The sequence below is a fragment of the Janthinobacterium sp. BHSEK genome, from assembly GCF_056174685.1.
The window spans coordinates 1-56,885 of the sequence record NZ_JBWBYV010000014.1 but is presented as its reverse complement, the minus strand read 5'-3'; the positions used below and the strand labels follow the sequence as shown (position 1 = coordinate 56,885).

The 56,885-nt window shown below is 64.7% G+C and carries 45 protein-coding genes (1 of these 45 running past the window's edge); 23 read left to right on the top strand and 22 right to left on the bottom strand.

The window, feature by feature from the left end; translation table 11 throughout:
* Positions 1-363, bottom strand: the 5' portion of a protein-coding gene (locus AC0V2Y_RS06780) for a DUF6279 family lipoprotein (RefSeq protein WP_475415795.1). Its footprint begins 543 nt before the window's first position; only the first 363 of its 906 coding nucleotides appear in the window; the start codon lies at positions 361-363; its stop codon lies off the left edge, out of view.
* Between the two features lie 26 nt (positions 364-389).
* Between AC0V2Y_RS06780 and glmU the strand changes: the two genes are divergently transcribed.
* Positions 390-1,766, top strand: a complete 1,377-nt coding sequence (gene glmU / locus AC0V2Y_RS06775) for a bifunctional UDP-N-acetylglucosamine diphosphorylase/glucosamine-1-phosphate N-acetyltransferase GlmU (protein ID WP_475415796.1) — start codon at positions 390-392, stop codon at positions 1,764-1,766.
* Positions 1,767-2,198: 432 nt separating this feature from the next.
* On the opposite strand, the gene AC0V2Y_RS06770 is transcribed toward glmU, so the two are convergent.
* The 3 genes from AC0V2Y_RS06770 to AC0V2Y_RS06760 form a co-directional block, all read right to left on the bottom strand.
* Positions 2,199-3,869 carry a ShlB/FhaC/HecB family hemolysin secretion/activation protein gene (locus AC0V2Y_RS06770; protein ID WP_475415797.1) on the bottom strand — a complete coding sequence of 557 codons (1,671 nt, stop codon included), beginning with the start codon at positions 3,867-3,869 and terminating at the stop codon, positions 2,199-2,201.
* A gap of 34 nt (positions 3,870-3,903) precedes the next feature.
* Positions 3,904-9,633, bottom strand: coding sequence for a YDG domain-containing protein (locus tag AC0V2Y_RS06765; protein WP_475418102.1), 5,730 nt, complete (start codon positions 9,631-9,633; stop codon positions 3,904-3,906).
* Positions 9,634-9,979: 346 nt separating this feature from the next.
* Positions 9,980-11,986, bottom strand: a complete 2,007-nt coding sequence (locus tag AC0V2Y_RS06760) for a sensor histidine kinase (protein ID WP_475416971.1) — start codon at positions 11,984-11,986, stop codon at positions 9,980-9,982.
* A gap of 80 nt (positions 11,987-12,066) precedes the next feature.
* Between AC0V2Y_RS06760 and AC0V2Y_RS06755 the strand changes: the two genes are divergently transcribed.
* Positions 12,067-12,768: a response regulator transcription factor gene (locus AC0V2Y_RS06755; protein ID WP_475416972.1), complete on the top strand. Its 702-nt coding sequence runs from the start codon at positions 12,067-12,069 to the stop codon at positions 12,766-12,768.
* 314 nt (positions 12,769-13,082) lie between these two features.
* On the opposite strand, the gene AC0V2Y_RS06750 is transcribed toward AC0V2Y_RS06755, so the two are convergent.
* A complete protein-coding gene (locus tag AC0V2Y_RS06750; RefSeq protein ID WP_475416973.1) occupies positions 13,083-13,556 on the bottom strand; it encodes an Lrp/AsnC family transcriptional regulator in 474 nt (157 codons plus the stop codon).
* 161 nt (positions 13,557-13,717) lie between these two features.
* On the opposite strand from AC0V2Y_RS06750, the gene glmS reads away from it, so the two are divergent.
* Positions 13,718-15,547, top strand: a complete 1,830-nt coding sequence (gene glmS / locus AC0V2Y_RS06745) for a glutamine--fructose-6-phosphate transaminase (isomerizing) (RefSeq protein ID WP_034782627.1) — start codon at positions 13,718-13,720, stop codon at positions 15,545-15,547.
* A 179-nt stretch (positions 15,548-15,726) separates the two neighbouring features.
* Positions 15,727-16,845, top strand: coding sequence for a serine hydrolase domain-containing protein (locus AC0V2Y_RS06740; protein WP_475416974.1), 1,119 nt, complete (start codon positions 15,727-15,729; stop codon positions 16,843-16,845).
* 27 nt (positions 16,846-16,872) lie between these two features.
* Here the strand turns inward: AC0V2Y_RS06740 and AC0V2Y_RS06735 are convergent, their stop codons facing one another.
* Positions 16,873-17,772: a LysR family transcriptional regulator gene (locus AC0V2Y_RS06735; protein ID WP_475416975.1), complete on the bottom strand. Its 900-nt coding sequence runs from the start codon at positions 17,770-17,772 to the stop codon at positions 16,873-16,875.
* Positions 17,773-17,900: 128 nt separating this feature from the next.
* On the opposite strand from AC0V2Y_RS06735, the gene msuE reads away from it, so the two are divergent.
* The 3 genes from msuE to AC0V2Y_RS06720 all read left to right on the top strand — a co-directional run bounded on the left by msuE (position 17,901) and on the right by AC0V2Y_RS06720 (position 20,582).
* Entirely contained in the window at positions 17,901-18,482 is a 582-nt protein-coding gene (gene msuE / locus AC0V2Y_RS06730) for an FMN reductase (protein ID WP_475416976.1), read from the top strand.
* A gap of 70 nt (positions 18,483-18,552) precedes the next feature.
* A complete protein-coding gene (locus tag AC0V2Y_RS06725; protein WP_475416977.1) occupies positions 18,553-19,533 on the top strand; it encodes a DUF1852 domain-containing protein in 981 nt (326 codons plus the stop codon).
* A gap of 23 nt (positions 19,534-19,556) precedes the next feature.
* A complete protein-coding gene (locus tag AC0V2Y_RS06720; RefSeq protein WP_475416978.1) occupies positions 19,557-20,582 on the top strand; it encodes a methionine synthase in 1,026 nt (341 codons plus the stop codon).
* 33 nt (positions 20,583-20,615) lie between these two features.
* Here AC0V2Y_RS06720 and AC0V2Y_RS06715 read toward each other — a convergent pair whose 3' ends face one another.
* The 3 genes from AC0V2Y_RS06715 to AC0V2Y_RS06705 all read right to left on the bottom strand — a co-directional run bounded on the left by AC0V2Y_RS06715 (position 20,616) and on the right by AC0V2Y_RS06705 (position 23,944).
* Complete coding sequence (locus AC0V2Y_RS06715) at positions 20,616-21,860, bottom strand: type II toxin-antitoxin system HipA family toxin (RefSeq protein ID WP_475416979.1); 1,245 nt, start codon at positions 21,858-21,860, stop codon at positions 20,616-20,618.
* Positions 21,847-22,176, bottom strand: coding sequence for a helix-turn-helix domain-containing protein (locus AC0V2Y_RS06710; RefSeq protein ID WP_475416980.1), 330 nt, complete (start codon positions 22,174-22,176; stop codon positions 21,847-21,849). The genes AC0V2Y_RS06715 and AC0V2Y_RS06710 overlap by 14 nt, the downstream gene beginning before the upstream one ends.
* A gap of 145 nt (positions 22,177-22,321) precedes the next feature.
* Positions 22,322-23,944 carry a methyl-accepting chemotaxis protein gene (locus AC0V2Y_RS06705; protein WP_475416981.1) on the bottom strand — a complete coding sequence of 541 codons (1,623 nt, stop codon included), beginning with the start codon at positions 23,942-23,944 and terminating at the stop codon, positions 22,322-22,324.
* 268 nt (positions 23,945-24,212) lie between these two features.
* On the opposite strand from AC0V2Y_RS06705, the gene AC0V2Y_RS06700 reads away from it, so the two are divergent.
* Entirely contained in the window at positions 24,213-26,660 is a 2,448-nt protein-coding gene (locus AC0V2Y_RS06700) for a DUF3772 domain-containing protein (protein ID WP_475416982.1), read from the top strand.
* Positions 26,661-26,670: 10 nt separating this feature from the next.
* On the opposite strand, the gene AC0V2Y_RS06695 is transcribed toward AC0V2Y_RS06700, so the two are convergent.
* The gene (locus tag AC0V2Y_RS06695; protein ID WP_475416983.1) at positions 26,671-27,159 is read right to left on the bottom strand and encodes a DUF2938 domain-containing protein; all 489 of its coding nucleotides are present in this window, start codon (positions 27,157-27,159) and stop codon (positions 26,671-26,673) included.
* Positions 27,160-27,222: 63 nt separating this feature from the next.
* On the opposite strand from AC0V2Y_RS06695, the gene AC0V2Y_RS06690 reads away from it, so the two are divergent.
* The 4 genes from AC0V2Y_RS06690 (at position 27,223) to AC0V2Y_RS06675 (ending at position 31,242) form a co-directional block, all read left to right on the top strand.
* The gene (locus AC0V2Y_RS06690; RefSeq protein WP_475416984.1) at positions 27,223-27,867 is read left to right on the top strand and encodes an ArsR/SmtB family transcription factor; all 645 of its coding nucleotides are present in this window, start codon (positions 27,223-27,225) and stop codon (positions 27,865-27,867) included.
* Positions 27,867-28,379, top strand: a complete 513-nt coding sequence (locus AC0V2Y_RS06685; protein ID WP_475416985.1) for a ClbS/DfsB family four-helix bundle protein — start codon at positions 27,867-27,869, stop codon at positions 28,377-28,379. Before AC0V2Y_RS06690 ends, AC0V2Y_RS06685 begins: the two co-directional genes overlap by 1 nt.
* A gap of 95 nt (positions 28,380-28,474) precedes the next feature.
* Positions 28,475-30,190 (top strand): NAD+ synthase, encoded by a 1,716-nt coding sequence (locus tag AC0V2Y_RS06680; protein ID WP_475416986.1) that lies wholly within the window; start codon positions 28,475-28,477, stop codon positions 30,188-30,190.
* Complete coding sequence (locus AC0V2Y_RS06675) at positions 30,187-31,242, top strand: bifunctional nicotinamide-nucleotide adenylyltransferase/Nudix hydroxylase (RefSeq protein WP_475416987.1); 1,056 nt, start codon at positions 30,187-30,189, stop codon at positions 31,240-31,242. Before AC0V2Y_RS06680 ends, AC0V2Y_RS06675 begins: the two co-directional genes overlap by 4 nt.
* A 24-nt stretch (positions 31,243-31,266) precedes the next feature.
* Here the strand turns inward: AC0V2Y_RS06675 and AC0V2Y_RS06670 are convergent, their stop codons facing one another.
* The gene (locus tag AC0V2Y_RS06670) at positions 31,267-32,100 is read right to left on the bottom strand and encodes a hypothetical protein (protein WP_475416988.1); all 834 of its coding nucleotides are present in this window, start codon (positions 32,098-32,100) and stop codon (positions 31,267-31,269) included.
* 115 nt (positions 32,101-32,215) lie between these two features.
* A complete protein-coding gene (locus AC0V2Y_RS06665) occupies positions 32,216-33,118 on the bottom strand; it encodes a LysR family transcriptional regulator (protein WP_475416989.1) in 903 nt (300 codons plus the stop codon).
* Between the two features lie 127 nt (positions 33,119-33,245).
* Between AC0V2Y_RS06665 and AC0V2Y_RS06660 the strand changes: the two genes are divergently transcribed.
* Positions 33,246-34,667, top strand: coding sequence for an MFS transporter (locus AC0V2Y_RS06660; RefSeq protein ID WP_475416990.1), 1,422 nt, complete (start codon positions 33,246-33,248; stop codon positions 34,665-34,667).
* Positions 34,664-35,062, top strand: coding sequence for a DUF4440 domain-containing protein (locus AC0V2Y_RS06655; protein ID WP_475416991.1), 399 nt, complete (start codon positions 34,664-34,666; stop codon positions 35,060-35,062). The genes AC0V2Y_RS06660 and AC0V2Y_RS06655 overlap by 4 nt, the downstream gene beginning before the upstream one ends.
* 1 nt (position 35,063) lies before the next feature.
* On the opposite strand, the gene AC0V2Y_RS06650 is transcribed toward AC0V2Y_RS06655, so the two are convergent.
* The 5 genes from AC0V2Y_RS06650 to AC0V2Y_RS06630 all read right to left on the bottom strand — a co-directional run bounded on the left by AC0V2Y_RS06650 (position 35,064) and on the right by AC0V2Y_RS06630 (position 41,808).
* A complete protein-coding gene (locus tag AC0V2Y_RS06650) occupies positions 35,064-35,639 on the bottom strand; it encodes a DUF1349 domain-containing protein (RefSeq protein ID WP_475416992.1) in 576 nt (191 codons plus the stop codon).
* 25 nt (positions 35,640-35,664) lie between these two features.
* On the bottom strand, positions 35,665-37,053 hold the full coding sequence (locus AC0V2Y_RS06645; protein WP_475416993.1) for an efflux transporter outer membrane subunit: 1,389 nt from the start codon (positions 37,051-37,053) through the stop codon (positions 35,665-35,667).
* Positions 37,050-40,148 carry a MexW/MexI family multidrug efflux RND transporter permease subunit gene (locus AC0V2Y_RS06640; RefSeq protein WP_475416994.1) on the bottom strand — a complete coding sequence of 1,033 codons (3,099 nt, stop codon included), beginning with the start codon at positions 40,146-40,148 and terminating at the stop codon, positions 37,050-37,052. The genes AC0V2Y_RS06645 and AC0V2Y_RS06640 overlap by 4 nt, the downstream gene beginning before the upstream one ends.
* A gap of 12 nt (positions 40,149-40,160) precedes the next feature.
* Complete coding sequence (locus AC0V2Y_RS06635) at positions 40,161-41,258, bottom strand: efflux RND transporter periplasmic adaptor subunit (protein WP_475416995.1); 1,098 nt, start codon at positions 41,256-41,258, stop codon at positions 40,161-40,163.
* A 67-nt stretch (positions 41,259-41,325) separates the two neighbouring features.
* The gene (locus AC0V2Y_RS06630) at positions 41,326-41,808 is read right to left on the bottom strand and encodes a DUF2165 family protein (RefSeq protein ID WP_475416996.1); all 483 of its coding nucleotides are present in this window, start codon (positions 41,806-41,808) and stop codon (positions 41,326-41,328) included.
* Between the two features lie 123 nt (positions 41,809-41,931).
* Between AC0V2Y_RS06630 and AC0V2Y_RS06625 the strand changes: the two genes are divergently transcribed.
* On the top strand, positions 41,932-42,591 hold the full coding sequence (locus AC0V2Y_RS06625; protein WP_475416997.1) for a helix-turn-helix transcriptional regulator: 660 nt from the start codon (positions 41,932-41,934) through the stop codon (positions 42,589-42,591).
* On the opposite strand, the gene AC0V2Y_RS06620 is transcribed toward AC0V2Y_RS06625, so the two are convergent.
* Complete coding sequence (locus tag AC0V2Y_RS06620) at positions 42,588-43,853, bottom strand: MFS transporter (protein WP_475416998.1); 1,266 nt, start codon at positions 43,851-43,853, stop codon at positions 42,588-42,590. The genes AC0V2Y_RS06625 and AC0V2Y_RS06620 overlap by 4 nt on opposite strands.
* 112 nt (positions 43,854-43,965) lie before the next feature.
* Here AC0V2Y_RS06620 and AC0V2Y_RS06615 point away from each other — a divergent pair, with 112 nt between their 5' ends.
* Positions 43,966-44,865 carry a LysR substrate-binding domain-containing protein gene (locus AC0V2Y_RS06615; protein ID WP_070223293.1) on the top strand — a complete coding sequence of 300 codons (900 nt, stop codon included), beginning with the start codon at positions 43,966-43,968 and terminating at the stop codon, positions 44,863-44,865.
* Here the strand turns inward: AC0V2Y_RS06615 and AC0V2Y_RS06610 are convergent.
* Together AC0V2Y_RS06610 and AC0V2Y_RS06605 are read right to left on the bottom strand one after the other, a co-directional pair.
* Positions 44,862-45,614 carry an SDR family oxidoreductase gene (locus tag AC0V2Y_RS06610; protein WP_475416999.1) on the bottom strand — a complete coding sequence of 251 codons (753 nt, stop codon included), beginning with the start codon at positions 45,612-45,614 and terminating at the stop codon, positions 44,862-44,864. The genes AC0V2Y_RS06615 and AC0V2Y_RS06610 overlap by 4 nt on opposite strands.
* 117 nt (positions 45,615-45,731) lie before the next feature.
* The gene (locus AC0V2Y_RS06605; RefSeq protein ID WP_475417000.1) at positions 45,732-46,775 is read right to left on the bottom strand and encodes a methyltransferase; all 1,044 of its coding nucleotides are present in this window, start codon (positions 46,773-46,775) and stop codon (positions 45,732-45,734) included.
* Positions 46,776-46,902: 127 nt separating this feature from the next.
* Between AC0V2Y_RS06605 and AC0V2Y_RS06600 the strand changes: the two genes are divergently transcribed.
* Entirely contained in the window at positions 46,903-47,793 is an 891-nt protein-coding gene (locus AC0V2Y_RS06600) for a helix-turn-helix domain-containing protein (protein WP_475417001.1), read from the top strand.
* Positions 47,794-47,850: 57 nt separating this feature from the next.
* Positions 47,851-48,255, top strand: coding sequence for a VOC family protein (locus tag AC0V2Y_RS06595; protein WP_475417006.1), 405 nt, complete (start codon positions 47,851-47,853; stop codon positions 48,253-48,255).
* A gap of 123 nt (positions 48,256-48,378) precedes the next feature.
* Here AC0V2Y_RS06595 and AC0V2Y_RS06590 read toward each other — a convergent pair whose 3' ends face one another.
* The gene (locus tag AC0V2Y_RS06590; RefSeq protein ID WP_475417002.1) at positions 48,379-51,249 is read right to left on the bottom strand and encodes an insulinase family protein; all 2,871 of its coding nucleotides are present in this window, start codon (positions 51,247-51,249) and stop codon (positions 48,379-48,381) included.
* Positions 51,250-51,531: 282 nt separating this feature from the next.
* Between AC0V2Y_RS06590 and AC0V2Y_RS06585 the strand changes: the two genes are divergently transcribed.
* The 5 genes from AC0V2Y_RS06585 to AC0V2Y_RS06565 all read left to right on the top strand — a co-directional run bounded on the left by AC0V2Y_RS06585 (position 51,532) and on the right by AC0V2Y_RS06565 (position 56,690).
* Positions 51,532-52,944 (top strand): HAMP domain-containing sensor histidine kinase, encoded by a 1,413-nt coding sequence (locus AC0V2Y_RS06585; RefSeq protein ID WP_475417003.1) that lies wholly within the window; start codon positions 51,532-51,534, stop codon positions 52,942-52,944.
* Positions 52,941-53,483 carry a hypothetical protein gene (locus AC0V2Y_RS06580; RefSeq protein ID WP_475417004.1) on the top strand — a complete coding sequence of 181 codons (543 nt, stop codon included), beginning with the start codon at positions 52,941-52,943 and terminating at the stop codon, positions 53,481-53,483. The genes AC0V2Y_RS06585 and AC0V2Y_RS06580 overlap by 4 nt, the downstream gene beginning before the upstream one ends.
* Positions 53,480-54,847, top strand: coding sequence for a sigma 54-interacting transcriptional regulator (locus AC0V2Y_RS06575; RefSeq protein WP_070312683.1), 1,368 nt, complete (start codon positions 53,480-53,482; stop codon positions 54,845-54,847). Before AC0V2Y_RS06580 ends, AC0V2Y_RS06575 begins: the two co-directional genes overlap by 4 nt.
* 266 nt (positions 54,848-55,113) lie before the next feature.
* The gene (locus AC0V2Y_RS06570) at positions 55,114-55,476 is read left to right on the top strand and encodes a BON domain-containing protein (protein WP_290604888.1); all 363 of its coding nucleotides are present in this window, start codon (positions 55,114-55,116) and stop codon (positions 55,474-55,476) included.
* Between the two features lie 200 nt (positions 55,477-55,676).
* A complete protein-coding gene (locus AC0V2Y_RS06565; protein WP_475417005.1) occupies positions 55,677-56,690 on the top strand; it encodes a bile acid:sodium symporter family protein in 1,014 nt (337 codons plus the stop codon).
* An 8-nt stretch (positions 56,691-56,698) separates the two neighbouring features.
* Here the strand turns inward: AC0V2Y_RS06565 and AC0V2Y_RS06560 are convergent.
* On the bottom strand, positions 56,699-56,885 hold a 187-nt coding region (locus AC0V2Y_RS06560), incomplete at its 5' end, for a hypothetical protein (protein WP_475418325.1).

Genomic DNA, 56,885 nt, shown 5'->3' with positions numbered 1-56,885 from the left:
CGCCTTCAGCAGCAGTGCCTGGGTGCGCTGCTTGATCTCGCCGTAGTCGGCCATCAGGTCCGCCTGCGTGATATTGCCTTGCAGCTGTTTCTGGCCCGTGCGCAGGATTTCCACGTAATCCTTCAATTGCGTCTTGCGGTGCCAGTCGAACAGCTTGTCGATGTCTTCGCGCACCCAGCCCTTCTGGTCGCGGTCCAGGTCGACATACGCGTTCAGCCACCAGTACAGCACGGTATCACCGTTGTTGTAGGCCAGGCGCAAGCCGCTGCAGCCGGCCATGACGACGAGCATGATGGCCAGCACGACATAAGTAAACCGCTGGAAGGGCGTGGAAGACGGGGCCTGCGTGTTAAACTTTTTCATATTCTTAACTTATAAAATTACGGTCTATGAACGTTGTCATTCTCGCTGCCGGTATGGGCAAACGCATGCAGTCGGCACTGCCCAAGGTATTGCACCCGTTGGCGGGCAAGCCGCTGTTGTCGCACGTCATCGACACGGCGCGCGTCCTGGCGCCGTCCCGATTATGCGTGATTTACGGGCATGGGGGCGCAGCGGTGCTGAAGTTGCTGGACGGCTACAAGACCAAGCAAGACCTGGCGATCGACGCGGCGGAACAAACGCAGCAGCTGGGCACCGGTCATGCCGTGCAGCAAGCCGTGGCTTTGCTGGACGACAGCGTGCCGACCCTGATCCTGTACGGCGACGTGCCGCTGACCAGCGCCGCTTCCCTGCAGCAACTGGTGCAGGCGGCCGGCAAGGACAAGCTGGCCATCTTGACCGTGGAACAGGACGATCCCTTCGGCCTGGGCCGCATCGTGCGCGAGCACGGCGCCATCGTGCGCATCGTCGAGGAAAAAGATGCCACGCCAGAAGAGCGCGCCATCCGCGAGATCAACAGCGGCATCATGGTCGCGCCCACCGTGCAACTGAAGCAATGGTTGTCGGCCTTGTCGAATGACAATGCCCAAGGGGAATACTATCTGACCGATATCGTCGCCCAGGCCGTTGCCGATGGCGTGGCCGTCACCTCGGCCCACCCGGCTGCCGTGTGGGAAGTGGCGGGCGTCAACAGCAAGGTGCAACTGGCCCAGCTGGAACGCATCCACCAGAACAATATCGCGCAAGCCCTGCTCGAGCGCGGCGTGACCCTGCTGGACCCGGCCCGCATCGACGTGCGCGGCGAACTCATTTGCGGCCGCGACGTCACCATCGACGTCGGCTGCGTATTTGAAGGCCGCGTGGAACTGGGCGACGGCGTGCGCGTGGGCGCCAACAACGTCATCATCAATGCCACCGTGGCCGCTGGCGCGCACATCAAGCCCTTCTGCCATCTCGAGGACGCCGTCGTCGGCGCCGCTTCCATCATCGGCCCCTACGCGCGCCTGCGTCCGGGCACGGTCCTGGCGGAAGATGTGCACATCGGTAACTTCGTCGAAGTGAAAAACAGCCAGGTCGCCGCGCACAGCAAGGCCAACCACCTGGCCTACATCGGCGACGCCACCATCGGCTCGAAGGTCAACATCGGCGCCGGCACGATCACCTGCAACTACGACGGCGTGAACAAGTTCCGCACGGTGATTGAAGACGACGCCTTCATCGGCAGCGACAGCCAGCTGATCGCCCCCGTCACCGTCGGCAAGGGAGCCACCCTGGGCGCCGGCACGACCTTGTCGAAGGATGCGCCGGCCGGCAAGCTGACGGTGTCGCGCGCGCGGCAAGTGACCATCGACGGCTGGACGCGTCCCGTCAAGATCAAGAAGTAAGGCCGACGTCAGCGCTGGCACACAGGCAGGCCTTGCGGCCTGCCTTTTTTATTTGTGGATAACTATGTGGGTAAGCCCATCAGCAAGTATGGGATAAGCATGTGGGCAAGCCTGCGTACAAGCTGTGCGTAAGATGGGTGGCTTCGCCTGTCATGCGCCTGTCCTTCCCCTTCCCTACGATTTTTGTCATTTTGCGGTCGTGTAAGCCGGTTTACCCGTCAATTGTGGATAAGTCTGTGCATAAGCCTGCGGATAAGCACTGCATAGCCTTTGCATAAGTGGGGATAAGCAGTCGTGCCTGTTATTGGCTCGGGGTTGTTCTGTTGGTAAGGCTGTGGAAAAGCCGTGCATAGGCGGTGGAAAGTTGGTGGGTAACTTTTGCGTTTGATTAAGCAACAGCCGAAAGTCCGGCTTCCGGCTGTTGCTGCCGCATCAGAAGCGGCGATTGAGCTCGACCCACAGGCGGGCGGAGCTGCGCGAAGCCAGCAGGACCGGCGTGCCGCCGATGGGCTTGGCGACATACGCGCGGGCATTCCACTGCTGTCCGCCCGCCCAGTTCACGCCCAGCCCGGCGCCGTGCAGGCGCGCGCTGTTCGGGCCTGCCGACCAGCGCTGCTGGTTGACCGTCACGCGCGCGCTGTCGAGGAAGGCCACGGCTTGCCATTGTCCGGCGCTGCCGGTATCGAGGTCATGCCGCCATTCCGCGCTGCCGAAGTAGCCGAGGTCGCCAGCAGCCACGCCCACGTCATAGGCGCGCACCGTGTAGGGCCCGCCCACGCTCATCTTTTCAGACGAATCGAGGTTGCTATCGGCCCACTGTCCGGCGAAGGCCAGATACACGGCATTGCGCTGGTCCAGGTTTTGCAGGCGCGACAGGTTGACGTTCCATTTTGCGTAAGTGCCATGGCTGCGCGTGCTGTAGGCATCGTTCAGGCGCGCCAGCGGGTCGCTGATGTCGAGCTTGCCAGCGGTGGCGGCTACGCTCCAGCTGGTGATGGCGCCAGCCAGGACAGCATCGCGCACGTCGCCGCCGAGGGTCGCGCCCAGGTTATCCAGGCGGCGGTCGCTGCGCATGGCACTGGTGTCGATGCGGTCGCGCAAGTGCACCTGGTCATATTGCAGCTGGAGATACATATTCGCATCGCGGCTGCGCAGCAGCGGATGGCGCAGCCAGCCACTGGCGACCTGTGCGGTGCCATGCGCTTCCAGCGGGCGCATGGCGCCGTCCAGGCGGTAGCGCAGGGCGGACATGGCCACCCCGGCGCGCGTGCCGGCGCCGTTCAGCAGCAAATCATAGCCGAGACGCGCATACGACATGCCCTTGCCCGAGCTGAGCACGCTGGCGCTGGCCACGTCGCCCTGGTGCAGCGGGTTATACAGGTACACGGTGGCGCCGGCACGGGCGCGGCCCGTGTAACGGTTGCCATTGTTGTCGAGGAAAGCACTGCCGGCCACGCCAGGACCGGACCAGGCATTGACCAGCAGGTCGGAGCTGCCGACCTCGGCGCCGGGTTTGAGCATGGCTGTGATGGCGACATTCGGGATGTCGGACAGCAACAGCAAGCTGCGGTCGAGTTCCGCCTGGCCGATGGTCTGGCCCGTTTGCAAGGGCGCCAGAGTGGCGTTCAGCAAGGCGTCGCTGACATCGCTGCGGTTGTCGATACCGACCTGGCCATAGCGCGCTTCAAGTACTTCGATGCGCACGGTGCCCTGGCGGATGGTCTGGGCGGGCACGATGGCGCGCGCGAGCGGATAGCCATGGGCGCGGTAGTAGCTGGTGATGCGGGCGGCCAGTTCGCCCAGCTGCTCCAAGGTCAGCGTGGTGCCGCGGGCATCGGCCACCAGTGCTTGCAAGGTGGCCGTATCGAACGCGCCGTTGCCGGCGATGTCGATGTGCGTGACGAGAAATGGCGCGCTGGCGGGCAGCGGCGCACCTTCTTTCTGTTCGATGCGCAGCACCGGCGCGCCGGGAGGCGCATTGGCGGGCGTGGCCGGCTGCATCTGGCGCAGGATGGCGCCCGCGTCGGGCACGACCGGGGTGGTTTGGGCGGCGGCGCATGGCGCAAAGGCCAGCAGCAGCAGGGACAGCAACGGTTGTTGCATCAGGTGTCGCGGAGTCGATGAATAAGTCATGGTGTTATTGATTTACGTTAAGCATGTTGGCGGGCAGCTTGACGCCGCCCAGGACGACTTGCAGGGCCGGGCCGCGGCTGCCGATCTGCATGGTGGTGTTCGGCAAGGCATTGCTGGCGCCAGGGGCGCCGGTCGAGGCATCCGTCTGCGTGATGGTGATGGTCGGCGCGGCGGCCAAGGTGCCGGGACGCGTGTCGGCAAAGCTGCCCAGCACCTGTGCCTGCAATTGCACCACGGCTGCCTGGGCCGGCGGCGGCAGGCTGGCTGACTGCAATGTCAGCGCGTTGGCATTGCCCTCGGCTTGCACGAAGGCATAGTCGGTCGAACTCAGGCCGCTAGCGGTGATGGCGTAGTTGCCGGCCGGGCTGCTGGCCGTGGCCGGGCTGGTCCAGACCAAGACGCCGCTGGTGGCATCCGCCAGGGTGTCGCTGCCCAGCAGGCCGCTGACCTTGCCGCTCAAGCCATCTGGCGTGCGGCCACCCGTCAAGGTCACGGGGGCGGCCGTGTAGAGCAAGCTGGCCTTGGCGATATCGGCCGTGACCTTGCCCGGTTGCACGAGTGCATAGTTGTCCGCATCCGCGCCCTGCAGGCTGAAGCCGCCGAGGGTGACGGTTTTCCCTGTGCCGGCGTGCTTGTCGGCAAATGCTGCGTTGCCGCCCGTCAAGCTGAGCTGGTCGCTGCCCAGCGCCTGCACCTTGGCCGTGCCCGTCAGGGTGGCCTGACTGGTGGCGTCATACACTTTATTCGCCGCGCCCACGCCCGTGACGACCACGCTGGCCTTGGCGATGTCGGCCGTGACGTTGCCCGGTTGCACGAGTGCATAGTTGGCCGCATCCGCGCCCTGCAGGCTGAAGCCGCCGAGGGTGACGGTTTTGGCGCTGCCGGCGTGCTTGTCGGCAAATGCTGCGTTGCCGCCCGCCACGCGCAATTCGTCGTCGCCCAGCGCCAGCACCTTGGCCTTGCCCGTCAGAGTGGCATCCGTCGTCGCATCATAGACTTTATTCGCCGCGCCCACGCCCGTGACGATCACGCTGGCCTTGGCGATATCGGCCGTGACCTTGCCCGGTTGCACGAGGTCATAGTTGTCCGCATCCGCGCCCTGCAGGCTGAAGCCGCCGAGGGTGACGGTTTTGCCGTTGCCGGCGTGCTTGTCGGCAAATGCTGCGTTGCCGCCCGTCAAGCTGAGCTGGTCGCTGCCCAGCGCCTGCACCTTGGCCGTGCCCGTCAGAGTGGCATCCGTCGTCGCATCATAGACTTTATTCGCCGCGCCCACGCCCGTGACGACCACGCTGGCCTTGGCGATATCGGCCGTGACCTTGCCCGGTTGCACGAGGGTATAGTTGGCCGCATCCGCGCCTTGCAGGCTGAAGCCGCCGAGGGTGACGGTTTTTCCTGTGCCGGCATGCTTGTCGGCAAACGAAGCGTTGCCGCCCGCTACGCGCAAGTCGTCGTCGCCCAGCGCCAGCACCTTGGCCGTGCCCGTCAGGGCGGCGCCCGTCGTCGCGTCATAGACTTTATTCGCTGCGCCCACGCCCGTGACGACCACGCTGGCCTTGGCGATATCGGCCGTGACGTTGCCCGGTTGCACGAGGGTATAGTTGGCCGCATCCGCGCCCTGCAGGCTGAAGCCGCCGAGGGTGACGGTTTTGGCGCTGCCGGCATGCTTGTCGGCAAACGCTGCGTTGCCGCCCGTCAAGCTGAGCTGGTCGCTGCCCAGCGCCTGCACCTTGGCCGTGCCCGTCAGGGTGGCCTGGCTGGTGGCGTCATAGACTTTATTTGCCACACCCGCATCCTGCACATACAAGGTCGCGCGGGTGATGGTGGCGCGGTGCTGGCCACCTTCCAGCGTGTAATTGTCGGCCCGGCCACCCTGGCCGTCCGACAGCATCAAGGTTGCGCTGTTGACGTGCTTGTTGGCGCCGGCGTTCTTGTTGTCGAATTTGCCAATGCCGGACAGCAGCAGGCTCTCGCCGCTGACCAGGCCGCGCAACGTCAGCAGGCCGGCGGCGATGTCGTTGCCGCCGTCGTAGGTGCGCATGCCATCGAGAGTAATGACGGCCCGGTTGATCGTCAGCGCCCCTGCCACCAGGTCGATGTCATAACCTTGCTGGCCGGAATACAGATAGCTGTCTATGGCGTGATAGCTGCCGGCATCGCGCATGGCGCCATACACGCCATTGTTGCTGTAGAGAATATTCCCGGATTCGGCGGCGCCGGCCAGCGAATAGCGGGCATTGACCAAGCCGCCAGAGTAGTTTCTGCCATCGTAGGTCTTGCTGGTGGCATCTGCGTTGACGGTCAGGGCCGTCAGGAAGCTGCGCAGCAGCGGCGCTGTCTGGCCTGCGTAGATACGCCAGACGGCGTGACTGCCGCCGCTGGTAGCCATGTCCCAGCCGGCGAAGCTTGATGGCGAGCGCAGCTCTGCATCGCTCAGGCCCCGCACATTGTTCAAGGTGCCTGTGTTTTCGCTGACGCCCGGTGCCGCCGGCGAATCCTTCCAGAAACTGTTGCTGATCACGCCAGCATTGCTGCCGACCAGCGCGCCCGTGCTGGCATTGCCTTGCACCTCGCCCGTGGCGTAGCTGTTGCTGACGCTATCGGTGGCGCGGGAACTATAGCCGAGCAAGCCGCCCACATCGCGGTCGCCGCTGACCTTGCCGCTGGCGTAGCTGTCGGCGATCGTGCCGCTCTTGTTGTAGCCGACCAGGCCGCCCGCATTGTCTTCGACCGCCGTGACAGTGCCGCTGGCATAGCTGCCGCTGACGTGGGCGATGGCGCCGTCATAGCCGCGGTTGTCGCCGACCAGGCCGCCGACACTGCGCAAGCCGCTGACGTCGCCTGTGGCATAGCTGCCTGTGACGCTGCCGTTGCTGCTGCCGGCCAGGCCGCCCACGCGGTCCGCGATGCCGCTGACCTTGCCACTGGCATGGCTGGCGCTGATGGTGCCGCCGTAGTTTTCGCCCACCAGGCCGCCGACGCTGTTGTCGCCATTGACCGTCGTGCTGGCATGGCTGTTGCTGACCAGGCCGGCATTCGAGCCGACCAGCGCGCCGACGGCGAATCTGCCGTTCACCTTGCCGTTCAGCATGCCGATATCGCTGATCAGCGAATCCTTGTTCGTATAGCCGATCAGGCCCACGTAATCGTCGTTTGGCCGGTCGATGTTCAAGCCGCCGATGCTGTAGCCGCGGCCGTCCAGGCTGCCCGTGAAGGCGTGTGTCTCTGTACCGACGGGCACGAAGCCGGCGCTGCCCCAGACGCCCTTGCCTCCCGCCGTGCTGCTGGCATCGATGTTGGTGCCCAGCACGTACGCGGCGCCCGGCGCCATGGCCATTAATTGCAGCTGGTGCGCATTGTAGATCGTCGTCGCGTATTCGGACGCCAGCATCGGATATGTGGCGCCCGCCGCACCGCCGGCATTGTTCAAGTCGCCGTCCACATTGATCAGCACCCAGTTGTTGCCCGGCGCGCCAGGCGTGGCGGTGAAGTGAAAGCCCGCAAAGCTGCTGGCCGTGCGCATCTGCGCATCCGTCAGCCCGGTGCCGCCCTTGGAGGTGGCCTGGCCCGTACCGTCGATGGACCAGAAACTGTTGATGATGTTCTGCGGCCGGCTGTTGCTGCCGATCAAACCGCCGAAGTTGCTGCCGCCGTTGGCGATGAGCAGGCGCCCCGCTGCGTAGCTGGTATCGACCGATCCCGAGTTGGTGCCAATCAGGCCGCCAATCTCGCTCTTGCCCGCCACGCTGCCCGTGGCATAGCTGTTGCTGATCGTTCCAAGGTTGATGCCGACCAGGCCCCCGCTCTGGGAGTTGCTGCTGACGGCGCCCGAGGCGTAGCTGTTGATGATGCTGCCGCTGTTGCGCGCCACCAGGCCGCCGCTAATGAAGCCATCGGCGGTGACATCGAGCGCCGCATAGCTATTCCTGATCGTGCCCTTGTTGTCGCCCACCAGGCCGCCTGCGTAATAGTGGGTCTTGATGTGGCCGCCATTCAAACCCACGTTCTGGATCAGGGCATCCTTGGTCGTGACGGAAAACAAGCCGCTGCCGCCGCCGGAACCGGACATCATGCTGAGCTGGTTGATGGAGTGACCGAGGCCGTCGAAGATGCCGCTAAAGCCCGTATCCCTGCCCAGCGGCATGAAGCCCGCATCCCACCAAACGGGGTTCCAGGCGGCCGAGGCGGTGGCCGAGGCGTCGATGTCGGCACCGAGCACAAAATTGCCGTTCAGCTTGCCGTTAATGCCTTGCAAGTCGGTGCCCGTGACACTGCGGTAAGCGCCCAGGGCGGTAATGACCGTATAGTCGGTGCGCACGCCGTCCGCGCCCAGTTTGGTGCTGAAGTTTTGCCCGGCAGGCAGATGCACTTGCGCGCCGCTGCCCAGTTGGTACACGGCCGTGTTGCCGGCGGTGGCGGCGCCCTGGCCGTATTCCAGCGCCAGGCTGGCCGTGCCGGAACCGTTCAGGGTGGCGTTGATATTGATGTTGCGCTGGGCGTTCAGGGTCAGCCGGTTGGCCGACCAGTTCACCTTGTCGTTGACGTGCACGTCGCCGGCCGTGCCGGCGCTGCCTTGCGTGCTCTGGATGACCACATTGCCATTGCGTAGGTTGGCCGACAGGGCGGCGCCGCTGATGTCGCCGCCGCTGGCCGCGATGGTGAAATCGACCGGGTCGATCAGCCAGGTTCCGGCGCGGCCCTGGGCGGCGGCCGTGCTGATGCGAACGTCGTTGGCGATCTTCACGTGGGCGGCGCTCGTTTCGATGAAGCCGCCATTGCCGCCATTCGGGGCGCTGGCGTTCAGGGTGCCGCTCACATGGGTGGTGCCGGCGCTCATGCCGCCGAGCAAGACGATGCTGCCATCGCGCTGTTCCACGCTGCGCGCCTCGATGACGCCCGTGTTGTTGACGACGCTGGCCAGCAGCGAGTCGCGGGCGCCAGCGCTCATCAGCACCTGACCGCCATCGGCGCGGATCAGGCCGCCGTTCTCGGCCAGGTTGTTCAGGGTGCTTTGCTCGATGCGCAGTTGCAGCAGGCGCGCACCGTCAAAGCTCAGGGTGGCGGCGCTGCCGGCACCCAGCGCGACCGTGCCCAGACGGGCCGAGATGGCGCCCTGGTTGCCGACCTTGTTGCCCAGCAAGGCGACATAGCCGCCGTCGGCCGCGCGCAGCGTGCCTTCGTTGATGACGCTGCCGCTGCCCTTGCCGGCGAAGGCGTGCTTCGAGCCGCCCAGGCTGGCGTTGTCGACGTCGAGCGTCGAGGCCACCAGGCCGCCCACATTGACTTGCGCGCCGCGGCCGAACAGCACGCCGTTCGGGTTGATCAGGTATACCTGGCCATTCGCGTTGAGCCTTCCGAGGATTTGCGTGCCGTTGCTGTCGAAGATGCGGTTGACGGCCAGCGCGTTGGCCGAAGGCTGGACGAAGGTGACGCTTTCGTTGGCGCCCACGTTAAAACTGTTCCAGTTCAGCGCCGCCTGCTGGCTCGATTGCCTGATCGTGGTGCTGTTGTCCTGCTGGCTGATGCTGGCCGTGCCGCCCACCACCTGCCCGCCCGTGGGAGCGGCCAGCGCCGGTCCTCCCAGCGCCAGCGCCGTCATGGCGGCGGCCGCCGCAGCGAGTTTGCGGCGGCTGCCCTTGCCGCGTCCGCGCGAGGTTTCCGCGACGGCGACCCAGGCGTTCAGGACGTGGCTCCAGACGAGGCGGTAGACGTGATTCAATGATCCATGACGATGCATAGGGTCGATCCTTGTTGATGTAAAAAAGGTATGCTCCAGCGCCAGGCTGGCGTGGGCTGAAAGGGGATGAAAATCGCTCAGGAATGCGGCCGGGGACAAGCGTGGCCAAGACTGCGGATGAAGAATGAAGAGCGATGCATGTTTTTCCTGTGCGGTATGTGTTGGCGCTGATGGCCGACAGGAAAGGCGTGCGCTTCCCCGAAGGCATCTATTTTGTTGCTTTTTTAAACAGTCTTGTTATAAAAAGCTACAAAAATTTCCGACGGGAAATATAGCAGAATGGAAGCGTTTAAAATTGAGCAAACCTGAGCGATTCCTGACTGATTCAGTCGGGAATGCGGGGCCATCAGGCGGGCAGGTGCAGGGCGAAACTGATGGTGCCGTTGGCGCCGGCGCTGGCCAGCGTGACCTGGCCGCCGTGCAGTTCGGCGATGCGCTGCACCAGGTACAGGCCCAGTCCGGCGCCAGGCTTGTGCTGGGCGATGCGGCCACGGAAGTATTTCTGGAACAGGCGCGGGATTTCATCGGCGGGCAGCGGCTCGCCCTCGTTGCTGACGACGATCTGCACGCGGCCGTCCCCGAGCGTTGCCGCCTGCATGCGGATCGCCTGGGTCTGCGGCGCGTGCCGGTCGGCATTGCTGAGCAGGTTGCGCAGGGCCACGCGCAGCAGGCTGGCATCGGCCACGATGCTGTCGGGCAGCGCCTGCACGCTGGCATCGACGCGGCCGGACGGCCACTCGGCCAGCACGGCCGTCAGCAGCGCGCGCAAGTCGCATGGCAGGGGCCGGAAGGTCGCCGCGCTCGTTTCCATGCGGTCGGCGCTCAGGTATTCATCCACCAGCGCCGTCATGCGACCGCTGGCTTCGCGCAGGTTCTGGCAGCGCTGCAGGGTTTTTTCCCGCGGCGCTTCCGTATTGCGGGCAATTTGCTGGGCCGTGGTGTTGATGATGGCCAGTGGCGTGTGGAATTCATGCGACACCATGGCAACGAAATCCTGCTGCTCCTCGCGTGTGCGGGTTTCCACTTCCAGCGCGGCGCGCAATTCGCCTTCCAGCGTGGCGCGCCGACCGATTTCCTGCCGCAATGCTGCCGTGCGCAGCGCCACCTGCTCTTCCAGGCGCTCGTTCAGGGCGCGCACGGCGCTGACGGCTTCGGCCTGCGCCCGGTCCTTGGCGCGGCGCAATTCGGCGTAACGGCGGTTGAGGCGCAGACTCATCAGCATCATGTGCACGAAGGCGCCCAGGGTGGCCGCATGGTTGGTCCAGAAATTCGGCGGCACGATCGCCATGTTGCGCAGGAAGCTGATCACCACGCCCGCGTAAAAGATGCCGAAGATAAACAGGAAGGCGTGCGCCGGACGATGCCCGCGCAGCGCCAGCCAGCTGGCCAGGGTGATGAACAGCACGATCAAGGGCAAGGCCGTCATTTGCACGACGAGTACGCCAGCGGCATAGTTGCCGTGCAGTACCAGCAGCGCACCGCACAGCGCGGCAGCGGCCGTCACGCCCACCACGGCGCGGCTGAAACGGGGATACAGGGCGGGCAGTTCCAGTTGCAAAGTGGAAAAACGGGCACCGACGGCGATGGACATCGCCATCGATACGCCCAGCATGGGATCGGACAGCCAGTTCGGCATGACAAAAATTTGCTGGGGAATGGCGATCGTCAGCGCTTCCGTCGTGGCATTCGTCAGCACGTACAGCAGATACCAGCCGCTGTGGGCTTCGCGCGTCATGCGCCAGAAAAAGATGTGGAACAGGATCAATAGCAAATAGCTGCCGAACTGCAAGCCGTAATACAGGTATTCGCGGCGCGAAACGTCGTCGAAGCTGGCGCTGGGCAACAAGGTCAGTTCGGTGGACATGGCCTTTTTGCTGTGCAGGCGCACCAGCCAGCGCTGCGGCGTATCGGCTTGCAGGCGTAGCGGAAACACCACCTGGCGCGCATCGATGGGCCAGTTGCCGCGCGCCACGTCGGCGCCCGCCTCCTGCACGTTCCAGTGGCCCGCCGCGTCCCGGCGGTACAGCCGCACATCGTCGAGCACGGCGTTGCTGAAACGCAGGACCCATTCGTCGGGGGAGGCTGCCGCGCGCGTCACGTCCAGGCACAGCCAGACGGCGTCCTGCGTGTAGCCGGCGCTGACGGCACCGGGCAGCGTGCGCCAGCCGGGGGCCGCCAATGCCGCATCGGGCCCCAGCCGGCCGGTGGCGTCGCGCAGCATCCGCAGGTGGCCGCTGGCTGAGACGGGTTGCCCGCTGGCAGGCAGCAGCAGCGGCGCAGGGACGGGCGCCGCTGCCGCAGTCCGGCAGCACAGGGTGGTAAGCAACAGGCAAATGGCGAGCAGGATTTTCATGGCGCAGGAGCTTACCATGGCCATCGTGGCAGTCAGAAAGACAACTTCCCGGCCCCACGGCGATCGGTTATCCTTGCGCCATGTTGAACCTCATCCTGCTTGAAGACGAAGCCGTGCTGCGCCACGAGCTGACGGAGTTTCTCGGCGATTGCGGCTACCGCGTCAGCGCCGTGGCCGACCTGGCCGCCTTCCACGCCTGCTACACGCCGGCACTGCACCGCATTGCCATCATCGACCTCGGCTTGCCCGATGGGGAAGGCATGGTGCTGGTGCGTGCCTTGCGCGCACAGGGGCATCCCATCGGCATCGTCGTGTTTACGGCGCGCGGGGCCACACAGGACAAGGTCAACGGGTTGGGCGGTGGTGCCGATTACTACCTGCCCAAGAGCGCCGACCTGGACGAGCTGGCCGCCACCCTGGGCGCGCTGGCACGGCGCCTCGGCGCGCCGCTGCCCGCCGCCGTGCCGCCGCCCGCCACGGCCTGGGTACTGGAACTGGGACCGCGCCGCCTCTTGCCGCCCGGCTGCGGCGCCATTGCGCTGTCGCAACAGGACGTCACCGTGCTGCATGTGCTGATGGCCGAGCCGGAACGCATCGTCAGCCGCCAGCAGATCGTGCAATCGCTGGGCGAGGATTTTCTCAGCTACGACCAGCGCCGCCTGGACACCCAGATCAGCCGCTTGCGCCGCAAGGCCGAACAGGCCGCGGGCCTGGCCTTGCCCATCAATACCGCCCGCAACGCGGGCTACCGCTTCTATGCCGACGCCGAAGTGCGCCCCTGAGTATGCCGTCTGCCATCGCACAATGGCTGTGGATAAGCCTGTCGATAAGTGGACTGCTAACTTGTTGGCAAGCTGTGCGCAGCCGGTGTACAAGTTTGCCTGACAGCATCTTATAAGCGGTTTCCGTGCTGGCGCCAGGCCTGCGCCGGCCGTCTGAGGACGGTTCCTGACTCATCTCTTGTCGTCCTGGCGTGGCCCGCCTGTGCCATGCCTGTGCATAAGCCTGTGGGCAAGTGTGGCATAAGCGGTGGAAAAGCACCGTATAAGTCTGTGGGCAAGCGGTGGGCAAGCCGTGGATAAATGAAAGTAAAGAATCACACGGCGATGCGCGTCTCGAATTTGCTGCGGAACGTGGAAAAATAGCTTTTCACGTTGCGCACATTCGCGTGTGCGGCAAACAGGCGGTGCGCCAGCGCGTGGTAGGCGGGCATGTCGGCCACCTGCACCATCAGCACGAAGTCGGGCCCGGGCGAGACGCGGTAGCATTGCAGCACGGCGGGCTCGTCCGCCACGAGCTGCTCGAATTCCGCCATGCGTTCCGCCGCCTGCACGTCGAGCGTGATTTCCACGATGGCCGTCAGGCGCGCCCCCACCAGCTGCGGCGCGACGATGGCCACTTGCCGTTCGATGACGCCGCTTTCCCGTAAATGCTTGACCCGCCGCAAACACGTGGGCGCCGAGACGTGCACGGCTTGCGCCAGCTCGCTGTTGGTTTGCGACGCGTCAATTTGCAAGGCGTTCAGGATGCGACGATCGATCTCGTCGAGGGTAATATTGTTATCGTTCATGATTTTGATGAATTGGAAAATATATTGAGTATAAGTGAAATAATATTTCACCGTAAAATAGTCATGAAATATTTGGTCAAAAATATACGGATTTAGAAAGCATATTTCACGCACTCTGCATTAGCATGCGTGCATTGATTAAATTTTAGACAGAGGTTTCCATGTGCGGCATCGTCGGCGCAGTAGCGCAACGTAATATCACTCCCATCCTGGTCGAAGGCTTGAAGCGCCTGGAATACCGCGGCTACGATTCCTGCGGCATCGCCCTGCATGCGGATGGCCGGTTGCAGCGTTCGCGTTCCACCTCGCGCGTGGCCGAACTGGAAAAGCAGATCGCCGAAGAAGGCTTGAGCGGTTTTACGGGCATCGCCCACACGCGCTGGGCCACGCATGGCGCCCCTGTTTCCTTCAATGCCCACCCGCACTTTTCCCCGACGGAAGAGAACGCCCGCGTGGCGCTGGTGCACAACGGCATCATCGAAAACCATGACGAACTGCGCGCCGAACTGACGGCCTTGGGTTACGTCTTCCAGAGCCAGACGGACACGGAAGTGATCGCCCACCTGGTCGAGCACATGTACAACGGCGACCTGTTCGAGACCGTGCAGCAGGCCGTGAAACGCCTCGACGGCGCGTACGCGATCGCCGTCTTCTGCCGCGACGAGCCGCACCGCGTGGTCGCCGCGCGCCAGGGCTCGCCCCTGATCGTCGGCCTGGGCAATGGTGAAAACTTTGTCGCGTCCGACGCCATGGCGCTGGCCGGCACGACGGACCAGATCATCTACTTGGAAGAAGGCGACGTGGTCGACCTGCAACTGTCGCGCTGCTGGATTGTCGATGTCGATGGCAAGCCCGTCGAGCGCGAAGTGAAAACCGTGCACGCCCACACGGGCGCGGCCGAGCTGGGCCCGTACCGCCACTACATGCAGAAGGAAATCTTCGAGCAGCCGCGCGCCATCGGCGACACGCTCGAAGGCGTGACGGGCATCATGCCGGAACTGTTCGGCGACGACGCGTATAAAATCTTCAAGCAGATCGACCGCGTGCTGATCCTCGCCTGCGGCACCAGCTCGTATGCGGGCATGACGGCCAAGTACTGGATCGAGTCGATCGCCAAGGTGCCCGTCAGCGTGGAAGTGGCCAGCGAATACCGCTACCGCGACAGCGTGCCGCACCCGAACACCCTGGTCGTGACCATTTCGCAAAGCGGTGAAACGGCCGACACCCTGGCCGCCCTGAAACATGCGCGCAGCCTGGGCATGCAGCACACCTTGACCATCTGCAACGTGGCCACCAGCGCCATGGTGCGCGAATGCGCCCTGGCCTACATCACGCGCGCCGGCGTGGAAGTGGGCGTGGCGTCCACCAAGGCCTTCACGACGCAGCTGGCGGGCCTGTTCCTGCTGACCCTGTGCCTGGCGCAAGTCAACGGCCACCTCTCCGAAGAGCAGGAAGCGGCGCACCTGAAAGCCATGCGCCACCTGCCCGTCGCCATCGCGTCCGTGCTGGCGCTGGAGCCGCAAATCATCGCCTGGTCCGAAGAATTCGCGCGCAAGGAAAACGCCCTCTTCCTGGGCCGCGGCATGCACTATCCGATCGCCCTCGAAGGCGCGTTAAAGCTGAAGGAAATCTCGTACATTCACGCCGAAGCGTATCCGGCCGGCGAGCTGAAGCACGGCCCGCTGGCCCTGGTGACGAATGAAATGCCCGTCGTCACCATCGCGCCGAACGACGCCCTGATCGAAAAGCTCAAATCGAACATGCAGGAAGTACGCGCCCGCGGCGGCCAGCTGTACGTCTTCGCCGACGTCGACTCGCGCATCAGCTCCGGCGAAGGCTTGCACGTCATCCGCCTGCCCGAGCACTACGGCGATCTGTCGCCTATCCTGCACGTGGTCGCGCTGCAATTGCTCGCGTATCACACGGCATTGGCGCGGGGCACGGATGTGGACAAGCCACGCAATCTGGCCAAGTCGGTGACGGTGGAGTAAGCCGGCCGGGGGCCGTCCCGGGCCACCAGGAATAGAAAGAAAACGCCACCTCCGGGTGGCGTTTTCTTTTAGTCTGGAAAAACCATGCACGTGACTTTTTTCTGCCGCCGCTGAATCCATTGTGCGAGAATGCCCATCCCCCTTCGATGGTGCGCATGATGACCAAACTCGCCGCAATCATGACTGGAATGACACTCGTGCTGGCAGCTTGCAAACCCGCAGCCACGGCACCTGCGCACGACATTCCTGCGGCCATGCGCCAGACCGCGACCACCCTGTTGCAGTCGCCATTGCTGCACGCGACCTCGATTGCCGTCGTGTATCGCGGCAAGCAATTCATGCTGCATCAAGGCGAGCTGGAGACCGGCAAAGCCAATCCGCCGGACGATACGACGCTGTATGAAATCGGCTCGGTCAGCAAGACTTTTGCCGGCCTGCTGCTGGCGAACGCCGTGCTCGATGGGAAGGCGGCGCTCGACGATCCCATACAAACGTACCTGCCTGCCGCCTACCCGAACCTGCAGTCGCAGGGGCAGCCCATACGCTTGCGCCACTTGATCACGCACACGAGCAATATGCCGGGCATGCTGCCCTTGCAGGTGAACACGGTCCTGAAGGATTTCACGGCACACGCCACGCCGGCAAAGCTCAATGCCGCCTATGCCGGCTACGGACAACGGCAATTCTGGCAGGACTTGCACACCGTCAGCATCAAGGGGCCGCTCGGCAAGGACTACGCGTATTCCAGCGCCGGTACCGAACTCGTTGCGCACACGCTCGAAACAATCTATGGCATGCCCTATGAAGTCTTGCTCACGCAATGGCTCGCGCGCGAAGCGGGCATGCAGGATACCAGGCTGAGCATCACCGCCAAGGATGCCGGCCGGCTGGCGCCCGGCTACCACAGCGACAATCCCGTCATTACCACGCCGATGCCGCAACTGCCCTGGGGGGCGGCGGGCAACCTGAAGTCGACCATGCCGGACATGGCGAAATACCTGCGCCTGCAATTGGGCGCCCATCCCGCCGTCGTCGAATCGCACCAGCCGCTGGTCCGCTTTCAGGATGACTTCAGCATCGCTTATTTCTGGAACATCGGCAGCAATCGCCAGCTGGGCACGCATTATGTCCACCATGGCGGCGTGCCGCGTGCGCAAAGCTACGCCTACGTCGTTCCAAAATATCAGCTTGGCGTCTTCATCATCACCAACCAGAGCGGCGACACTACGGCCGGTGCCATGGAAAGCGCGCTGGCGCATATTTTCGACACCGTGGAAGCCATGGAAGGCGCGCGGTAGCCGGCCCCATTGAACAGGCGCGCGTGCTTAGCTACCTTGCGCAACGACAGGCTGGCGCGCCAGTGCGATGAAGGCGCGCACGTAGTCGATGGCGGTGTCCGTCTCGCGTGCGCCCAGGAAGATCTGCTTGGCGATGCCGCGCTCGCCCAGGCGCACCGGCACCACGTCCATCTTGGCCGCGTATTCCTCGACCAGCCAGCGCGGCAGGGCGGCCACGCCGCGGCCGCTGGCCACCATCTGCAGCATGATATCGGTCGTTTCGATGGCTTTGTGGCGCTTGGGCGTGACACCGGCCGGCAAGAGGAATTGATTGTAAATATCCAGGCGCTCGATGTCGACGGGGTAGCTGATGAGCACTTCCCGGGTCAGCTGCTGCGGCTGCACATACGCCGCTGTAGCGAGTGCATGGCCCTTGGCCACGACGAGTACCTGCTCGTAGTCGAACACGGGTTCGAAGGTCAGCCCCGGCTTGTATAGCGGGTCGGGCGTGACCAGCAGGTCGATCTCGTAGCCGAACAGCGCGCCGATGCCGCCGAACTGGAACTTTTGCTTGACGTCCACATCCACGTCGGGCCATGCGGTCAGATACGGCGACACCACTTTGAGCAGCCACTGGTAGCAAGGGTGGCATTCCATGCCGATGCGCAGCGCGCCGCGCTCGCCCTGCGCGAACTGGCCCAGGCGCTCTTCGGCCAGGTCCAGTTGCGGCAGTACCCGGTTCGCCACCGCCAGCAGATACTGGCCAGCCTGCGTCAGGCGCAAATTTCTCCCTTCGCGCAGCCAGACGTCGGTGCCCAGTTGCTGTTCCAGCTTCTTCATGCTGTGGCTCAGGGCCGACTGGGTCAGGTGCAGCACGCCTGCGGCGGCCGTCAACGACCCTTGTTTTTCGACCTGCTGGACGATGCTGAGGTGAATGCGTTCAAGCATTGGAATGAGCCATATTCATGGATGTATGAAATATGACCATTATACTTCATCGATTCCTCCCGCTATCATCCACTTCCCTGCTGCCGGTATTTACCGGCCTTCGCGCATCACTCCCTATGAAAGCAAACATGACACGTCCCCTGCGTATAGTCGCGGTTTCCGGCGGGCTACAACGCCCTTCCAAGGCGGCAGCCCTGGCCGAGCACCTGATGGACCTGATCGCCGACGAAGTGCTGTGCGAACAACGCCTGGTCGAACTGGGTCAGCTGGCGCCGCAGCTGGCCGGCGCCAGCTGGCGCTCGCAGCTGCCCGAGACGGTGGAGCGGGAACTTGCGGCGGTCGAGCAAGCTGACATCGTGGTGGTGGCAACCCCGGTCTATCGCGGCTCCTACACGGGACTGTTCAAGCACTTCTTCGACTTCATTCATCAGGACGCCTTGATCGACAAGCCCGTCCTGCTGGCGGCCACCGGCGGCAGCGAGCGCCATGCCCTGATGATCGATCACCAGTTGCGGCCCCTGTTCAGCTTTTTCCAGGCACGCACCTTGCCGCTGGGCGTCTACGCGACCGACAAGGATTTCCTCGACTACCGCCTGCAGGACGAGGCGCTGATCCAGCGGGCCGCACTGGCGGTGCAACGGGCCTTGCCCTTGATCGGATTGACGCGCCATGCGAGACCGGCCACGACGCAAGAGCTGGCCGCCGCCTGATATGCATCGCCACAGTCACCAGGCAAGCAACCCATTCACCTTTTCGCAGAATTCAGGACAGCAGATCACCATGAGCAACGACTTTGTATTCAGCATCAAAAGCATTGTTTTCGATGAAAACTATCACCCATCGGACACTACGCGCCTGACGACCAACTTTGCCAATCTGGCCAGGGGAAAGAGCCGCCAGGAGAACTTGCGCAACACCCTGAAAATGATCGACAGCCGCTTCAACAGTCTGGCGCATTGGGACAACCCGAACGCTGACCGCTACTCGGTCGAACTCGAAATCATTTCCGTCGAGTTGAATATCGATGTCAAAGGCGGCAATATCCCGCTGATCGAGATATTGAAGCCGAATATCCTGGATAAAAAAACCGGACAACGCATCGATGGCATCGCGGGGAATAACTTCTCCTCTTACGTGCGCGATTACGATTTCAGCGTGCTGCTGCCAGAACACAACAATAATCAAGCCACATTCAGCGCACCAGAGGATTTCGGCGATTTTCATGGCAAGCTGTTCAAGCACTTTGTCAGATCCGATGCTTATCAAGAGCGCTTCAGCAAGCCGCCGGTCATCTGCCTCAGCGCTTCGAGCAGCAAGACCTATCAGCGGACGGAAAACCAACACCCCATCCTGGGCGTCGAGTATCAGCAAAACGAGTTCTCCTCGACGGATGCCTATTTCGAGAAAATGGGCATGCAGGTGCGCTATTTCATGCCGCCAAACAGTGCCGCGCCGCTGGCGTTTTATTTTATCGGCGACCTGCTGGGCGACTACAGCAATCTGGAGCTGATCGCCACCATCAGCACGATGGAAACCTTTCAAAAGATTTATCGGCCCGAAATCTACAATGCCAATGCCGCGGCGGGGAAATGCTATCAGCCCAGCCTGAAGAATCAGGATTATTCACTGACGCAAATTGTCTATGACCGGGAAGAGCGCAGCCAGCTGGCCGTCAAGCAGGGCAAATATACGGAAGAGCATTTCATCAAGCCCTACAAGCATGTTCTCGAACAATGGGCTGCCGCCACGCTCGCTGATTAATCCAACTACACGAAATCGTCATCATGAAAAAATTATTGCCTACTTCCACTGCCGGCAGCCTGCCCAAACCTTCCTGGCTGGCGCAGCCTGAAAAACTCTGGTCGCCCTGGAAATTACAGGACGAGGAATTAATCGAGGGCAAACAGGATGCCTTGCGTTTGTCGCTGCAGGAACAGCAGCAGGCAGGCATCGATATCGTCAGTGACGGCGAGCAGACCCGCCAACATTTTGTCACCACGTTTATCGAGCATCTGAGCGGCGTCGATTTCGACAAACGCGAGACCGTCCGGATTCGTGACCGCTACGATGCGAGCGTGCCGACCGTCGTGGGCGCCGTGAGCCGCCCGAAGCCGGTGTTTGTCGACGACGCCAAATTTTTACGTCAGCAAACCACGCAGCCGATCAAATGGGCGCTGCCAGGTCCGATGACGATGATCGATACGCTGTATGACAGCCACTATAAAAGCCGTGAAAAACTGGCCTGGGAATTCGCCAAGATCCTCAATCAGGAAGCGCGGGAACTGGAGGCGGCCGGCGTCGACATCATCCAGTTTGACGAACCCGCTTTCAATGTCTTCTTCGATGAAGTGAACGATTGGGGCATCGCCACCTTGGAGCGGGCGATCGAAGGGCTCAAATGCGAAACGGCCGTGCATATTTGCTATGGTTACGGCATCAAGGCCAATACGGACTGGAAAAATACGCTGGGGTCCGAATGGCGCCAATATGAGGAATCGTTCCCCAAGCTGCAGCAATCGAATATCGACATCATCTCGCTGGAATGCCACAACTCGCGCGTGCCCATCGACCTGATTGAACTCATACGCGGCAAAAAAGTAATGGTCGGGGCCATCGACGTGGCCAGCAACACCATTGAAACGCCGGAGGAAGTGGCCAACACCCTGCGCAAGGCGCTGCGCTTTGTCGATGCCGACAAGCTCTACCCGAGCACCAACTGCGGCATGGCGCCCTTGGCGCGTGGCGTGGCAAGAGGCAAACTCAATGCGCTCAGCGCGGGCGCGGAAATCATCCGAAGGGAAATCTCCTAGCAGACTGGGAAAATACCGCAAACCCGATTTCGCCTAAGCCAGCCGTACCAGCATCACCCGCAAGCGCTCCGCCATCCGTGCCCGCAAGGCCCCGTTCAGCAGCGGCGCCACCTGCACAAAAGCTTCGGCGATGCGCACCAGCAAGGCATCGACATGCTCCTCCGCCTGCAGGCGCGTGGCGAAGCCGAAACGGGTGTGATCGCGCAGCATGGCGTCGCGCGTGATGTCGCGGCGGCCGGCGCTCACTTGCATGACCAGCGTTTGCGGGTCGTCTTCCGTATCCGGCACGACATCGAACGCGGGCGAGAGGCGCCAGCGCTGTTCATCCAGGTCGAACAGCACGGCGTGGTTGCGCGGATGATCGTCGTTGTTGCCGACGACACCGTTGAAGACCATGCGGCCGAACAGCTCGATGCCGTCTTCCGGCGGCGCGCCGATGCGCCGGAGTTCTTCGGCCAGGCGGGGATAGCTGGCGCCATCGCTGTCGGCCGCTTCCACCGGCGGATATTGCACTTGCAGCAGCGAAGCGGCGCTGGCCGTCATGACGCGTTGCGCGCCGCGCCGGTCGTAGCGCAGGATGCGCACGACGCTGCGTTCGGCCGTCAATGCATGGTGGCGCGTGTCGGCGAAACGCAGGCCGGACGCCTTGCCCCATTGCATGGTCGCGTATTCCAGCAGCGCCAGGTCGACCGTATCGGTCATCAGGCCCGGTTTCACCAGCCAGTAATCTGCACCGTCCCGTACCGTGGCCTTCGGGCGTGCGCCGCCCATGCTCGGGGTGGCGAACAGGCGCTTGCGCAAGGGCGCATTGAGTGGCGGCCGGCTTTCCGCGATGGCCAGCAGTTCCTGCACCAGCGCGTCCAGGCGATGCAGCGTGGGGCTGGCCAGCTGCGCTATGTTCGGTTTGGGCGTGTCGCCCACAGCCAACGCACCCCAGCGGTCGCCATTGCCCGACAGGCGCAGGAACTGGATGGCCGTGGCTTTTTCGCCCAGCTGGTGTGCGCGGCGTATCAGCATCTGCCCCCAGGAATCCGGACTCGCGTCGCGCAGCACGTCATGCAGGCCGCCATAGCGTCGCGCCAGGTGTTCCACGCCGGGAATAAACGGCAGATTGACGGGATCGATGCTCCAGGACAAGCCTGCATCGGCATAGCTGGGCGCGTACAGAAAGCTGCCGATGCCGGTATGCGCATCGAGCACATAGCGGCCCACCACTACCCACGCGCCGTTGTCGGGCCGCTGCAGATAGACAAACAAGGGACGGCTAGAAGTAGCCATCGTCGCCCTCGTTCAAGGCGGGGCGGCTGCGGATGTTGACGCTGTCCATCTGCCACAGCACCGCGTCGGGTTCCGGCGCCGTGATGGCGAGGATGCCGAGCACGTGGAAGGCGGCCAGGAACAGGCCCACGTTGACGGACGCTTCCCCCCTTTCCATGCGTTGCAGGGTGGGGTGTGAAATGTCGAGGCGGGCGCACAGGTCGCGTGCCGTGATGTTTTGCTGCACGCGCTGCTTGCGCACGCACTGGCCCCATATCCTGAGCCGCTCGTTGACGAGCGTCGGCATGGCGTCTTTCGGGCGGGCACGTTTTGTCATGATAAGGAAGTGAACATATTTTTTATATTGTAGTCCTTAATTGAAAGAATATGTCCACAGTCCTTCATCTTGAAGGTAAACATAGAATTGAATTTAATGATGTTAAATTTAATCTTATGTTCATGATGCGCGCCGTTGCCCTATTTTAAAATTCCTCCCACTGCGCCGGTGCGCAGGCGCGTTGCGGCGCGGCAGGGGCTGGCAAGGTCGCCGCTGGCACGCCGCCGAGCTTGAAGGCGCTCACCACCTGCGCCAGGGTGGCCGCCTGCTCCTGCATGGCGGCGGCGGCCGCCGCCGATTCTTCCACCAGGGCCGCGTTTTGCTGGGTGACGTTATCCATCTCGCTGATGGCCTGGTTGATTTGCTCGATGCCGGCAGTCTGTTCCGCGCTGGCGGACGTGATCTCTTCCATGATGTCGGTGACGCGGCGCACGCTGTCGACCAGGTCGCTCATGGTGTTGCCGGCCTGGTGCACGAGCTCGCTGCCGGCCGCCACGGTCTGGGTCGAGTCGTCGATCAGGGTCTTGATTTCCTTGGCGGCCGCCGCCGAGCGGTGCGCCAGGCTGCGCACTTCCGTGGCCACCACGGCAAAGCCGCGGCCCTGCTCTCCCGCGCGCGCCGCTTCCACGGCCGCGTTCAAGGCCAGAATGTTGGTCTGGAAGGCGATGCCGTCAATGACGCCGATGATGTCGGCAATCTTGTTTGACGAGGCGTCGATTTGCCGCATCGTCGCCACCACTTGCGCGATGACGGCGCCGCCGCGCTGCGCCACGCCGGAGGCCGTGTCAGCCAGCACGTGCGCCTGGCGCGCATTGTCGGCATTCTGCTTGACGGTCGAGGTCAGCTCTTCCATGGATGAGGCTGTCTCTTCCAGCGAACTGGCTTGCTGCTCCGTGCGCGCAGACAGGTCCAGGCTGCCCGTCGCCACTTCGGACGAGGCCGACGCGATCGTTTCCGTGCCGGCGCGCACCGTGCCCACCGTGTGCGCCAGGTTGTCGTTCATGCGCTTGAGCGCTTGCAACAGTTGCCCCATTTCATCGCTCGACTGCACGGTGATACGGCTGCGTAAATCGCCCGCGGCAACCGTGTTTGCCACCTGCAGCGCCGTGGCGACGGGACCGGTGATCGAGCGCGTGATGCCATACGCCAACGCCGCCGCGATGGCCAGCGCCGCCAGCGACATGCCGATCAGCAAGGTGCGCGTATTGGCATAGGTGGTGTTGGCGTTGTCGCCCGCCGTGGTGGCCAGGGTGTTTTGCAAGCTGATTTGTTCGGCAATCAACTGCTTGTAGACAAGTAAGACGGGGCGCAGCTGGCCGTACAGGTAGGCGCTGCTGTCGTCCGGCGTGCCGCCCTTGATCAGCGCCAGCAGTACCTCCTGCCCCTGCGCGTAGCGCGTGTTGGCGTCGTTCATCTTCGCCAGCAAGGCGCGTTCGCGCTCGGAATCGAGCATGCTGGCGAGCTTGCCGAGATTGCCGGCCGCCGCCTGGCGCGCGGCCAGGATGGCGTCGGTCTGCTTGCGCTGGTCGGCCGGATCGGCGCTGAGCATCATGTTGCGCAGGGCAATGGCGATGTCGTTGATGTTGGCCGACACGCTGTTGGCGAGCGCAATCTTGGGCATGCTGTCATGCACGATGTGGCCGGTGCCCTGGTTGATCTTGCCCAGCATGGCAATGCCCAGGCAAGAGATGATGATCAGCATGGTGCCGATGGCGGCAAAGCCCACGGCAAGGCGTGTGCCGATGGTCAGGTGGGATAAAAACTTCATGGCGGTCTCGATACGGAGGGAATGGTGAAAAGGTCGGCGGCGTGCAGATGGCTGCCGCGCCGCCAAGCGGACGACGATCCTAGACCTTTTTGAATGATATTTCCATAGGGCAATATGCCTAGTCGCGCCTGGGGGCACACGCCAGTTCCGCTTATCCTGTGGCTTGCCGGTGTTTTCAGCTATATTGGCAGGCACCCGCCGGGCGGCGCGCCATGAGCGGCGCCGCTGCCAATCCGGCCGTTTTTCTCATTTTCAGCCATAGGTCCGCATGACTTCTTTCCGTCTCCGTTTTTTCCCCTTCCTGCTGCCGCTGCTATTGACCCTGCTGCTGGCGTGCTCGCTGGCCGCGCCACCGGCCTGGTCGCAGCCCGTCGACGATGCCGCCACGGCCGACCAGCGCCTCGACGGCTTGCGCAAGCAGATCACGGCCATCCAGAAGGCGCTCGATGGCGAGGCCGAGCTCGATGACGCGACCCTGTCGCAGATGCGCGCCGATGCGCTGGCGGCCAGCGCCGAGGCGGACAAGGTGGCCGAGGCGCTCACGCCCACGCTGTCGAGCGTGCAGGCGCGGCTGGCCGAGCTGGGCAAGCCGGCAGCGGGCACGAAAGATGCCCCCGACGTGGCGGCGCAGCGCAGCCAGCTGGACCGCACCAGCAGCGCCCTCGACGCGCAGGTCAAACTGGCGCGCCTGCTGGCCGTGGAAGCGACGCAGGCGTCGGAACAGGTGTCGACGGCGCGCCGCGCGCAGTTGCAGGCGCGCCTGGGCGAGCGCACGGCGTCGATTCTGGCCGGCTCGTTCTGGAACCAGCTGCATGCGGAGTTGCCGCAGAATCTGCAACGCCTGCGGGCGCTGGGGCAGGAGTTGGGCAACGCGGCGCGCGCCACGCCGTGGTCGGCCTGGGGCGGCTTGCTGGCCGGCATCGTGGCCGTGATCGGCGCCAGCGTCTGGGCTTCGCGCTATCTGCTGGTGGTCACGGCCACGCGCGTGCCGCATGGCCGCTTGCGCCGCTCGCTGCATGCGCTGGCCGTGCTGGTGCTGGCGGCCGCCACGCCGGGGCTGGTGGCGGAATTGCTGGCCATGGGCTTGCGCTGGGAAGGCGGCCTGTCCGAAAAGACGTCGACTTTCCTCAGCAGCTTGATCGGCATTATCTGTTTTGCCGGTTTCACGGCGGGCCTGGGCCACGCGCTGCTGTCGCCGTGGCGCGTGTCGTGGCGCCTGCTGCCCTTGCCCGACGCGCTGGCGCACCGCTTGCGCCATTTTCCCGCGATGTTTTCCTTTATCGTCGTGCTCGTATGGGCCACGGAACGGGTCACCATCGTCATCAATGCGGGCCTGTCGACTGCCGTGGCCGTCAATTGCATCGTCGCCCTGGTGATGAGCACGACCATCGCCTATGGCTTGATGCGCGCCGAGCGCTGCTGGCGCCTGTTGCGCGAGGCCGATCCCGCCACCCTGGTCACGCCGCTGTGGCTGCGCTGCATCACGGTGCTGCTGTGGCTGGCGCTGGCGTCGAGCGTCATCAGCTTGCTGGTCGGCTATGTGGCCTTCGGCAGCTTTGTCGCCAAGCAAATCGCCTGGGTCATCGTGGTGGTGGGCAGCACCTATCTGCTGACGGTGCTGGTCGATGATATCTGCATGCTGCTGGCCTCGACGCCGCCGCCGCCGGACGCCGTCAACCCCGTGCTGGCCACGCCCAAGGCGCGCGACCAGGCGGCCGTGCTGCTGTCGGGCATCGGCCGCGCCATCGTCGTGCTGCTGGCCCTGATGCTGCTGCTGGCGCCGTTCGGCGAAGGTCCGGGCGAGCTGTTCCAGCGCGTCGGCAAGCTGCAGGATGGCCTGGCCATCGGCGAGGTGGCGATCCGCCCTGGCGCGCTGATCCAGGCCCTGCTGGTGCTGGTCGTCGGCTTCGTAGCGCTAGGCCTGTTCAAGCGCTGGCTGCAAAACAGCTATTTGCCGACCACCAATCTCGATTCCGGCATGCAAGTGTCGTTCATCACCCTGTTCGGCTATATCGGCGGCGTGCTGGCCGTGGCGCTGGCCCTGTCGGCGGCCGGCATCGGTCTGGAACGCATCGCGTGGGTGGCGTCGGCCTTGTCGGTGGGTATCGGCTTCGGCTTGCAGGCCGTGGTGCAGAACTTCGTTTCCGGCCTGATTCTATTGGCCGAGCGCCCCGTGAAAGTGGGCGACTGGGTCTCGCTGGGCGGCGTGGAAGGCGATATCCGCCGCATCAATGTGCGCGCCACGGAAATCCAATTGGGCGACCGCTCGACGGTGATCGTGCCGAACTCGGAATTCATCACCAAGACGGTGCGCAACGTGACCCTGGCCAATCCCCTGGGCCTGGTGCAGGTCAAGCTGCCGCTGCCGCTGGGCACGGATGCGCAAGCGGCGCGCGCGCTGATCCTGTCCGCGTTTGTCGATAATCCCGACGTGCTCGACACGCCGGCGCCCAATGTGCAGCTCGACGGCATCGACAATGGCTTGTTGCTGTTCAACGCCACCGGCTATGCCTCGTCGCCGCGCTTGACGTCGGGCATCCGCAGCGCCCTGCTGTTCGAGCTGCTCAAGCGCCTGGACGAGGCGCATATCGCGATCGCCAAGCCCAGCACCATGGTGCTGAGCAGCGTGCCGGCGCAGTCCGAGGCGCCGCTGATCCCGGCGGTGGCCGCCGCGCCGGCCCCGGCGCCCGCACCCGTGCCGCCGCTGACGAGCTAGTCGGCACGAGTCAGCGCACGGTCGACCACAGCAGCGCCGCCAGGTACAGGCCGATGCCGAACGCCGTGTGGGCCATCAGGCTGCGCAGGCGGGCGGCCGCCGGATGCGGTGTCTTGCTGGCGGCCAGGCCGGCGCCCATGCACGGCTGCAAGATGCAAAACGGCGCGGCCACGCTCACGAGGCCCGCCAGCAGGGCCGGCGCGAACGTCGGCCCTTGCACCCACTCCTGTCCCACCAGCGCCAGCAGCACGGCCGCAAACAGCACGCCGATCACGTAATGGGCGGTCCAGCCCAGGATGGCTTCATCGCGCACGGGCGCCGCCTGGGCGATGTTGACGTGGCTCAAGGTGCCGCGCGGCAAATGGCCGAGCCAGCGTCCCACCATCGCAAAGTTCAGCGAGGGTATGCACCAGAAGCGCTTTAACGCCACCGCCCACACATCCATCACTGCCGTCGCGCCCACGCCGATCGCCAGGGCATCGAGCCAGAGTATTTGCATCGTGTCTCCCTTATAACATTCAATTGATTGCTTGAATGTTATAAGGGTGCTAGCATCGTGTCAATGAAAAATGCTGATATTGAATTGCTTACCGGTTCCGCCGGGTTTGCCCATATTTTAGGCAGCGCACCGCGCTTGCGCCTGCTCGAACAGATCGCGCACGGCGAATATGCGGTGGAGCAACTGGTGGAGTTGACGGGCTTGTCCGTGGCGAATACCTCGCAGCATTTGCAGCAGCTGCGGCGCGCCGGTTTCGTGCAGGCGCGGCGCGACGGCAAGCGCGTGCTGTACCGGCTCGGCAACGGCCCTGTCATGCAATTGCTCGATGCGCTGGACGTGTATGCGCAGCACCAGCGCAGCGAATTGCAGGCGCTGGGCCGGGGCGACCACGTGGAAGCGATCACGGGCGACGAGCTGCTGGAACGCATGCAGGAAGCCAGCATCACCGTGCTCGACGTGCGGCCCGCGCAGGAATTTGCCGCCGGCCACTTGCCCGGTGCGATCAATATTCCGTTTGACGACTTGCAGCGTCGCCTGGGTGAATTGCCCGCGAACGCAGAGATTGCCGCTTACTGCCGCGGCCCGTACTGCGTGCTGTCCGTGCAGGCCGTGGCGGCCCTGCGCCAGCACGGCTTGCCTGCGCGCCGCCTCGGCAGCGGCTACGACGACTGGCAGGCGGCCGGCTTGCCGGTGATCCGGGCGGCGTGATGGCGATCCCCAACAGCAAGCAGGAACTGGTCGACGCCATCAACAGCACGTACGCGAAACTGGTGCAGGAGCTGGCGCGCGTGCCGCCGGCCTTGGCGCGCGATCCCGTGCTGGAGGGGCAAGTGAAAGGCACGCGCATGAGCGTGTGCGATCTGCTCGCCTACCTGGTGGGGTGGAACGAGCTGGTCTTGCACTGGCACGCGCAGCTGCGCGACGGCAAACGCATCGAGGACATCGCCTTTCCCGCCGAAGGTTTCACGTGGAACGCTCTCGGCGCTCTGGCGCAGCGCTTCTATGCCGACTATGCTGAGCTGAGCATGGACGACTTGCTGCAGCGCCTGGAGCAGGCGAAAGACCAGCTGCTGGTGCTGATCGACGCGCACGACGACGTGCAATTGTATGGCCAGCCCTGGTACACGCATTACACGATGGGGCGCATGATCCAGTTCAATACGGCGTCGCCGTATGCGAACGCGCGCACGCGCTTGCGGGCCTGGCGCAAGACCATGTAGGCAGCGACCGGCAGGCTTGCACGATTGCATCAGTACGCTCAGAAAACTTTTCAGGCAGGATAGTGGTTTCAAGCGGAACCAATTGAAGGATCACCATGCTGACCATCGCCCTCGCCCAGATGAATCCCACCGTGGGCGACTTCGACGCCAATGTCGCCGCCATCACCGTGCGCATGGCCCGCGCCAGCAGCGATGGTGCCGACCTGCTGGTGTGCCCCGAGCTGTCGCTGTGCGCATATTACCCGGGCGACCTGTTCGAGGATGCCGCCTTCCTGCGCGGCCTGCAGCAGGCGCTCGAGACCCTGCTGCAGGCGTCCACGCGCTGGCCCGCGCTGGTCACCGTCATCGGCACGGCGCGCCCCAACCCCGGCGTCGGCAAGCCCCTGTATAACGCCCTGCTGGCCATCCGCGACGGGCGCATCGTGGCCGAGTACTACAAGCAGCTGCTGCCGACCTACGGCATCTTCGACGAGGGCCGCCATTTCGAGCCGGGCCCGCCCGGCGCCTGCACCCTCGATATCGCCGGCTGCAAGGTCGGTTTCATGATTTGCGAGGATGGCTGGAACGACGACGGCCGCGCCTACGCCGTCAACCCGTTTGAGGCCCTGCACGCGGCGCGGCCTGATCTCATCGTCAGCATCAATGCCAGCCCGTCCGATATCGGCAAGCGCGCGCAGCGCCACGCCGTGTTTGGCGCCGCCTGCCAGCGCGTGAATCTGCCTCTGCTGTTCGTCAACCAGGTGGGCGGCCAGGACCAGCTGGTGTTCGACGGCGCCTCGTTCGCCATCGCGCCGGGCGATGGCGTGCAATTCGAGGCGGCCCGCTTCGTCGAGGATTTCCAGCTGCTGCGTTTTGCCGATGGGCGTTTCGCGCAGAAGGACGGCGCGGCGTTTCCCGTGCCGGACCCGGACGGCATCCCCGCCGTCGAATTTGCACGGCGCCAGATCGTGCTCGGCTTGCGCGACTACGCGCGCCGCTGCCGCTTTACGCAAGTCGTCGTCGGCTGCTCGGGCGGCATCGATTCGGCGCTGACCCTGGCCCTGGCCGTCGAGGCGCTCGGCGCGGATAACGTGGCGGCCATCACCATGCCGTCCGTGTTTTCCAGCGCCGGCTCCGTCACCGATTCCGTCGCCCTGTGCGCCAACTTGGGCATCGCCCTGACCACGCACCCGATCCGCGACATCGTGGCGAAGTACGAAGCCGGCTACGCGGCGGCCTTCGACGGCAAGCTGCAGGGACTGCCGCTGGAAAACCTGCAGGCCAGGGTGCGCGGCACGATATTGATGGAATACTCGAACGCCTTCGGCGCCCTGCTGCTCACCACCGGCAACAAGAGCGAAATCTCGGTCGGCTACTGCACCTTGTACGGCGACACGAACGGGGGCCTGGGCTTGATTGGCGACCTGTATAAAACGGAGGTCTTCGCCCTGTCGCGCCACATCAATGCCAGCGCCGGACGCGAACTGATTCCTGTCGCCGTGCTCGATAAACCCCCGTCGGCGGAGCTGGCGCCGGGCCAGCGCGACACCGACAGCCTGCCGCCATACCCGGTGCTCGATGAAATCTTAAAGTGGCACATCGAGGGACGGCGTTTGCCGGCGGCCGAAAGCGCGCAGGCGCTGACCCTGGTCGACCAGTTGCGCGAGACGGACGAGGGGCGGGTTCTCGTGAGGCGCATCCTCGGCATGGTCGCCCGCAACGAATATAAGCGGCGCCAGGCGGCGCCCATCATCCGCGTGCGCTCGCGCGCCTTTGGCAGCGGCCGTCAATTGCCGATCGCCGCCCACTATCCCACCGGAGACGACGCATGACACTCGCCTATTCCGCCGACGCGGCCATCCTGATCGGCCGTTTCCAGCCTTTTCATAACGGCCACGCCGGCTTGCTGCAGAAGGCGCTGACGACGGCCGCGCAAGTGGTGGTGGTGCTCGGTTCCGCCTTCCATGCGCGCAGCCCTAAGAATCCGTTTACGTGGCAGGAGCGGGCCGCCATGATCGCCGCCACCCTGCCCGAGGATCAGCGCGCGCGCGTGCATTACGTGGCCGTGCGCGATTACTACGACGATGGCCTGTGGGCCGACGCCGTGCGGCGCGCCGTGGCGGGCACCGTGCCTGCGGCGCAGCGCGTCACCCTGGTGGCCTGCTTCAAGGACGCCACCAGCTATTATCTGCACCACTTCCCGCACTGGCAGCTGCTCAATCTGGAGATCGACCCTGGCGCGCCGATCGGCGCGACGGCCATCCGCAACGTGCTGTTCGAGGCGGAAGACGTCGACGTGTCGCTGAGCGCCGTGGCGCAGCTGTTGCCGGCGGCCATCGGCCAGTATCTGAAAGCGTGGACCTTGCTGCCGTGGTACGCGCCGCTGGTGCAGGAATACCGCGCCATCGAGGCCTACAAGGCGCGCTGGCGCACGGCGCCGTATGCGCCCATCTTTTGCACCGTGGACGCGCTGGTGCAGACGGGCGGCCACGTGCTGCTGGTGCGCCGCGGCGGCTATCCGGGCAAGGGCCTGTGGGCCTTGCCGGGCGGCTTCCTGGAGCCGCGCGAGCGGCTGCTGCAGGGGGCGCTGCGCGAGCTGGCGGAAGAAACCCAGCTGGGCGTGCTGGCGCCCACCCTTGTCGAGGCGCTGGTGGGCGTGGCCGTGTTCGACCACCCGGACCGCAGCCAGCGCGGGCGCACCATCACGCATGCGCATTATTTCGACCTGAAGACGCGCCAGCTGCCGGCCGTGACGGCGGCCGACGATGCGGCGCTGGCGCAGTGGGTGCCCGTGGCGTCGCTGCCGGCCATGGAAGAGCAATTCTTCGAAGACCACTTCCACATCCTGAACCACTTCCTCAAGCTCACGCACGAGGGGCGCTGAGGGCAGCAACCCCCTCGGTGCGCGTCAGGACGTCACGCGTTCCCAGCCATGCTTGATGGCCGCCTTGAAGTTGTCCCACGCCGACTGGGGATACGTGTGCTCCCACGTGGAACGCAGGTCCGCTTCCACCTCGTCCCATGGGCGGCCCCGGTAGCTGTCGCTGTTGGCCATGGAATGGCCATAGCGGTAGGCGGGATCGTAGTCCTCGAAGCGCGCGCCGGTGGCGACATAGGTGGCGCTCCAGTGGCTGCGGTAGTACTGCTCGTCGTCGTAGCTGGTGCCGGGCAGGTTGTCGGCGCCCGGATAGCGGCGCACGTTGGCGCCCGCGCCGGACGGCGACGGCGGCGATGCCATGTCGCTGGCAAACTGCTGCGACCCTGGCGCCTCGTTGATATTGCCAGCGGACGTGCCCTGCTGCGATGGCGCGCCGGACTGCATGCTGGCGCCCTGGCGCGTCGCGCTGTCGTTGTGCGGTGCGCCTTGCCAGCCGCCGGCGCGCCAGTGCTCGGCGTGCGCATCGATGTCGAGCGGCGCGTAGCGCTCGACGAGGTCGGTGGCGCGCTGGAGATCGGCGTCGCTCGCTCCCTCCAGCGTCAGCACGACGTGTCCGCGCCGCACGGCTTCCGCATAGATGTGGCGGTCGGCATGGCTGCCGAACAGGTCCGTAAAGAAATGCTTGATGCTATCGAGCAGGCTGTCGCTGTCGTCGCGGCGGATATTTTCCGTGGCGGAAAAGTCGTCGCTGCCCGCATCGTGCAGGCGGATGCTGGCGCTGGGGAAGCCCGCCGTGATCAGGTCGTGCCGGGCGCGCTCGGCCATGTCGCGCACGGCGAAAACTGCTGCCAATGTATGTGCCATGATGGTCTCCATTCGATGAACAACGTCCTTTCAGTGTAGGCCGTGCACACCGAAAAGGGCGCCCGTTTGCCCCTTGGAAATCGTTGTGTTTATCAAGTATTGACGAAGTGAAACCTCAGTCCGGCGTACCCACGAACGCGCGCAAGAAGTCGATAAAGGCGCGCACCTTTTCCGCAATATGCTGGGTGTTCGGATACACGGCATACACGCCCTGCTGCGGGAAGACGACGTCGGGCAGCAGGCGGCGCAGGCGTCCCGCGCGCACCTCCCCTTCCACCAGCCACTGCGGCAGCAGGGCCACGCCGCAGCCGCCCAGCGCAAAGCCCAGCAGGGCCGAGGCGGAGTCGGAATGGATGGCGGCGTCGTCCTGCGCGACGAAGGCGGCCGGGCCGTCCGGCGTGTGCACGTCCCAGCGCAGCGGCGAGGCCAGGCGGCTGTGCGCCAGCCAGCGCGCGCGCTGCAAGTCGTCCAAGCTGGCGATGTCCCTGCCGGGCCGGCTGGCCAGGTAGGCGGGCGAGGCGACGGGCCAGATCGCGTACGGCTCGATCAGCGCGGCGCGGTAGCTCGAATCGTTGAGGGAACCCATGCGGATGGCCAGGTCGTAGCGGCCCGAGATCAGGTCTTCATGCGACGATGAAGACGAATGCTGGATCTGCAGCTGCGGGTGGGCGGCGGCAAAGGCGATCAGCGCGGGGATCACCGTGCGGCTGCCGTATTCGACGGTGGTGGTCAGGCGCAGGGTGCCGCGCAAGCCCTGCTGGCCCTGGCGCGCCGTCTCGATGGCGCCATGCGCTTCGCTCAGCACGCGCTGGCAATCCTCGTAAAAGCGCCGCCCCACGTCCGTCAGCGCCAGGCTGCGCGTGCTGCGCGTGAGCAGCGACACGCCCAGCTCCGCCTCCAGCTGTTTCAAATTAAAACTGACGACGGCCTTGCTCTGGCCCAGCACGGCGGCGGCCGCCGTCAGCGAACCGGCGTCGACGATGGCGATGAAAATACCCAGGCGGTCAAGACTGATCATGATGAAGAGTAGGTAGACATGCGGTTTGCAGGGGTTTGTCAAAATAAGTTTGACAGTGTAATCGGGGCTGGCCCGTTACGCAAATGGCGGTGGGCGCTTAAGCTGGCCGTTTGCCATTCGGAGCACCATGGACTATCGCAAAAAAGTGGCGGCCATCTATCTGCTGGGGTTTTTCGTCGACCTGATCAACATGTTCATCACCAGCGTCGCCTATCCCGACATCGGCCATGCCCTGCACGCCTCGGTGGCGCAGCTGGCCTGGATCAGCACCGCCTACATCCTCGGCCTGACCATCGTCATCCCCGCCAGCGCCTGGCTGGCTGCCTATTATGGCAGCAAAACCGTGTTCATGGCATCGTTGCTAACTTTTTTATGCGCCAGCATCGGCGCCGGCCTGGCGCCCTCGATCGAGGCGCTGATCGCCTGGCGCTGCGTGCAGGGCCTGGGCGGCGGCTTGCTGATCCCGCTGGGGCAAAGCATGACCTACCAGCTGTATCAACCTGCGGAGCGCCCCGGCCTGTCCTCCGTCATCATGTTGGTGGGCTTGCTGGCGCCCGCGCTGTCGCCTGCCCTGGGTGGCGTGATCGTCGATAGTCTTTCCTGGCGCTGGATTTTTTATTTGAACGTGCCGTTCGCGGCGCTGGCGCTGCTGCTGGCCGCCTGCTGGCTGCGTCCCGATCCGCCCCGCGCGGCCGTGCCCCGTCTCGACGTGGGCGGCCTGCTGGCGGGCAGCACGGCGATCTTGCTGCTGTTGCTGGGCTTGACCATGCTCGGTACGCCGGGCGAGCTGCTGGCCGGTGCCGGCGTGCTGGCGCTGGGCGCCGCCTGCGCGTGGGGCTATGTGCGCGGCGCATTGCGCAAGTCGACGCCGCTGCTCAACCTGCGCCTGGCCGCCGAACCGCTGCTGCGCATTGCCATGCTCATGTATCTGCTGGTGCCCGGCGTGTTCATGGGGGTGAGCCTGCTGGCCATGCTGTACCTGCAGGGCGTGCTGGGCATGCCGGCATCGACGGCGGGCGCGCTGATGCTGCCGTGGGCCTTGGCCTCGTTTGCGGCCATTTCGCTGACGGGCAAAAGCTACCGCCGCGTGGGGCCGCAGCCCCTGTTCATCGCTGGTGCCCTGCTGCAGGCGGCGGGCATGCTGATGCTGCTGCGGGTGGATGCGGCCGATCAGTTGTTCTGGCTGGCCGGCGCCTATGCCGTCATGGGTTTTGGCGGCGGCTTGTGCAGCAGCACGGCGCAAAGCACGGCCTTCTTGCGCACGCCGGACGCGCAACTGAGCCAAGCGAGCGCCGTGTGGAATATCAACCGCCAGCTGGGTTTTTGCTTGGGCGTGGCGCTGCTCAGCGTACTGCTCAACGGCTTGCTGGCGGCGCAGGGCATCGGCAGCCTGGACGACCCCGCCCTGCATGCGCGCGCGGCGCAGGTGTTTCACTGGTGCTTTGCGCTTGCCGCCAGCGCGTGCGTGCTGCCTTTGGCGCTGTGCCTGCGCATCGATAACCGCGCCGTTCTCGACCTTTTACATCACCATGGAGCAAGCAAAAAATGAATGCTACAAATCTTTATTTTGACGACGTTTTATCCACGCATGTGCTGATCCGCGAGTGGCTTTCCGGCGCAGCCACGGCGCCGCAACATTGCGCCGGTTTGCTCGCGCGTTTCTCGCCCGGTTTCACGATGGTGGCGCCCGCTGGCAAGCAGCTCGATGGCGCCGGTTTGGCGGCGTTTTTCCGCGCCGCCGGGGGCAGCCGTCCGGGTTTGCAGATGCGACTTTCCGACCTCGTTTTAATCCAGGAAAGCGCTGCCGGCGCCACCGTCTCCTACCGTGAGTTTCAGTCCATGCCCGGCGCAGAAAACACGGAGCGCCTGTCGACCGTCGTGTATGAAAAAACGCCTGCCGGCGAGCTGCTGTGGCGCCATTTGCACGAGACGTGGGCGGTTTAACTTAACTCAAATCATGCAAGCCTTTTTGCAGCGCGGGACCGGTGGCAAACTGCGAAAACACCACCTCCAGGCCACCGCGTTCCGGCGTGCAGCACATGGGCCCGACGCGGTAGCGGGATGCCGCAGGAAACGGCGCCAGGCGCAGCAGCGGCCAGCGCAATCCATCGGTCGAATACTGCACCCGGATCACGCCCTTTTCCACCGTCACGCGCAGCCAGAAACCGTCCGGCATGGCGGGCGCCAGGCTGACGGCCCAATCCGATTTGTCCACCGTCAGCACGGTGCTCAACAGCAGCTGGCCGTCGGAAAATTCGACGCCGCATTTGAGCCAGTGTTGCTCGTCGATGCGCACCATCATGCCGGCCTGGTCGTACAGCGCGGAATACTGTGCCGCCACGTGCAGCTGCGCCGTGAAATCGCCGTCGATTTCAGTGCCGAAAAAGTGGCCGCTGTCGCGGATAAAACCATACGAAGTCTTGCGCCAGAAATCCGTGTTCGCATCCGTCGTCACGTGCAGCTGCGCGCCGTCGGCGGACCAGTTTTCCGGTGGATTGAGCCAGCTGCCTTGCGTGAACATCGGATTTCCTCCTGATCGAAAAATGCTACATAGTTTGCCCCCATCCCAGCGCCTTGTACAGGGCGATCGCATCGATGTAGGACGCCGTTTCCGCCAGCAGCGCTTCGCGCCGGATATCGTACAAGGCGCGCTGGTTTTCCAGCACCGCCTGGTAGCTGCCGGCACCGCCCTGATAGCGCGTGCTGGCGATGCCCAGGGCCGCATTGCCATGGCGCGCCGATTCCAGCAGGGAGGCCAAGCGCGTCTGGTTTTCCGCCAGCTGCGTGACGGCGTTTTCCACGTCTTCCTGCGCCAACAACATCGTCTGTTCATAGCGCGCCAGGGCGCCCTGCGCCTCGGCCCGCGTGCCGCGCAAGCGTGCCCTGACGCTGCCCAGGCGGAAGGCCGGATAGCTGACGGAGGGCGCCACCTCGACCGCGCGCGCGCCGCCATCGAACACGCCGCTGCCGCGCAGGGCGAAGAAGCCTAAAAAGCCGCCGAGGCTGAGGCGCGGATACAGGTCGGCCGTGGCGGCCCCCACGTCTTCGCTGGAAGCGGCCAGCAGGCGTTCGGCGCGCACCACGTCGGGCCGCTGCTTGATCAGCTGATTCACGTCACCGAGGGGCAGCTGGCCGGCCAGCGGCGCCTGCTGGCGCGGCGTGGTGGCCAGCGCGATGGCACCCGGCGCTTGGCCGCTCAAGACATCGAGCCGGTACTGCGCCTGCCGTAACCCCGCCTGCAGGGGCGGCAAGGCCGCCTCGCTGCGCGCCAGGTTGGCCAGCGCGTTGTGGCGTTCTTCCGGCAAGCCGCTGCCGGCGCGGATGCGCGCGTCGGTCAATGCCACCGTGTCGCGCCAGCTTTGTATCTGCGCCTGCGTCAGCGCCAGGTTTTGCTGGTAGCCCAGGGCCTCGTAGTAATTGCGCGCCACCTCGGCGGCGATCGTCAGCCGCACCTGCCGCAAATCGGCCTGCGCGGCGTCGGCGCGCGCCTGCGCCGAACGGCTCATGTGCGCGAGGCGGCCGAACAGGTCGATCTCCCATTGCGCGTCGAATCCCACGCGCGTATTCGTGCTGGCGGCGCGGCTGTCGGGCGTGTTTTGCTGCATCGTGCGCTGCCATCCGGCCTGGCCCGTGACGATGGGCAGTTCGTCGAGCCGGCGCTCGTCGAAGACGGCGCGCGCGGCCAGCAGATTCGCCTGTGCCTGGGCGATATCGAGGTTGTGTTCGAGCGCGCTGGCGATCAGCTGCGACAGCCGTGCATCGTCGAAAAACGTCCACCACGCGGCGCTGCTGGCAGCCGTTGGACCTGGCGCAAACTGCGCCTGCTGCGGGCTGGCCAGGGCGATGGCGGGCGTGCCCGGCGTGACGTAGGCGGGGCCGACGGCGCAACCGGCCAGCACGGGGAAAAGGGAGATGAGATAGCGGTAATTTTTCATGGGGATTCCTTCAGCGCCTGCGACAGGTCGCGGGCGCGCGGCGTGGCATGGTCGGCCGTGTGGCGGCGGGCCAGAAAGGTGTACACGGTGGGCAGCACGAACAGGGTAAAGAAGGTGCCGATCAACATGCCCGAGACGATCACCACGCCCAGGCCGAAGCGGCTGTTGGCACCCGCGCCGGAAGCGAACAGCAGCGGCACCAGGCCCACCACCATGGCGGCCGTCGTCATCAAGATCGGGCGCAGGCGGATCTGCGCCGCCTTGCGGATGGCCGTGATGCGGTCGAGCCGTTCATGCACCTGCAATTCGTTGGCAAATTCCACCATCAGGATGCCGTGCTTGCTGATCAGGCCGATCAGGGTCACCAGGCCGATCTGCGTGTAGATGTTCACGGTGGCGTAGCCGAGGGCCAGCGGAATCAGGGCGCCGCAAATCGACAGCGGTACCGTGATCAGGATGATCAAAGGGTCCGTCAGGCTTTCATACTGCGCCGCCAGCACCAGGTAAATGACGACGACGGCCGCCAGGAAGGCCAGCAGCAACGCATTGCCTTCCGTGGCGAACTGACGCGCGTCCGATTGCCAGTCGTAGCTGAAGCCGGGCGGCAGGGTCTTGGCCACGCCATCGAGGAAGGCGACGGCGTCGCCCAGGGTCACGCCTGGCGCCGGTACGCCCTGGAAGGTGGCCGCGTTCTGCTGGTTGAACTGCGTCAGCATGTTCGGCTCGATCTGCTCCGTTACCGAGACGACGGCGGACAGGGGCAGCAGGCTGCCATCGTCGGCGCGCACGTACTGCTGCGTCAGGGCTTGCGCCGTGAGTCGCTGTTCGCGCGGGCTTTGCGCGATGACGTCGTACGCGCGGCCATCCATGCCGAAGCGGTTCAGATAATTTTCGCCCACCAGCACGGCCAGCGATTCGCCGATGTCCTGCATGCGGATGCCCAGGCTGTTGGCCTTCGAGCGGTCCACGCGCACCTTCACGACGGGGTTGTTGTAATCGAGGTCGCTGTCGACGACGGCAAACAGGCCGCTGTCGCGCGCGCGCTGCTTGACGTCTTCCATGGTGCGGAACAGGGTGGCGTAATCCTGCGCGCTGCGCAAGACCATCTGCACGGGCAAGCCGCCGCTCGATCCCGGCAAGGGCGCCAGCTGGAAGGCGAAGATGCTGGTGCCTTCCACGTCGCCCACGGCGTGCTGCAATTCGGCCTGGATGACGGCCGCGTTGCGCGCGCGTTCAGCCCACGGCGTCAGGTTGATGCCGCCGATGCTCGATGCGGGGCCTTCGCCGCCGTTGATGATCCAGCGCGAGTGCGTTTCGGGGATGTTCTTGTAGATGGCATCGAGCTTGTACGAAAAGCGTTCGACGTAATCGAGGTTGGCGTGCTGCGGCGCCTTGATGGCCGTCAAGACGCTGGCCTGGTCTTCCGCCGGTGCCAGTTCGCGCTGCGGCAGCAGGTACAAAAACGGCAAACTCACCATCACCAGCGCGGCGAAACCGGCACTCCACCAGCGGTGGTGCAATGAGCGGTCCAGCAGGCGCGCATAGCGGCTGGTCAAACCCTCGAAGAAATGCTCGGCGGCGCGGGCCATGCGCCCTTCCGATTGTTTCGGCTGCAGCAGCAATGAGCTCATCACGGGAGACAGGGTCAGCGCCACCACGCCCGACACCACCACGGCGCCGGCCAAAGTGAGCGCGAATTCCTTGAACAGCGCGCCCGTGAGACCCCCCATCATGCCGATCGGCGCATACACGGCCGCCAGCGTGATCGTCATGGCGATCACGGGGCCGGCCACTTCGCGCGCACCGACCAGCGCGGCCGCCACGGGCGTCTTGCCTTCCTCGATATGCCGGTGCACGTTTTCCACCACGACGATGGCGTCGTCGACCACCAGGCCCACGGCCAGCACCATCGCCAGCAGGGTGAGCAGATTGATGCTGAAGCCGAAGGCCAGCATCAGCGCCGCCGCACCCAGCATCGACAGCGGTATCGTCACGACGGGAATCAGCACCGAGCGCAAGGAACCCATGCACAGATAGATGACGATGACGACGATCAGCAGCGCTTCGAGCAGGGTGTGCGCCACCTCCTCGATGGACGACTGGATGAAGCGCGCCGTTTCGAACGCCAGCTCCACTTTTACGCCGGGCGGCAGGGTTTTCTGGATCTCCGGCAGCAGTTTTTTGATGCCGTCGACGATCACCAGCGGGTTGCCGCCGGGCGTGGGCGACAGGCCCAGGTACACGGCAGGCACGCCATCCATGATGCCGCTCGTTTCCGTGGCGGCGGCGCCCAGTTCCACCGTGCCCACGTCTTTCAGGCGCACGAGCGATGCGCTGTCCTTTTCATCGCCGCCCTTGCGGATGACCATGTCGCGGAATTGTTCCACGCTGGTCAGATCCGTGTTGACGCTGATGTTGGAGACGACGAATTGTCCCTTCACCTTGCCGGGCGCCGCCTGGTAGTTATTGCGCCGCACGGCGTCGGCCACGTCGGCCGCCGTCAAGCCGCGCGCCGCCAGTTTGGCCGGGTCGATCCACAGGCGCATGGCCAGCTGCTGGCCGCCATACACGTCGACCTTCGCCACGCCGTCGATGGTGGCGAACATGGGCTGCACCACGCGCGCCAGATAATCGGTCAGCGCGGGCGCCGAGACGCTGTCGCTGGCAAAGCCCACGTAGGCGACGGCCGAGGAATCGCCGGCCGAGCGCTCGATGACGGGGTCGAAGGCGCCTTCGGGCAGCTTGTAGCGCACCTGGTTGACCTTGGCCATCACTTCCGTCAGCGCCTGCGTGGAATCGCGGTTCAATTCCATGCGCACGGTGACCGTGCTGCTGCCCTGCACCGACGACGAGGTCAGGTAATCGATGCCTTCCACCGACGATACGGCTTGCGCAATCGGCTGCGTCACAAAACCCTGCATCAGTTCCGCCGAGGCGCCCGGATACGTGGTTTTCACGGTGATGGTCGATGATTCGAGCATCGGGTATTGGCGGATCGGCAGCTGCAGGATGGCGATCACGCCCAGCATCAGGATCAAGGTGCTGATCACCAGCGCCAGCACGGGGCGGCGCACGAATAAATCGGTAAATTTCATCGTGTGCGCTCCTTAGGAGCCGGCCTTGGGCGCGGCGCGCTTGGCCTCGTCCAGGGTATTGGCCACGGCTTGCACGGCCATGCCGTCGGCCAGTTTCAGCTGGCCCGAAGCGACCACGCGCTGCCCCTCGCGCAAGCCGTCCAGGATGGCGACACGGCCTCCTGCCCGCTCGCCCAGTTTGACGCCCACGCGCTTGACGGTGAGCGGCTGCTTGCCTTCCTGCTGCGCGACAAACACGGTGTCGCCGTAGGCGCTGTAGGTCACGGCCGTTTCCGGCACCGTCAGCTGCTGGCCCGCTTCGCGCGCCACGCGCACATTCGCGTACATGCCGGCTTTTAAGGCGCCGCGCGGATTGCTGAGCGCCGCCTGCACCTGCACCATGCGCGAGCGGTCGATCAGCGGGTCGATGGCGTTGATCTTCGCCGTGAAGATGTCATCGGGATAGGCGTCCACCAGCACTTGCACGGCCTGGCCCGGCGCCAGCTTCGCGCTGCTCTGTTCATCGAGGGCGAAGTTCACCAGCAAGGATTTCGTGTCGATCAGGCTGGCCACCGTGTCGGCCGCGTTCAGGTACTGTCCCGCGTGCACCTTGCGGATGCCCAGCTGTCCCGCGAACGGGGCGCGGATGGTCTTTTGCGCGATCAGCGCCTCCGTCTGACGCACGTCGCCCAGCGCCGCGTCGCGCGCGGCCAGGGCGCTATCCAATTGCTCCTGCGTGGCCGCCTTGTCCTTGACCATCTGCGCCGTGCGCGCATGGCTGCTTTCCGCGTTTTTCAGCTGCGCGCGCTGGCGCAGCAGCATTGCCTGTTCCGGCGCGTCATTGAGCTGTACCAGCACGGCGCCGGCCGCCACGCTCTGGCCCGATGCGAAGCGGATCTGCGTGATCCGGCCGCCCGTTTCGGCGGCCACCTGCACCTGCCGCGCCGCTTCCAGTTCGCCCACGCCCGCAAAAAAGCGTTCCTGCGTGCCCAGCACGACGGGGACCAGCGCCACCTTGGTGGCGGGGGAGGCGGCATCGGCCGCATGGGAGTCGGCACGGGGGTACAGCGCGGCGCCCGCGACGGCCAGGGCGATGGCCAGCGCGGAGGCGCCGACGATTTTCGTATTCATGATGAAGTCCTTTACAGCAGTACAAAGGGAAAAGTACAAAGGGAAGAAGAGGCGCAGCGGAGGCTGATCAGGTCCGCTGCGCGTTGAAGGTGAAAAACAGCGCCATGGTCCACAGCAGCAGCACCAGGTGCGTCGTCTGCAAGCCTTCCTGCGCGATCCAGTAGCCGAACCACAGGCCGCCCAGGTGCATCAGCAGCAAAAAGGCGGCCATGGCGCACAAGGCCAGGTTCAGCCAGGGCAAGCCGGCGGCCAGGCCGCCGCCGAACAACAGCGCCACGCCCGTCCAGGCGGCGATGGCGGCCAGCAGTTGCAAGGCCAGCACCACGCCCAGCGCCAGCCGGTGCAAGGTCAATGAGGTGAGGGCGCGGCGCAGCAGCGGCGTCTGGATGGTCGGGTCCTGGCGCAGCGGGTCCATGCGCATGGTGTTGCCGATGGCCCAGACGGAGCCGTGGAAGGCGTGCAGGTTGTTGATGGCGGCCAGGGTCAGCCAGGTGGCCAGGCCGGTAGCGAGGATGGCGTGAAACAGCCAGATCGAGTGTTGCAGCTGCATGGGATTCCAGTCCAAAGAGTGTCTTGCCGGCATGCGGACGTGGAAACTCCTCGACAGCGGGGAGCTACCGGCCTATTATACAAGCAATTAGTTGGTTAACTGGCCCCATGATAGTTGAGCGAAATGAATTACACAAGTAAACGTTTGGATAATAGCGAGGCGCCGCAAACGACGGAGCGCATCCTGTATTTCATCAAGACCAAGGGACCCGTCTCCACGGCGACCCTGGCCAAGACCCTGGACATGACGGGCGAGGCGGCGCGCCAGCAAGTGCAAAAGCTGGTGGCGGCGGGCCTGATCGAGGGGCGCCAGGAGGCGCAGGCGGGCGCGGGACGGCCGCGGCAGAACTGGGTCTTGACGGAGGCGGGCAATGCGCGCTTTCCCGACACGCATGCGCAGCTGACGATCAAGCTGATCGGCTCCGTGCGCCAGCTGTTCGGCGAGGCGGGGCTGGATAAACTGATCACGCAGCGCGAAGAGGAAAGCCGCAGCGCGTATGCGCTCGCGTGCTCGGCGCCGGACTTGCCCACGCGCTTGCGGCAGCTGGCCGCCGTGCGCGATGAAGAGGGGTATATGGCGCGCGTGGAAGCGGAGGGCGACGACTGGCTGCTGATCGAAGACCACTGCCCCATCTGCGCGGCTGCGCGCACCTGTCAGGGCTTTTGCCGCTCCGAGCTGCAGCTGTTCCAGGAAGTGGTGGGGCCAAGCGCCAGCATCGTGCGCGAGCAGCACGTGCTGGCCAATGCGATGCGCTGCGTTTATCGCATTTCTCTGTTGCCTTAAGCGTCAGGAAACAGCGGCCAGGTCAGCAGCGCCACCAGCCCCGCCAGCCACCACACGACGGGCCAGCTGCTGGCCGCCAGCAGGTGCGGGATGGCGAGGGGCGTGAGGAACAGCCCCACGTAGACGGCCGTGTTCGCCATGCCCAGGGCCGTGCCCGCATTGGCGGCGCCGGCGCGGGTCGCCAGCTCCGTGTAGGCCACGCCATGCCAGGCGGACACGGCGATGCCTGCGAGCACCACGGCGGCCATCAGCAGCCAGCCCGGCGCATGCGTCCAGGCGATGCATCCGAGCAAAATGAACGCGGCCAGCGCCACCAGGGCCGAGCCGCGCAGGTAGGCGGGCCGGTTCGCGTGGCGGTCCGTGTGGCGTCCGCTCCAGATGCGCATCACCATGGCGCCCGCCTGCAAGGCCACCATCACGGCGGTGATGGCTGCCAGGCCCAGGCGGCCATGGTCGTGCAGGAAGACGGTGGCGTAGCTGAGCACGGCAAACTGCGGCACGCACAGCAAGCCGATGGCCGCCACCATGCGCCAGACTTTACGATTGCGTAAAGGTTGCGGTGGCATCACCTCAGACATGCCCGTGGACGCGTTTTGCGGCCCCTTGGCGGCCTCGGCAGAGAAATCGGGCTCATGCATCCATCGCCACGTAAAAAACGCCGACAGGCCGCATACGAGGGCCAGGGCGCCAAACACGGGCATGAAGCCGTAGGACGATGCCAGACTGGGCAGGACGAGGGCGCCGAGGCCGCCGCCCAGCGGCACGGCCGTCTGGCGGATGCTCATGGCGAAACCCCGTTCGCCCGGGCCGAACCAGCGCATCACGGCGCGGCCGCTGGCGCCGTTCACGCTGCCGCCCAGCACGCCGACCAGCGCCAGCCCGGCCGCCAGCGCCCATAAGGGCGGCACGGACCCGTCAGCGGGCGTGATCCACAGCAGCAAGGTCAACAGCGCCAGCATGGTGCCCAGCAAGCCGGTCAGCAGCACGGGGCGGTCGCCCCAGCGGTCGGTGGCCATGCCCCATGGTAATTCGGTCAGGGCCACGCCCAAGCCCATGGCGCCCAGCGCCACCCCCAGTTCTGTATTGCTCAGGTGATAGCCGCTGCGCAGCCAGATGGCCGTGGTAGGCATGCCATTGGCGGCAGCGGAAAAGCTGGCATTGGCCGCCACGCCGACGGCCAGTACTTTCCAGCGATGGGCGTCGCCCAGCACGGGCGCGGTGACGGGGACAGGAACGGAAATGGCTTGGCAACGGGGGCTCATGGCAGGGAGATAAAAGTGGTTGACCCTGACAGTGTCGCGCGCTACGATCATTCTGAATATCAGATAATTTACGCTGCACCATCCCAAAAAACCGGACGATTGCTTCCACGCCATGAGCCTGCTTAATTTCGACATCGCCTTTCTGCGCAGCTATGTGGCTGGCATCGAGCTGGGCAGCTTTGCCCGCGCGGCCGACAAGGTGGGCCGTTCCACCTCGGCCGTCAGCGCGCAGCTGAAAAAACTTGAGGAGCAGGCGGGCATGCCCCTGTTCCGCAAGGATGGCCGGGGGCTGGCGCTGACGCCGGCCGGCGATGTGCTGCTCGGTTATGCGCGCCGTCTGCTGGAGCTCAACGACGAGGCGGCCGTCGCCTTGCGCGGGGCGGAACTGGAAGGCTGGATCAGGCTGGGCCTGCAAGAGGATTTCGGCGAAGCCTTGCTGCCCGACGTGTTGGGGCGTTTTGCCCGCGCGCATCCGAAAGTGCGCATCGAGGCGCACGTGGCGCGCAACACGGCCCTGATGGAAGGGCTGGCCATGGGGCAGCTGGACCTGGCCCTGCTGTGGGGCGGCGCCTGCATCGCCGACGTGGCCGAATATCCGCAGCAGCAGCGCCAGCATATTGCCGAACCTTCCATGCGCTGGATCGCCTCGTCCAGCCTGGCCTGGCGCCCCGAGTCGGGCGAGCCGCTGCCGCTCATTACGTTCGACCGCGAATGCCTGTTCCAGCGCTGCGCCACGCAGGCGCTCGATGGGGCCGGCATCGCCTGGCGCACGGCGTTTACCAGTCCCAGCCTGGCGGGACTGTGGGCGGCGGCGGCAGCCGGGCTGGGCGTGACGGTGCGCACGGGCCTGGGCTTGCCCTCGACCGTGCGCGCGCTCGATCACGTGGAAGCGGGCTTGCCCGCCCTGCCCCCGCTGTCGCTGGAATTGCTGCGCGCCTCAAGCGTGTCCAGGCCGCCCGTCGAGCGCCTGGCCGGCCTGATCATCGAGTCGCTGCAACAGGATGCCGCTTAAAACGCCTGCGCCGTCGGGCGCAGCACGATCTCATTGATATCCACGTCGGCCGGCTGCTCGATCGCATACGCGATGGCGCGCGCCACGGCATCGGCGGGAATGGCGATCTGGTAGAACTCCTTGACGGCCTTGGCGCTCTCGGCGTGGCTGCTGCCCTGGCTCAATTGCGTGTCGACGGCGCCCGGCGCAATGACGGTGGTGCGGATGGTGCCGCCGCTGGCCGCCAGCTCGTGGCGCAAGCCTTCCGAAATGGCACTGACGGCAAACTTGGTGCCGCTGTAGACGGTGCCGCCCGGGCTGAAGACTTTTAGCCCCGCCACCGACGAAATATTGATGAAGTGGCCGCTGTTTTGCGCCTGGAAATGCGGCAGGACGGCGGCGATGCCGTTGAGCACGCCTTTGATGTTGATATCGATCATGTTGTTCCACTCGTCGACCTTCAAGGCGCTCATCGGCGCGATGGCCATCAGTCCCGCATTGTTGATCAGCACGTCGACCTTGCCGAACACGGCCAGGGCCGTGTCGATCAGATTCTTGACGTCGGCAGGCACCGTGACGTCGGTCTGGGAAACGGCGGCCTGGCCGCCGGCGGCCGTGATTTCCTCGGCGAGGATGGTGAGCAAATCCATGCGGCGCGCGCCGAGCACGACGCAGGCGCCCAATGCGGCCAGGTGGCGCGCGGTGGCTTCGCCCAGGCCGCTGCTGGCACCGGTGATGACGACGACTTTCCCTGCAATAGCTTGACTCATGATGGGTTCCTTGTGAAGGCAGCACAGTGCTGCGGATGACATCGATCAATGCCGGCACAGCTTAGCGCATTTGCGTCCTTTCTTGCTATAAAAAAGATAATTATTAAATGATAATTGTTAGGCGCGAGCAATCAGCACTTGTACGGGCGCCATGGGAAAATCGCTGGCGCCGTATTGCTCTACTTGCCGCCAGCCCGTGTCGCGCAGCAGCTGGGCCAATTCACCGTGCCGTGTCACCGCGCGGCCCAGCATGCGCATCGGCAAGTAATACGGCAGCACGCGCGCCGCGTCGCCCGGTGCCGCCGCGATTTCCGCCTGCACGCAGACGAGCACGCCACCGGGTTTCAACGCCGCTTGCATCTTGCGCAAGGCGCCCGCCATGTCGGGCACGAAATGCAGCACGGACGAGCACCAGATGAGGTCATAGCCGCCGCCGATATCGTCGCTGTCCAGGTCGCCGCCCAGGGTCTCCAGGCGGCCGGATAGTTGCGCATGGGCGATGTTCGCGGCGGCCACGGCCACCGTTTCCGGCCAGTCGAAAACGCAGCCGTGCAAGCCCGCATGGGCTTGCGCCAGCGCAATGGCCACCCAGCCGGGGCCGCCCCCCACATCGAGCAGGTGCAGCGGCGTGTTGCCGTCCGCAAACGGCGCGACGCGCTGCATCACGCACAGGGCGGCGCGCATGGTGACGGCGCGCTGCTCCTGGCCGATTTGCTGCTGGGCGGCGGCGGCCCAGTTGACGCCATTGGCCGTGCTGTACGGCGCCGCCTTGCCGCCCTCGCGCACCAGCGTGTGCAGCTGCGTGGCGAAATGGCGCAGCGCGTGCAGCCGGTACAGCCAGGCGTCGCCGCAAAAGGCAACGGAGTCGCGGCAGAAATACTGCAAGGTGGTGGCCGTGCAACGGTAGCGTTGTGCGCTTGCATCCGTATCCGCATCGGCCCCATCGCGTTCCAATATTTGCATGCTCCAGAGTAATTCCAGCAGCAGGGCCGTGTGCGGCGCATGCAGCGACAGGGTTGCGGCCAGCTGCGCCGGCGTGTGCGGCGTGGCCAGCACCTCGAAAATGCCCAGTTCCAGGGCAGCGGCCAGGCCGTCCGCCTGAACGGGCGCGACGGCCAGGTCCCAGTACGGCTGCAAAGCGTGTTGCGTATCGAATGACATGATCTTCCTTTCGGCGTGGTGGGCATCAGGGTCATTTTATGCAACAATGAGAATAGTTATCATTTGCATTTGTATGCGGCAAGGCGCATTTCGTATGCGCGACGGCGCGCGGAAAACGGGAGGAGCGATGAGGGAACAGGACAGGGAAGCGGCAGGCTGGACGCGGCGCCAGCTGGAGCCGGGGTTGAAAGAGTGCCGCGCCGACCAGCGCCAGGTCGACCAGGGCGTGCTGCTCGTGCATTCCGACTATCGGCCACGGCTTGCACTCGTCGAACCATCGCAGCATGACGACGGGGGCGGCATGGTGATCACCATCGGCCTGGAAGGCGCGTCCGGCTACGTCACGCGCGATGGCGAACAATTGCGTTTCCAGGGCGGCCATACGACCATGACGGTGTTTCGCCACGTCAGCGGCGAGCGCCGTTTCGAGGCGCATCAACGGGCGGCGCAATTGCGCGTGCTGGTCGATGAAGAGGCGCTGGCGCGCTACTGGCCCGAGGGTTTGGCGTCCCTGCTGCCCCACGGCGGCGCGCGCCAGCTGGCGCATGCCACAACGACGGCTGCCGCCGCCCTGCACGCCCGTTCACTGCTGCGCGCGACGGACCCGCTGGCCGTGCATATCGGCGTGCTGAGTATCCTGGCGGAACAGCTGCGGACACTGCGGCCAACGCCCGCGCCCGTGCCGCGCTGGTCCGAGGCCGACATCATGAAACTGGAGCGCGTCCACGCGCTGATGCAGGAGCAGATGGCGCAGGCACTCACGCTCGATTACCTGTGCGCGCAAACGGGCTTGAGTTTGTTCAAACTCAAGCAGGGATGGCGTTACCGCTACAACGACAGCCCGCAGCGCACGCTGCTGGCGCTGCGCATGCAGCGTGCAAAATTACTGCTGGAAAATGGTTGCCAGGTGGCGCAGGCGGGCTGGCAAACGGGGTATCGCCACCCGGCCAATTTCAGCGCCGCCTTCAGCCGCTATTTCGGCTACGCACCGAAGACCGTGGGCCGCGCGGGCGTGTAAAAAGCCGGTGTAGAATCGGCGGGCAGCAACTATTCATACGACCCACAAGGAGACATGATGGCCCGCAAAATCTTTGTCAATCTGCCCGTTCAGTCGCTCGAGCGTTCCGTGGCGTTTTTCACGGCGCTGGGCTTCAGTTTCAATGCCCATTTCACGGATGAAACGGCGACCTGCATGATCGTCGCCGACGATATCTTCGTGATGCTGTTGACGCACGACAAATTCAAGCAATTCACGCCCAAGCAGCTGTGCGATACCACGGTGGCGACGGAAGTACTCGTGTGCCTGTCGGCCGAGAGCCGGGGCGAGGTCGACGCGCTGGTGGCGAAAGCCGTCCAGGCGGGCGGCAGCATCTACAAGGAGCCGATCGATTTCGGCTTCATGTATGGCCACAGTTTCCAGGACCCCGATGGGCATCAGTGGGAATTGATGTATATGGAGGCAGGCGCCGTACCTGGCTGATCGGTGGTGGTGTCGGATTACGCGGCGTACCGCCGCTAATCCGACCTACGCTATGGCTCAGGCAGATCGGGTAGGTCGGATTAGCGCGGCAAAGCCGCGCGTAATCCGACGTCACCGGCCAGCTTAGGAAGCCAGCGCCAGCAGATCGACCACGTCCAGGCCTGCCAGGTCTTGCGTCGTATTGCCCGCAAACGCGGCGCGGCTTTGCTGGCCGTTTTTCAGCCAGGTGCGCGTGACGTCCTTGATCTGCGCCAGGGTGCAATTGAGCACGCCGGTGCGGAACTGCTGGCGCACGGCTTCCGTCGTGCCCCGCTGCTGCATGTTCCAGGCCGTCAGCGCTTCCGCGTACGGCGAGTGCGGCTTGTCGAGGCCCTTGATGACGCAGATGATGGCTTCTTCCACCTGCTCTTGCGAGAAATCGCCGTCGAGGATCTGGTCGAGCGTCGTGCCGAAGTCGGCATACGTGCCGGCCAGGCGCGGATCGCGGTAGGAACTCAGCGTGAACGTGCCGGCGCCGGCCGCGTAGCTGGCGCTGCCGCCATACGCGCCGCCTTTTTCGCGCAGGGCCGTATGCAGCACCTGATTGGTCATCAGTTCGGCAGCCACGGCCAGGGCCGACGCGTCCGGATTGTGCACGCCGGGCACGGCCCAGGAAACGAAGCAATGGTTGATCTGGCTCGTCGCATGCAGGGCCGTGTTGGCCAGTGGCAAGGCGACCGGTGCGGCGGCAACGGCAGGTGCGGCCGCATCCGTGCTGGCGGCTGGCAACTCGAGCAGACGTGCCAGGGTGATGCCATCCTGTTCCAGGCCCGCGCACAGCACGGTCGGTTGCTGGGCGATGATGTGCGCGTGCAGGGTGTCGAGTTCGCGCGCGATTTCCTGCAAGCCTGCCGACGTCTTGCTCAGCTGCTGCAAACGGCGGTAGAACGGCAGCGCTGCCGGGCCGCCGACGATGTCGTCGAAGCGGCGCGTCGGCGACAGGGGCGCTGCCGAGGCCAGCATGGCGTAGCGGTTGCCCGATTCGGCCAGGCTGGAGAGTTTGTCTTGCACCAGGCTTTCGATCAAGAAAGCCAAGCGCTCTTCTTCATCGAAGCGGGGCTTGGCGATCCAGGCCGACAGCACGGCGGCGATGGCCGCGTGTTCTTCGCGCAAGCCGCTGGCCGAGAACGAGAGTTCCACGCGCATCGCTTGCTGCGGGCGCGGGATGGCTTCCAGGCCGATGTGGAACGAAGGCACCATGCTCTGGCGCCAGGCGCTGGCGTCGTCGAACGACATGTCGCCCACGCCCAGTTCCGGCGCCAGGTCCGTATATAAACGCAGCCAGGGCCACGACGCTTCCGGCAAGCCCGACACGTCGTACAGCACGTTGGCATAGCTGATGCCGTTCGAGGCAATGCTGAACGCCACGGCGCCATCGACGGCCGGTGGAATCGGCAGGGCCGGGCGCGGCGCGGCGCTGACGTCGCCGGGGCGGATGCGCGGCAGCACTTCCGAATTCGACGGCAGTTGCTGGTGCGCTTCCAGCGCGGCGGACTCGGCCACGATGTGTTCGCGCTCGGCATCCGTCAGCTTTGCCTGCAGGGCCGCCAGTTTGGCGTCTTCCTGCGCGGCGCGGTCCGTGAAATAGGCGGCATCGGGCACCACGTGCGTCGTCAAGCGGGTAGGATTGGCAATCAGCTCGCGCACCAGCTGCTTGAAGAAGGCCGGATCTTCGATCTGCTGCTCCAGCGTTTCCAGGATGGCCGCATTGTCGAACGCATCCATCACGTTGCCGTCGTACATGGCCAGCGGCAAGGCGTGCAGCAAACGGCCCAGGCCGTAAGGCATGCGGCCGCTGCTGATTTCGCGCTGGCTGTATTTGATGTCGCGCAAGGCCGCGTGCAGCACGGCGGCGGGAATACCCTCTTCCGCCGTTTCTTCCAGCGCCGTCCAGATGCGCTGGTGCGCGTCGGCGATCTGTTCCTGCGTCAAGCCTTCCATGCCGATGTGGAACACCATCTGGCGGATGCCCGCGTCGCGGCCATTCATGTCCGATGGGCGGCCATAGCCGGCCGATTCCATGGCGCGCATGACGGGCGCCGACGATTCGCCGAGCAAGCCGTGCGACAGCAAATGCGCGTGGTAGTAGGCGATGGGGTCGCTCGATTCGCCCATCAGCCAGGCGAATTGCAGGCCGAATTCATCGTCGCGCGCTTCCTGCGACGGAATTTTGACGATGTTTTCCTGCGGCGCCGTCCACGCGGGCGCCAGCTGCGGCAGGCGGCGCGGGCTAAAGCCGCTGAGCTTGGACAGCACGCGCTCGGCGACTTGCTCCTGCACGGCCGACGCTTCGATATTGCCGGAGGTCATGATCACGGCTTGCGAAGGGTGATAGTGGCTGGCGTGGAATTCTTTCAGCATGTCGTGCGTCAGCTCGGGAATGTTCAGCGGATCGCCGCCCGATTCCACTTCATACGTCGTGCCCTTGAGCAAGGCGCTGGCGATGCCGCTGTCGAGCGCGCGCATGGGGCTGTTGAAGGCGCCCTTCATTTCATTGAAGACGATGCCCTGGTACACCAGCTTGTCGCCTTCGAACGCGTGGCGCCAGCCTTCCTGGCGGAAGTTCAGATAATCGAGATTGGGGAAGAAGGCCGCATCGAGGTAGACGTCGAGCAGGTTGAAGAAATCCTTGCGGTCGGTGCTGGCGAACGGGTACACGGTGCGGTCCGGATAGGTCATCGCATTCATGAAGGTGGCCGTCGAGCGGCGCAGCATCGAGAAGAAGGGGTCGCGCACCGGGTAGCGCGACGAACCGCACAGGGCCAGGTGTTCGAGGATGTGGGCGCGTCCGTCGCTCACTTCCGGCACAGTGGGAAAGGCCACCAGGAACACCATCTCAGCCTGCTCGGTATGCATGTGGATATGGCGCATGCCCGTTGCTGGCTCGACATATTGCTCGATGGTTGCCTGCAAGACTGGAATGAAGTTGCTGCTGACTTTTTCAAATGTGCTCATGCGGTATGGGATCTCTGCGGTAGGTGATTCGGAGTGTCGGTGGGGCTGCATCACATGTGGGGGCAAAGCGGCGCAATGCCAGGGGCGGGGCCACTTTGATGCCTGCGTGAAGTTTTTCCCTATTGTACTAGGAGTATCCGCGCGCCGCCGCCGGGCCTCGCTTGTCGGCCGGAAAAGCAACAATGTTGCAAAATAAACTAATTTGGACAGGTGGCGCCCCAGGATGGGGGCTTAGCGTACCATGCGCCTTTTGCACTCCAGACTGAACCGAAGGCGCCTACCTTGTCCCGACTTTCTTTTCGCCAACTGTTATTTGCCGCCTTCATTTTGACGACGGGTATCTTGACGGCCACTTCCGTGCAAGCCCTGCTGACCCTGGAGCACCTGGCGCGCCTGGGGCGCGAGACGGCGGCGCAGGCGATCGCCCTGACGGAACAGTCGCAGCGCCTGTCCGAGCGCACCCTGGCCATGGAACGCAGCGCGCGCCAGTTCCTCGTGCTGGACGATCCCGTCTTCCGCGAGCGCTACGCGGCGGCGCGCGACGAAGCGGCGGCGGCGCTGCAAGTGCTGAACCGTGCCACGCCCGAATTCGCTCCACAGCTGGCCGACGAATGGACGGCGCAGGCGCAATCGGCCTGGGAAGTCTTGCAAGCCGGAAAACGCCGCAAGCGCGATGGCCACGCCGTCGTGTACCGCGCGTTTGCCCGCATGACGCAGATCAATGACAGCCTGGCGCGCGAAAGCAAGACGGAAATCGGCAGCCGCAACGACGCACTGCTGGCCGAGCTGGAACGCCAGCGCCGCCTGCTGGGCGTGCTGGTGGGCGGCGCCGTGCTGCTGGCGGCCGTGCTGGCCACCTGCTTCGGTTTTTTACTCTCGCGCCCGCTGCGCCGCATCGAGACGGCCATCGAGCGCCTGGGCGAGAAGCGCTACGACCAGCCCATCGTCGTCGGCGGCCCGGCCGACACGCGCCGCCTGGGCCAGCAGCTGGACTGGCTGCGCCAGCGCCTGGCTGACCTCGATGCCGACAAGGAACGTTTTCTGCGCCACATTTCGCATGAGCTGAAAACGCCGCTGGCGGCCCTGCGCGAAGGCGTGGCCTTGCTGGAAGACGAGGTGGCAGGCAAGCTCAGCGACAGCCAGCGCGAAATCGCCGGCATCCTGCAGCAAAACACGGCGTCCCTGCAAACCCAGATCGAAGACTTGCTGCGCTACAATACCGCCGCTTTTGACGCTCAGCACCTGGCGCACAGCAAGGTCGATTTGCTTGTCTTGCTGCAAGATGTGGTTGCCGGGCAGCGCCTGCAATGGCTGGCGCGCCGTTTGACGGTCGAGGTGCAGGGCGAGTCCCTGATCGTGCAGGCCGACCGCGACAAGCTGGCGACGGCCCTGGCGAACCTGCTGTCGAATGCCGTGCGCTTCAGCCCGGAAGGCGGCACCGTGCGTTTCAGCCTGGCTTGCGAAGGCGGCCGTGTGCGCATCGATTGCATCGACGAGGGGGCCGGCGTGGCGCCCGAGGATGCCGCGCGCATTTTTGAACCGTTTTACCAGGGAGTGCGCCAGGCGGCCGGCGCGCGCAACGGCAATGGCATCGGCCTGTCCATCGTGCGCGAATATATCGCCGCCCACGATGGCAGCGTCACTCTTTTACCGCGCCAGGCTGGCGCGCATTTTCGGATAGAACTGCCCTTATGATGACGAGAACTTCCCTGGCCGGCATGGCCGCCTGTGCGCTGCTGTTGGGCGCCTGCGCCGCCAAGCCCCCCACCCAGACGCCCGTGCTGGTGCAGACGCCGCCGCGCGTGGTGGTGGTGATGGACCCCCAGCTGGCCGAACTGCTGGCGTATCAAAGCGCCTTGCGCCTGATGACGCCGTCGGAACTGGCGAAAGCGCAGCTGGACCTGGCGAAAGCCGATCACGCGCCGCACAACACGATCCGCCGCGCCATGCTGCAGGCGACCGTGCGCGGCCCCGGCGACCTGGCCCGCGCGCAAGCCTTGCTGGAACCGCTGGCTACGGCCACGGGCAAGGACGCGCAGCTGCTGGCGCCGCTGGTGCAATTGCTCAGCAGCCAGTACGGGGAACTGCGCCGCCAGGACGACAGCATCGACAAGCTCAACACCCAGCTGCGCGACGCCCAGCGCCGCAACGACTTGCTCAATGAAAAGCTGGAAGCACTGAAAAACATCGAGCGCAGCCTGTCCGTGCGCCCTGCCGCGGGAGCGGCGAAATGAGCGAGCACGCCCACATTCTATTGGTCGACGACGACCCCGACCTGCTGCGCCTGCTGACCATCCGCTTGAAGGCGGGCAACTATCGCGTGACGGCCGTGGGCAGCGCGGAAGCGGCGCTGGCGCGCCTGGCCGTGGAATTGCCGGCCCTGGTTATTACCGACGTGCAATTGCCGGGTCGCGACGGCTTGGCCCTGTTCGATGAAATCCGCCGCCAGCACGCGGCCCTGCCCGTCATTTTGCTGACGGCGCACGGCACCATTCCCGACGCCGTCGACGCGACGGCGCGCGGCGCGTTTGCCTACCTGACGAAGCCGTTCGACGGCAAGCTCTTGATGGAAAAGGTGGCGTACGCCATCAACTTGTCCACCGTCATGCCGGCGCCGGCGTCCGGCGACGAAAGCTGGCGTGCCGAACTGATCAGCCGCAGTGCGCAGATGGCCGAGCTGCTGGCCGAAGCCAAGCTGGTGGCCGGCTCCGACGCCAGCATCCTGATCCGCGGCCCCAGCGGCACGGGCAAGGAATTGCTGGCGCGCGCGCTGCACAACGCCAGCCGCCGCGCCAAGGCGCCGTTCATCGCCGTCAATTGCGGCGCCATCCCCGAGCAGCTGCTGGAATCGGAACTGTTCGGTCACGTGAAAGGCTCGTTTACGGGCGCCGTCGGCAACCGCGAAGGTTTATTTCAGGCGGCCGATGGCGGCACCCTGTTCCTGGACGAGATCGGCGACATGCCGCTGCCGCTGCAAGTCAAATTGCTGCGCGTGCTGCAGGAGCGGGCCGTGCGGCCCGTGGGCGCCGACCAGACGCGGCCCGTCGACGTGCGCTTATTGTCCGCCACGCACCGCGACCTCGATGTGGCCATGGCGGAAGGGCAATTCCGCGAAGACCTGTATTACCGCCTCAACGTGGTCACCTTGACCCTGCCGCCGCTGGCCGAACGCCGCGAAGACATCGCCCTGCTGGCGAACCATTTCCTGCAGAAACTGGCGGCCAAGTACCAGAAACCGCTGAACGGCTTTGCGCCCGACGCGCTCACGGCCCTGGTGGCGGCGCCATGGCCCGGCAACGTGCGCCAGCTGGTGAATGTGGTCGAGCAAGTGTGCGCGCTGGCCACGGCGCCGCTGGTGCCCCTGAGCCTGGTGCAGCGGGCCTTGCGCGTGCCATCGCTGGAAGCGCTCAGCTACAACGAAGCCAAGCAGCGCTTCGAGCGCGACTACCTGATCCAACTGCTGCGCCTGACGGACGGCAACGTGGCCGACGCGGCCCGCCTGGCCGACCGCAACCGCACGGAGTTCTACCGTTTACTGCAGAAATACGAGCTGACGCCGGCCCTGTTCCGGGCCGACGGCGACCCTGTCGCTGATTAGCGACAAAAATAAAGCGTTAAAAATCAGCGGCTTAGTCTGAAACATTGATATTGTTGCCACAAGCTGTCGCTGGCAGGCGACAAAAAGCCCCGATTTTCGCGCCGGATCCGGCGGAAACGGGCTGGGAAAATCGGCTTTGAATATAAGTGGTTGATTTTGAAGGAAAATTAAAAGCTGGCACGGTGCTTGCTGTATGGGAGATGTGACGCTTCAAAGTGTTGCTTTATCCAAGTAAGAAGCTTTTAACTTCATTGAGAGGAACTACCATGCAAACATCGAAACTGTTCAATACCCTGGTTGCCGCTATCGTACTGTCGGGCGCCTCGATCACCGCTTCGCATGCAGCTGACTCCGCCCCAAAAGCACAAGCTCCTGCTGACACCGTCGTGGCCGCCAACGCCGCCGCTGCCGTCCCTGATGAAACCATCACTTCCTCGGCCAAGGCCGCCCTGAGCGCCGATGCGCAAGCCGCTACCCTGCCGGTCAAGGTAGCAACCCAGCAAGGTGTGGTCGTCCTGTCGGGCGATGTACCGAGCGCCGAAGCGGGTGACCGCGTCGTGCAGATCGTCGCATCCGTGAGCGGCGTGAAAGAAATCAAGAACGAGCTGAAAGTCAAAGCCGCCGGTTAATCCCTCGCGCTGTACTTTACTCCGGGTTGCCCTGTCTGCGGACAGGGCATTTTTTTGTGCCATTGTGTCCACAAGCTACGCCTGCTTCCAGGCAGATAGCTCGGCAATGGGGTTAGAATAGCCAGCACTGGCGCCGATTCCGGCGCTTTTTGTCATCCACGGCGCAGTGTTGCACGGCTGGGCCGCTACCAGGCTACCGCATGTCTTCTTTTTCTCCCGCCGCCCTGTTGCGCAATCTGAAACCCGACAACTTCACCATCGCCCTGCTCGTCACCGTGGCGCTGGCCAGCTTCCTGCCCTGCACGGGCCAGACGGCCGTGGTCTTCGGCAATGTCACCACTGTCGCCATCGGCGCCCTGTTCTTCCTGCACGGGGCCAAGCTGTCGCGCGAAGCCGTGGTGGCCGGCGTCATGCACTGGCGCCTGCATTTGCTGGTGCTGGCCAGCACGTTTATTTTGTTCCCCCTGCTGGGCCTGGCCCTGCGTCCGCTGGCGCTGACCTTCCTCACGCCCGAGCTGTACGTGGGCATCCTGTTCCTGTGCGCCTTGCCATCGACCGTGCAATCGTCGATCGCCTTGACGGCCATGGCGCGCGGCAATGTGCCGGCCGCCATCTGCAGCGCTTCGGCCTCGAATTTCATCGGCATTTTCCTTGCGCCCATCCTGGTGGGCTTGCTGGTGGCCAAGGGCGCGGAAAGCAAGTCGTCGGTCGACGCGGTATTGTCGATCGTCATGCAGCTGCTGCTGCCCTTCCTGGCCGGCCAGTTCCTGCGCCGCTGGATCGGCCGCTGGGTCGACCGCCACAAGGCCATGCTGAAATTCGTCGACCAGGGTTCCATTTTGCTGGTGGTCTACACGGCCTTCAGCGAAGCCGTCAGCGAAGGCCTGTGGCACACGATCTCGGTGGAAACCTTGGTCGCCCTGGGCGTGTTCAGCATCGTGCTGCTGGCCCTGGTCCTGGGCCTGATGACCTTCATCAGCCGCCGCCTGGGCTTTAGCAAGGAAGACGAGATCGCCATCGTTTTCTGCGGCTCGAAGAAAAGCCTGGCCAGCGGCGTACCGATGGCCAAGGTACTGTTTGCCACGCACTCGCTGGGCATGGTGATTTTGCCGCTGATGCTGTTCCACCAGATTCAGCTGATGATTTGCGCCGTGATTGCGCAGCGCTATGCGCGGCGCGACGAGGGGCAGGAAGTGCCGGCGGCGACGTCCTGAGCGAAGGCTCAGCTCCCCATACCGCGCCTGGCGCGGTATTTTTTTGCCTGCGCGGCGCGAAAAGCCGTGGATTGGTGCACCAGGCCATGGGCGAGGTACTGCTGGACAATCAGTTCAATATAGAAGTTATCTTTCAAGCATTTTTTGTGTTGTAATGTATGGGGCTTGTCAGCAATGATTGAAACGTCACCATGC

Excerpts from the sequence above, each read along its gene's own strand:
- glmU (WP_475415796.1), top strand. The coding sequence starts at position 390 with ATGAACGTTGTCATTCTCGCTGCCGGTATGGGCAAACGCATGCAGTCG.
- AC0V2Y_RS06770 (WP_475415797.1), bottom strand. The coding sequence starts at position 3,869 with ATGCAACAACCGTTGCTGTCCCTGCTGCTGCTGGCCTTTGCGCCATGC.
- AC0V2Y_RS06765 (WP_475418102.1), bottom strand. The coding sequence starts at position 9,633 with ATGCATCGTCATGGATCATTGAATCACGTCTACCGCCTCGTCTGGAGC.
- AC0V2Y_RS06760 (WP_475416971.1), bottom strand. The coding sequence starts at position 11,986 with ATGAAAATCCTGCTCGCCATTTGCCTGTTGCTTACCACCCTGTGCTGC.
- AC0V2Y_RS06755 (WP_475416972.1), top strand. The coding sequence starts at position 12,067 with ATGTTGAACCTCATCCTGCTTGAAGACGAAGCCGTGCTGCGCCACGAG.
- AC0V2Y_RS06750 (WP_475416973.1), bottom strand. The coding sequence starts at position 13,556 with ATGAACGATAACAATATTACCCTCGACGAGATCGATCGTCGCATCCTG.
- glmS (WP_034782627.1), top strand. The coding sequence starts at position 13,718 with ATGTGCGGCATCGTCGGCGCAGTAGCGCAACGTAATATCACTCCCATC.
- AC0V2Y_RS06740 (WP_475416974.1), top strand. The coding sequence starts at position 15,727 with ATGACTGGAATGACACTCGTGCTGGCAGCTTGCAAACCCGCAGCCACG.
- AC0V2Y_RS06735 (WP_475416975.1), bottom strand. The coding sequence starts at position 17,772 with ATGCTTGAACGCATTCACCTCAGCATCGTCCAGCAGGTCGAAAAACAA.
- msuE (WP_475416976.1), top strand. The coding sequence starts at position 17,901 with ATGACACGTCCCCTGCGTATAGTCGCGGTTTCCGGCGGGCTACAACGC.
- AC0V2Y_RS06725 (WP_475416977.1), top strand. The coding sequence starts at position 18,553 with ATGAGCAACGACTTTGTATTCAGCATCAAAAGCATTGTTTTCGATGAA.
- AC0V2Y_RS06720 (WP_475416978.1), top strand. The coding sequence starts at position 19,557 with ATGAAAAAATTATTGCCTACTTCCACTGCCGGCAGCCTGCCCAAACCT.
- AC0V2Y_RS06715 (WP_475416979.1), bottom strand. The coding sequence starts at position 21,860 with ATGGCTACTTCTAGCCGTCCCTTGTTTGTCTATCTGCAGCGGCCCGAC.
- AC0V2Y_RS06710 (WP_475416980.1), bottom strand. The coding sequence starts at position 22,176 with ATGACAAAACGTGCCCGCCCGAAAGACGCCATGCCGACGCTCGTCAAC.
- AC0V2Y_RS06705 (WP_475416981.1), bottom strand. The coding sequence starts at position 23,944 with ATGAAGTTTTTATCCCACCTGACCATCGGCACACGCCTTGCCGTGGGC.
- AC0V2Y_RS06700 (WP_475416982.1), top strand. The coding sequence starts at position 24,213 with ATGACTTCTTTCCGTCTCCGTTTTTTCCCCTTCCTGCTGCCGCTGCTA.
- AC0V2Y_RS06695 (WP_475416983.1), bottom strand. The coding sequence starts at position 27,159 with ATGCAAATACTCTGGCTCGATGCCCTGGCGATCGGCGTGGGCGCGACG.
- AC0V2Y_RS06690 (WP_475416984.1), top strand. The coding sequence starts at position 27,223 with ATGAAAAATGCTGATATTGAATTGCTTACCGGTTCCGCCGGGTTTGCC.
- AC0V2Y_RS06685 (WP_475416985.1), top strand. The coding sequence starts at position 27,867 with ATGGCGATCCCCAACAGCAAGCAGGAACTGGTCGACGCCATCAACAGC.
- AC0V2Y_RS06680 (WP_475416986.1), top strand. The coding sequence starts at position 28,475 with ATGCTGACCATCGCCCTCGCCCAGATGAATCCCACCGTGGGCGACTTC.
- AC0V2Y_RS06675 (WP_475416987.1), top strand. The coding sequence starts at position 30,187 with ATGACACTCGCCTATTCCGCCGACGCGGCCATCCTGATCGGCCGTTTC.
- AC0V2Y_RS06670 (WP_475416988.1), bottom strand. The coding sequence starts at position 32,100 with ATGGCACATACATTGGCAGCAGTTTTCGCCGTGCGCGACATGGCCGAG.
- AC0V2Y_RS06665 (WP_475416989.1), bottom strand. The coding sequence starts at position 33,118 with ATGATCAGTCTTGACCGCCTGGGTATTTTCATCGCCATCGTCGACGCC.
- AC0V2Y_RS06660 (WP_475416990.1), top strand. The coding sequence starts at position 33,246 with ATGGACTATCGCAAAAAAGTGGCGGCCATCTATCTGCTGGGGTTTTTC.
- AC0V2Y_RS06655 (WP_475416991.1), top strand. The coding sequence starts at position 34,664 with ATGAATGCTACAAATCTTTATTTTGACGACGTTTTATCCACGCATGTG.
- AC0V2Y_RS06650 (WP_475416992.1), bottom strand. The coding sequence starts at position 35,639 with ATGTTCACGCAAGGCAGCTGGCTCAATCCACCGGAAAACTGGTCCGCC.
- AC0V2Y_RS06645 (WP_475416993.1), bottom strand. The coding sequence starts at position 37,053 with ATGAAAAATTACCGCTATCTCATCTCCCTTTTCCCCGTGCTGGCCGGT.
- AC0V2Y_RS06640 (WP_475416994.1), bottom strand. The coding sequence starts at position 40,148 with ATGAAATTTACCGATTTATTCGTGCGCCGCCCCGTGCTGGCGCTGGTG.
- AC0V2Y_RS06635 (WP_475416995.1), bottom strand. The coding sequence starts at position 41,258 with ATGAATACGAAAATCGTCGGCGCCTCCGCGCTGGCCATCGCCCTGGCC.
- AC0V2Y_RS06630 (WP_475416996.1), bottom strand. The coding sequence starts at position 41,808 with ATGCAGCTGCAACACTCGATCTGGCTGTTTCACGCCATCCTCGCTACC.
- AC0V2Y_RS06625 (WP_475416997.1), top strand. The coding sequence starts at position 41,932 with ATGAATTACACAAGTAAACGTTTGGATAATAGCGAGGCGCCGCAAACG.
- AC0V2Y_RS06620 (WP_475416998.1), bottom strand. The coding sequence starts at position 43,853 with ATGAGCCCCCGTTGCCAAGCCATTTCCGTTCCTGTCCCCGTCACCGCG.
- AC0V2Y_RS06615 (WP_070223293.1), top strand. The coding sequence starts at position 43,966 with ATGAGCCTGCTTAATTTCGACATCGCCTTTCTGCGCAGCTATGTGGCT.
- AC0V2Y_RS06610 (WP_475416999.1), bottom strand. The coding sequence starts at position 45,614 with ATGAGTCAAGCTATTGCAGGGAAAGTCGTCGTCATCACCGGTGCCAGC.
- AC0V2Y_RS06605 (WP_475417000.1), bottom strand. The coding sequence starts at position 46,775 with ATGTCATTCGATACGCAACACGCTTTGCAGCCGTACTGGGACCTGGCC.
- AC0V2Y_RS06600 (WP_475417001.1), top strand. The coding sequence starts at position 46,903 with ATGAGGGAACAGGACAGGGAAGCGGCAGGCTGGACGCGGCGCCAGCTG.
- AC0V2Y_RS06595 (WP_475417006.1), top strand. The coding sequence starts at position 47,851 with ATGGCCCGCAAAATCTTTGTCAATCTGCCCGTTCAGTCGCTCGAGCGT.
- AC0V2Y_RS06590 (WP_475417002.1), bottom strand. The coding sequence starts at position 51,249 with ATGAGCACATTTGAAAAAGTCAGCAGCAACTTCATTCCAGTCTTGCAG.
- AC0V2Y_RS06580 (WP_475417004.1), top strand. The coding sequence starts at position 52,941 with ATGATGACGAGAACTTCCCTGGCCGGCATGGCCGCCTGTGCGCTGCTG.
- AC0V2Y_RS06575 (WP_070312683.1), top strand. The coding sequence starts at position 53,480 with ATGAGCGAGCACGCCCACATTCTATTGGTCGACGACGACCCCGACCTG.
- AC0V2Y_RS06570 (WP_290604888.1), top strand. The coding sequence starts at position 55,114 with ATGCAAACATCGAAACTGTTCAATACCCTGGTTGCCGCTATCGTACTG.
- AC0V2Y_RS06565 (WP_475417005.1), top strand. The coding sequence starts at position 55,677 with ATGTCTTCTTTTTCTCCCGCCGCCCTGTTGCGCAATCTGAAACCCGAC.